This is a genomic window from Mycobacterium sp., assembly GCF_052144515.1.
In the GTDB taxonomy this organism is placed as follows: domain Bacteria; phylum Actinomycetota; class Actinomycetes; order Mycobacteriales; family Mycobacteriaceae; genus Mycobacterium.
This window is the reverse complement of record NZ_JBKQQD010000452.1, coordinates 1-43,409: the sequence shown is the minus strand read 5'-3', so window position 1 is coordinate 43,409 and position 43,409 is coordinate 1. Positions and strand designations below refer to the sequence as shown.

Here is a 43,409-nt window from a genome sequence, read left to right as displayed (position 1 = left end):
ACATCCGCACCACCTCGCCGCCCAACGTGACTACGGCATGCCGCAGTACCGCGTCCTTGCCGAGCGCGGCATGATGCATGCTGACGTGGACGGCGTCGTCGGCCCAGTCGGCGATCCACACCACGGTGAGCCGCGCGGCGTCGCCGACGATGAATTCGACGTTGTCGGCGTAGGTTCCGCTGCCCTGGTGGTCGATGACCACGACCGCCTCGGCGAGCTCGTCCACCCGGATCTGCAGGTGCCCGTAGGCGACCGCGCCTTCGCCGGGCCCGGTGACGGTGATGTTCACCGGCTCAGCGGTCTGCGTGTTTCGCCCGACGGTGACCAGCGTCGCCGAGTTGAACGACGAAAATGCTTGGGCTGCAACACGATCGGCGGGAATACCGCCCTGTCCCAGCCGCGGGTCGCCGCGGCGCGCGGTCTCCACCTGCACGCCCGGCCGGTTGCTGACGGTGATCTGGGCGCTTCCGGTGGCCGGTGCGGAGCCGTCGTGCAGGCCGCGCAACCGCCGCAGCGGGGTGAACCGCCAGATCTCGTCGCGGCCGCCGGGAACCTCGAACGCGTCGACGTCGAACGAGGCGAACCGCTCTGCCTTGTTCAGTGCGGTAAGCCGGGACCCTTCGGCGGTCTCGGTCAGGTCCTGAGCCGTCATCCGACCGCGCCCTCCATCTGCAGCTCGATCAGCCGGTTGAGCTCCAGGGCGTACTCCATGGGCAGCTCTTTGGCGATCGGCTCGATGAAGCCGCGCACCACCATCGCCATCGCTTCGTCCTCGGTCAGCCCGCGGCTCATCAGGTAGAACAGCTGGTTCTCGCTGACCTTGGACACGGTGGCCTCATGGCCCATCGTGACGTCGTCCTCGCGGATGTCGACGTATGGGTAGGTGTCGCTGCGGCTGATCGTATCGACCAGCAGCGCATCGCATTTCACGCTCGACTTGGAGCCGTGCGCTCCCTTGTTCACCTGCACCAGGCCGCGGTAGGAGGTGCGACCGCCGCCGCGGGCCACCGACTTGGACACGATGTTGCTCGACGTGTTCGGCGCCAGGTGCAGCATCTTGGCACCGGTGTCCTGGTGCTGGTCTTCGCCCGCGAACGCCACCGACAGCACCTCACCCTTGGCGTGCTCGCCGGTCATCCAGACCGCGGGGTACTTCATGGTGACCTTCGAGCCGATGTTGCCGTCGACCCACTCCATGGTCGCGCCGGCTTCGGCGCGGGCCCGCTTGGTGACCAGGTTGTAGACGTTGTTCGACCAGTTCTGGATGGTGGTATAGCGCACGCGCGCATGCGGTTTCACGATGATCTCGACCACCGCCGAGTGCAGCGAATCGGACTTGTAAATCGGCGCCGTACAGCCCTCGACGTAGTGCACATAAGAGCCCTCGTCGGCGATGATCAGCGTCCGCTCGAACTGGCCCATGTTCTCGGTGTTGATCCGGAAGTAGGCCTGCAGCGGGATGTCGACGCGCACACCCGGTGGTACATAGATGAACGATCCACCGCTCCACACCGCGGTGTTCAGCGCGGAGAACTTGTTGTCCCCCGCCGGGATCACGGTGCCAAAGTACTGCTTGAAGATGTCGGGGTGCTCACGCAGCGCCGTGTCGGTATCCAGGAAGATGACGCCCTGAGCTTCCAAGTCCTCCCGGATCTGGTGGTAGACAACTTCACTCTCGTACTGAGCCGCGACGCCGGAAACGAGGCGCTGCTTCTCCGCCTCCGGGATGCCCAGCCGGTCGTAGGTGTTGCGGATGTCCTCCGGCAGCTCGTCCCAGCTCGCGGCCTGCTTCTCGGTGGAGCGCACGAAGTATTTGATGTTGTCGAAGTCGATGCCGTCGAGGCTGGCGCCCCAGCTTGGCATGGGCTTGCGGTCGAAGATGCGCAGTGCCTTCAGCCGGGTTTTCAGCATCCACTCGGGCTCGTTCTTCTTCGCTGATATGCCGCGGACAACCACCTCGGAGAGCCCGCGCTGCGCGCTGGCGCCCGCGACATCGGAGTCCGCCCAGCCGTAGCCGTACTTGCCCAGCGAGTCGATCGCTTCTTGCTGGGTCAACGGCTCGACGGCTGGCGACTTTGTAGCTTCTGGCGTGAGTGTCATAGGAACGCTCCTTTGATGCTCGTGGTGTGTGGGCGCGGGCTGGGCGCCGGTGTGAGGGGTACGTGGGTGGTGCAGGCGCAGTCGCCGTTGACGATGGTCGCCAACCGCTGCACGTGGGTCCCGAGCACCTCGCCCATGGCCTGCTGCTCGGCTTCGCATAACTCTGGAAACTCCTCGGCGACATGAGACACCGGGCAGTGATGCTGGCAGATCTGCACGCCGTGGATCGGCCCGCCGACCCGCGTGGTGGTGGCGACGTAACCGGCCTTGGTCAGCGCGCTGGCGACCCGCTCGGCGGCCGCTTCGACGTCGGCGTCCTCGGCGCTGCCGGCCGGCACAACATCGGCCAGGATCGCGTCGATGCGCTGCCGGGCGAACGTCTGAACCGCTTCCTCACCACCGATTTCCCGCAGTTGCCGCATGGCCGCGGCCGCCAAGTCGTCGTAGGCGTGGCCGAGCTTGGCCCGGCCGGCCGCGGTCAGCCGGAACCGCTTCGCGGGGCGCCCGCGCCCGGCCTGCTGCCAGGACGCAGCGGCCAGGGACTCAGCGTCGCCCGCCTCGATCAGCGCATCGAGGTGACGACGCACGCCAGCGGGCGTCAGACTCAGCCGGTCACCGATCTCACCGGCGGTGATCGATCCGGACTCCAGCAGCAGGCACACGATGGCCCGACGGGTGTGACCGTCGGGAACACCGGCGCCGAGAACAGCCGCTGGAGCCGCAGTGATTTCCACAACACCAGTGTGACGCAATTCCGGCGCTCGGTCCACTAAGGGTGCCCTCTGTTCGGGTTGCGCTGGTCACACCAAGAGCGTTTCAGCGGCGATTACTGACATGCCGCTACGCTGCACTGATGGCAGCGCGCCACCATACGCTGAGCTCGTCGATCGCCAGCTTGCACGGCGATGAGCAGGCGGTGGGCTCGCCGCTGAACGCTGCCGAGCTCAGCGCGCTTCAGCGCACCCGACTGTTCGGCGCCACCGGCACCGTCCTGATGGGGATCGGCGCCCTGGGGGCAGGGGCCAGGCCCGTCGTCCAGGACCCCACGTTCGGGGTCCGGCTGCTCAATCTGCCGTCGCGGATCCAGACGGTGTCGTTGACGATGACCACGACCGGGGCGGTCATGATGGCGCTGGCGTGGTTGATGCTGGGCCGATTCGCGCTGGGCAGGCGTCGGATGTCGCGCGGCGACCTGGACCGCACCCTGCTGCTATGGGTCCTGCCGCTGCTGATCGCACCGCCGATGTACAGCAAGGACGTCTACTCCTACCTGGCCCAAAGCCAGATCTCGCTACAGGGGCTCGACCCCTACAAGGTGGGTCCGGCCTCCGGACTGGGGCTGGGCCACGTGTTCACCCTTTCGGTTCCCAGCCTGTGGCGCGAGACCCCGGCGCCCTACGGCCCGTTGTTCTTGTGGATCGGGCGCGGGATCTCGGCGCTGACCGGGCAAAACATCGTCGCCGCCGTACTCTGTCACCGGCTGGTGGTGCTGATCGGGGTCGGCCTGATCGTGTGGGCGACCCCGCGGCTGGCCCGACGCTGCGGTGTCGCCGAGGTGAGCGCGCTGTGGCTGGGTGCGGCCAATCCGCTGCTGATCATGCATCTGGTCGCCGGCATCCATAACGAGGCGCTGATGCTCGGGCTGATGCTGGCCGGCGCCGAGTTCGCGCTGCGCGGTATCGACTCGCCACGGCTGTGGCCGACGTCGTGGCGCCGGATCGGCCCGGACTGGGAACCGTTGGGCATGCTGCTGGCCGGTTCGATCCTCATCATCCTGTCGTCGCAGGTAAAACTGCCGTCACTGCTGGCACTGGGTTTCGTCGCGGCGGCGCTGGCCTACCGCTGCGGGGGCACCCTGCAAGCGCTGCTGCTGGCCGGCACCGGCATGACGGCGTTGTCGCTGGCGGTGATCGCCGTCGTCGGCTGGGCCAGCGGGCTCGGGTTCGGCTGGATCAACACCCTGGGCACCGCGAACGTGGTGCGCAGCTGGATGTCGCCACCGACGCTGCTGGCTCTGGGCACCGGGCAAGTGGGGATCGTGCTCGGCCTGGGCGATCACACCACCGCCGTGTTGTCGCTGACCCGTGGCATCGGCGTGCTGATCATCATGGTGATGGTCGCCTGGCTGCTACTGGCCGTGTTCCGCGGCCGCCTGCACCCGATCGGCGGCCTCGGCGTCGCGCTGGGCGTCACGGTGCTGCTGTTTCCCGTCGTGCAGCCCTGGTATCTGTTGTGGGCCATCATTCCGCTGGCCGCGTGGGCGACCCGCCCCGGCTTCCGGATGGCGGCGATCGTCGTCACCCTCGTCGTCGGCATCTTCGGCCCGACAGCCAACGGCGACCGCTTCGCGCTGTTCCAGATCGTGGATGCCACCGTGGCCAGCACCGTCATCGTGGTGATGCTCATTGCGGTGACCTACAACCACCTGCCGTGGCGGCGGATGCCTACCGAAACCCCCGTCACTGCCGCGGTGCCGGCCCCCGAGACCCCAGTGTCCCCGGTGACCCCACGGGCCACCTCTTATCCCGAGGCGGCGCCCGACGCCTACGCTGATTCCACGTGAGCCGCGCCGTCGACGATGAAGAGCGAAGCGATGAGGAGGAGCGGCGCTCGTGACCTCGGCCCCCAAGGTCCCCCCAGTACGGCTGCGCGGGGTGTGCAAGCAATACGGGTCCATCACGGCCGTCTCGAATTTCGATCTCGAGGTACATGCCGCCGAGGTGTTAGCTCTGCTGGGCCCCAACGGCGCCGGCAAGACCACGACGGTCGAGATGTGCGAGGGGTTTGTGCGCCCGGACGCCGGAACGATCGAGGTGCTGGGGCTCGACCCGATCACCGACAACGCGCGGCTGCGCGCACGCATCGGGGTGATGTTGCAAGGCGGGGGCGGCTACCCGGCGGCGCGCGCCGGCGAAATGCTGAACCTGGTGGCCTCCTATGCTGCCGATCCGCTGGACCCGCAATGGCTGCTGGACACCCTGGGCCTCACCGACGCCGCCCGCACCACCTATCGACGGCTCTCCGGCGGGCAGCAGCAACGCCTTGCGCTGGCCTGCGCGCTGGTCGGGCGTCCCGAATTGGTGTTCCTCGATGAGCCCACCGCGGGCATGGATGCCCATGCCCGGCTGCTGGTGTGGGAATTGATCGACGCGCTGCGCCGCGACGGGGTGACGGTGGTGCTGACCACCCACCAACTCAAGGAGGCCGAGGAGCTCGCCGACCGGCTGGTCATCATCGACCACGGCGTGACGGTGGCCGCGGGCACGCCGTCGGAGCTGATGCGCACCGGCGCCAAAGACCAGTTGCGGTTCACCGCGCCGCCGCGGCTGGACCTGTCTCTGTTGGCCGCCGCGCTGCCGGAGGACTACAAGGCCACCGAGTTGACTCCGGGCGAGTACCTGGTCGAAGGGTCTGTCGACCCGCAGGTGCTGGCGACCGTCACGGCATGGTGCGCGCAAATCGACGTGCTGGCCACCGACCTGCGAGTCGAGCAACGCAGCCTCGAGGACGTGTTCCTGGATCTGACCGGCAGGAAGTTGCGGCAATGACGGAAGAGAAAAGTGACGTCTTTCCGGTAGGCACCTTCACCCCGGACCCCCGCCCCAGTGCCGTGCGCCGGATGCTGGCCGCGCAGTTCGGCCTGGAATTGAAGCTGCTGCTGCGTAATGGCGAGCAACTGCTGCTGACCATGTTCATCCCGATCACGCTGCTGGTCGGGCTCACACTGTTGCCGTTCGGGTCGTTCGGCCACAACCGCGCCGCCACATTCGTTCCGGTCATCATGGCGCTGGCGGTGATCTCCACGGCGTTCACCGGGCAAGCCATCGCGGTCGCGTTCGACCGCCGCTACGGCGCGCTCAAACGGCTCGGAGCCACCCCGTTGCCGGTCTGGGGCATCATCGCCGGCAAGTCACTGGCGGTGGTCGCCGTGGTGTTTTTGCAGGCAATCATCCTGGGCGCCATCGGGTTTGCGCTCGGCTGGCGGCCGGCGTTGGCGGCCCTGGCGCTGGGCGCGGCGATCATCGCGCTGGGCACCGCGGGCTTCGCGGCCCTGGGCCTACTGCTCGGCGGCACCCTGCGGGCCGAGATCGTGCTCGCGATCGCCAACTTGATGTGGTTCGTGTTCGCCGGATTCGGCGCGCTGACCGTTGAGACGAACATGATCCCGAAGGCGGTGAAGTGGGCGGCCCGCGTCACGCCGTCCGGCGCCCTGACAGAGGCGCTGTCGCAGGCGATGAGCCTGTCGGTGGACTGGTTCGGAGTGGCGGTGCTGGCGGCGTGGGGCGCTTTGGCGGCGCTGGCCGCGATGCGCTGGTTTCGCTTCACCTGAGCCCTTAGAGGGGGCCGAGCCGCCGCCCTGCCGCTCCCGACACTGCAACCACGCACACGACACGCCGACACGGGTGTGCGTAGTTGCAGTCTCGGCGCCGCGAGCCGGGGTACTCGGGTTACTACGGGGTGTAGTTTTCGTTGCCTTACGATCGGGCGGTGCCCGTCGGACGATTGCTGCTGCGGTTGGTGGACCTACTCCCCCAGCCCAGCCTGCGTGTCCAGCGGGTCGTCGCCGCAACCGTCATCCTCACCCAGGGCGGGATCGCCGTCACCGGCGCGATCGTCCGCGTCACCGCGTCGGGGCTGGGTTGTCCGACCTGGCCGCAGTGCTTTCCGGGCAGCTTCACCCCGGTAGCGGTTGCCGAGGTACCGCGAGTCCACCAGGCGGTCGAGTTCGGCAACCGGATGATCAGCATCGCGGTCGTGATCGCCGCGGCGCTGGCCGTGCTAACCGTGACCCGGGCACGCCGGCGCGCCGAAGTCCTGGTCTATGCCTGGCTGATGCCGCTATCGACGGTCGTGCAGGCGGTGATCGGCGGCATTACGGTGCGCACCGGGCTGCTGTGGTGGACGGTGGCCATCCACCTGCTGGCATCGATGACGATGGTGTGGCTGTCGGTGCTGCTGTACGTCAAGGTCGGCAAGCCCGACGATGGGACGGTGCGGCCGCTTGTGGCCAAGCCGCTGCGCGCGCTGACGGCGCTGAGCGCGGTGAACCTGGCCGCGGTGCTGGTGACGGGCACGCTGGTCACCGCGGCGGGTCCGCACGCGGGCGACCACAGCCCCAGCCGGACGGTGCCGCGGCTGAAGGTGGAGATCACCACCCTGGTGCACATGCATTCGTCGCTGCTGATCGGCTATGGGTCCCTGCTGATCGGGCTGGGCTGCGGGCTGCTGGCGGTCGGTGCCGTCCGGGCGATCATGGTTCGCCTCGGTGTGCTGCTGGCCCTGGTTTGCGCGCAAGCCGTCGTCGGGACCACGCAATACTTCACCGGGGTGCCCGCCGCGCTGGTAGCCGTCCACGTCGCCGGCGCTGCGGCGTGCACGGCGGCCACCGCCGCCCTATGGGCCTCAATGCGAGTCCGGCTGCGAGAACGGACCCAGCCCGAGCCGCTCCAAAGCTGACTCGACGGCCAGCGCGAATTCACGCTGGGCCAGGTTGCGGGTGTTGGCGTCCAACCGTCGCCAGCCCAGCGACGGGTCCACCAACTGCAGTTCCACCAAGCGGGCACCGCTCAGATGCGCCCGCGCGTAGAGCAACTCACTCGGGTCCGCAGTCGCGGCGGCTAGCGCGGCGACGCCCACATCCCAGAGCTCGAAATCGGGGTCGGCCGGACGCAGCCCGGTCCCCGCGAACGCATGCGACGGCTTGCCGCCGACGAAGATCAGCACCGTCTCGGCGGCCGAATCCGCGGGCTGCACGAACACGCTCTGCTTGGCTCCGGCGATATAGGCGATGTAGGCCGCGGCCGCCGACCGGTCGCTGAACCGCCGGGTGCCGGTGCCGACCGTCGGGCCCACGAACATGTCACCGCGGCGCGGCAGCCGCACTCGCTCGCCCGGCGCGACGACCTCGCCGGGCACCGTCGGTACCCCCCCATCCGCCAGGTCGGCCATGTAGCGTCGGTCGGCGTTCCAGGCGACGACGGCGGGCGGATTCAATAGGTTGGCCACACCGGTGGTCCAGGCCAGGAACTCGTCGAGCCGATCGGCGTAATCGTGGGTGGCCCGCAGTATCACCAGGTGCGCGCCGCCGACGTCGGGGTCGTCCCACGACAACCAACGCGCGTGCAGACCGCGGTGTCGCAGGGCGGCGACCAAACCGGCATCGTCGCCGTCACCACTGACGTGCCGCGGGCACCCCGCCAGCACGATGCGGGGATGGAAGACGTCCGGCCGGGCAAGCTTCATGCCCGGGCATGATAGCCACATGCACGCAATCGAAATCATCGAAACCGGCGGTCCCGAAGTCCTGCGCTACGTCGAGACGGCGCAACCCACGCCCGGCCAGGGCGAGCTGCTGATCGAGACCGAAGCCATCGGCGTCAACTTCATCGACACCTATTTCCGCGAGGGCAAATATCCGCGCCAGCTGCCATTCGTCCTCGGCTCCGAAGCGTGCGGCACGGTCGCCGCTGTCGGTGCAGGAGTCGACGGTTTCAGCGTGGGCGAACGCGTAGTGAGCGCCGCGGCCAACGGCGGCTACGCCGAATTCGTAACTGCGCCAGCATTTTTAACCGCAGCGGTGCCTGACGGCGTCACTTCCGAGGTGGCGGCTTCGGTACTGCTCAAGGGCCTGACCGCCCACTATCTGGTGAAGTCGGTGTATCCCGTGCAAAGTGGCGACGCCGTGCTGGTGCATGCCGGTGCGGGCGGCGTCGGGCTGATCCTGACGCAGTGGGCACACCTGCTCGGCGCGCGGGTCATCACCACCGTGTCGACGGCTGAAAAGGAGCGACTGTCCCGGCAGGCCGGCGCCGACGAGGTGCTCCCCTACCCCGACGACGCCGCGCAGTTCGGTCAGCGGATTCGTGCGCTGACCGGGGGTGCCGGAGTGGCGGCGGTGTACGACGGCGTGGGCGCCACCACCTTCGACGCCAGCCTGGCCAGCCTGGCCATCCGCGGGACCCTGGCGCTGTTCGGCGCGTCCAGCGGACCGGTTCCGCCAGTGGATCCGCAGCGCCTCAACGCCGCCGGCTCGGTGTTCCTCACCCGACCCGCGCTGGCCCACTTCATGCGCACCGCACAGGAGTTCAGCTGGCGTGCCGACGAATTGTTCGAAGCGGTCGCCGGTGGAGCCATCAGCATCGAAGTCGGCGGCCGCTATCCGCTGTCCGAAGCGGCGCGGGCGCATCAGGATCTGCAGGGCCGCAAAACCAGTGGCTCGCTGGTGCTGCTTCCCTAGTCACATCGGCCCCAGGCCTCTGGGGAACGACTTTTTGTCCACCTACGAGCGACAAGACCCGCACGCATGGGAAGTTGTCGCTCACTGGTCCACTATTGGCGTGTCGGTGGTCTTGGCTCGACCGCCGATCAGAACAGCGTCGGCAGCCCGATCGCCGAGTCGACCGCCAGTGCGCAGAACACCAACGCCAGATAATTATTCGACTGCAAGAACAGTCGCAGCGGCTTGACCGGCTCGCCGACCCGCACGCCTGCGTACAGCTGGTGGGCCATCGTCAGGAACCACGCCCCGGCCAGCGCCGCGACCGCCGTGTAGAGCCACCCCGTCGCCAGCGCCAGCACCAGCGTCGCCAGCACCGTCAGCCAGGTGTAGACGAGGATCTGCTTGGTGACCTGACGTTCGGTCGCCACGGCCGGCAGCATCGGCACACCGGCCGCTATGTAGTCCTCCTTGTACCGCATCGCCAGGGCCCAGGTGTGCGGCGGTGTCCAGAAGAAGATGATCGCGAACATCGCCAGCGCCGGCCAGCCGATGGTGTCGGTGACCGCCGACCAACCGATCATCACCGGCATACAGCCGGCCGCACCCCCCCACACCACGTTTTGGGAGGTCCGGCGCTTAAGCAAGAGCGTGTAGACGAACACGTAGAACGCGACGGTGCCGATCGCCAGCAGTCCCGAGAGCAGATTGGTCGTCCACCACAGCCAGAAGAATGAGCCGCCCGTCATCACCAGCCCGAGCACCAACGCGTTGCGAGTGGGCACCGCCGCGCGGGCCAGCGGGCGCCGCGCGGTTCGCTTCATCAGCTTGTCGATATCGGCGTCGGCCACACAGTTGAGGGTGTTGGCGCCGCCGGCGGCCAATATCCCGCCGACCAGCGTGTTGAGGATCAGCAGCGGGTTCACGTGGCCGCGGTCCGCGAGCAGCATCGCAGGGATTGCGGTGACCAAGAGCAGTTCGATGACCCGCGGCTTGGTCAACGCCAGGTACGCCAGCATGGTGCCGCGTACTCGGCTCGGCGCGACACGCCCGCGAACGCTCACGCAATAACTCCCTCGGGTTTCAGCAGCGCGCCAGCATCTACTACGCACGATGGTAGACCGCATCCCCTCGGTCGAGGGCCCCGAGGGTCCATTTTTCAAGCGCCTACGCGTGGGTAACCAGAATCAAGCCCTGCAGAAGCCCGCACTACCGCACTAGGGTGAGATTGATCAGTTGGACGACCTGAGGACTGAGCCCGAAGGACTGATTCGTGACCACACTCGAAGAGATCTCTGCGCTTACCCAACCGCGCCACCCCGACGACTGGACCGAGATCGATTCGGCTGCGGTCGACACGATCCGGGTGCTGGCCGCCGACGCCGTGCAGAAAGTCGGCAATGGGCATCCCGGGACCGCGATGAGCCTGGCCCCCTTGGCCTACACCCTGTTTCAGCGCACGATGCGCCACGATCCCAGCGACACGCACTGGCTGGGCCGCGACCGGTTCGTGCTGTCGGCCGGGCACAGCAGCCTGACCCTCTACCTGCAGCTCTACCTCGGCGGCTTCGGCCTCGAACTGTCCGACATCGAGTCGCTGCGGACCTGGGGATCCAAGACGCCCGGGCACCCGGAGTTCCGGCACACCAAGGGCGTTGAGATCACCACCGGTCCCCTCGGCCAGGGTCTGGCCTCGGCGGTCGGGATGGCGATGGCGTCGCGCTACGAGCGCGGCCTGTTCGACCCGGACGCCGAACCTGGAGTAAGCCCGTTCGACCACCACATCTACGTGATCGCCTCCGACGGCGACATGGAAGAAGGCGTGACCTCGGAGGCGTCGTCGCTGGCGGCCGTCCAGCAGCTGGGCAACCTCATCGTGTTCTACGACCACAACCAGATCTCGATCGAGGACGACACCAACATCGCGCTGTGCGAAGACACCGCCGCGCGGTATCGCGCCTACGGCTGGCACGTGCAGGAGGTGGAGGGTGGCGAGAATGTCGTCGGCATCGAGGAGGCCATCGCCAACGCCAAAGCCGCCACCGACCGGCCGTCGTTCATCTCGCTGCGCACGATCATCGGCTATCCGGCGCCCAACCTGATGAACACGGGGAAGGCGCACGGCGCGGCGCTGGGCGACGAGGAGGTCGCGGCCGTCAAGAAAATCCTGGGATTCGATCCGGACAAGAAGTTCGAAGTCCGCGAGGACGTCCTCACCCACACCAGGGGCCTGGTGGCCCGCGGGAAAGAGGCCCACGACCGCTGGCAACCGCAGTTCGAGGCGTGGGCACAGCGCGAACCGGAACGCAAGGCGCTGCTGGACCGGCTGACCGCGGAGCAGTTGCCAGACGGCTGGGACGCCGACATCCCGCACTGGGAACCCGGCTCCAAGGCGCTGGCCACCCGCGCCGCGTCGGGTGAGGTGCTCACCGCGGTGGGACCGAAGCTTCCCGAGTTGTGGGGCGGTTCGGCCGACCTGGCGGGCAGCAACAACACCACCATGAAGGGTGTGGATTCCTTTGGCCCGCCGTCGATTTCGACCAAGGACTACACCGCGCACTGGTATGGCCGCACCCTGCATTTCGGTGTTCGCGAACACGCGATGGGCTCCATCCTTTCCGGCATCGTCCTGCACGGGCCCACCCGCGCTTACGGCGGCACATTCCTGCAGTTCTCCGATTACATGCGCCCGGCGGTGCGACTGGCGTCGCTGATGGACATCGACACCATCTACGTCTGGACGCACGACTCGATCGGGCTCGGCGAGGACGGCCCGACCCATCAGCCAATCGAGCACCTGTCCGCGTTGCGCGCCATCCCGAACCTGTCCGTGGTGCGCCCGGCCGACGCCAACGAGACCGCCTATGCCTGGCGCACCATCCTGGCCCGCGGCAACGGCAGCGGTCCGGTCGGCCTGATCCTGACCCGCCAGGGCGTGCCGGTGTTGGAGGGCACCAACTTCGAGGGCGTCGGCCGCGGTGGCTACATCCTGGGCGACAGCGACCCGGACGAGGAACCCGACGTCATCTTGATGGGCACCGGCTCCGAGGTGCAGCTCGCGGTTGAAGCGCAGAAGTTGTTGGCAGACAAAGACATTGTCGCGCGGGTGGTGTCGATGCCGTGTGTGGAGTGGTTCGAATCCCAGCCTGAGGAGTACCGCGACAGCGTGCTGCCCCCGACGGTGTCGGCCCGCGTCGCCGTCGAGGCCGGCGTCGCGCAATCCTGGCACAAGCTGGTCGGCGACACCGGCCGGATCGTGTCGATCGAGCACTACGGCGAATCCGCCGACGCCAAGACATTGTTCCGTGAATACGGCTTCACCGCCGAAGCCGTCGCTGACGCCGCGGAACAGGTAGTGGACAACTGAGAAAGGGTTATCCAGATGGGCACTCAGAACCCTAACCTAGCAGCGTTGAGCGCTGCGGGAGTATCCGTGTGGCTGGACGACTTGTCGCGGCAACGATTGGACTCAGGCAACCTGCAAGAGTTGATCGACACCAAGAGCGTCGTCGGCGTGACCACCAACCCGTCGATCTTCCAGAAGGCGCTCGCCGAGGGCGACTCCTACGACGGGCAGATCGCCGAACTGGCCGAACGCGGTGCCGACGTCGACGCCACCATCCGCACGGTCACCACGGACGACGTGCGCAGGGCCTGCGACGTGCTGGCCCCGCAGTGGGATGCTTCCGACGGTATCGATGGCCGCGTGTCGATCGAGGTCGACCCGCGATTGGCCCACGAAACCGACAAGACCACCCAGCAGGCGATTGAGCTGTGGAAGATCGTCGACCGGCCCAACCTGTTGATCAAGATCCCGGCGACCCAGGCCGGTCTGCCGGCCATCACGGCCGTTCTGGCCGAAGGGATTTCGGTCAATGTCACGCTCATCTTCTCCGTCGAGCGGCACCGCGCGGTGATGGACGCCTACCTGGCCGGGCTGGAGAAGGCCCGCGAGGCCGGACACGACCTGTCCAAAATCCATTCGGTGGCATCGTTTTTCGTCTCGCGCGTGGACACCGAGATCGACAAGCGCCTGGAAAAGATCGACTCGGACGAAGCGCTCGCGTTGCGGGGACAGGCCGGCGTCGCCAACGCCCGGCTGGCCTACGCCGCCTACCAGGAGGTCTTCGACGACGGGGAGCGCTACCAAGCGCTCAAGGCCGCCGGTGCCCGGGTGCAGCGACCGCTGTGGGCGTCGACCGGCGTCAAGAACCCCGACTACTCCGACACCCTCTATGTCACCGAGCTCGTCGCTCCACACACCGTGAACACCATGCCCGAGCCGACAATCGACGCCGTCGCCGATCACGGTGTGATCCGCGGCGACGTGGTGAGCGGCACCGCATCGGAGGCCCAGAAGGTGTTCGACGACCTGGCGGCTGTCGGGATAGACCTACGCGACGTGTTCATCGTGCTGGAGAACGAAGGCGTGGACAAATTCGAGGCTTCCTGGAGCGAACTTCTCAAAGAAACCCAGGAGCAGCTCGACTCCGCCCAGAAATGAATCCGGGTCGCGCCCGCCCGTCGGCCGGTGCCGACCAATGGCGAAACCCGTTGCGGGACAAAGAGGATAAGCGGCTACCCAGGATCGCCGGCCCGTGTGCCATGGTGCTTTTCGGCGTCACCGGCGACCTGGCCCACAAAAAGGTGGTGCCCGCCATCTACGACCTCGCTAATCGCGGCTTACTGCCACCGACCTTCTCCCTGGTGGGTTTCGCGCGCCGCGACTGGGATCACGACACCTTCGCCCAGGTGATACTCGATGACGTCAAAGAACACTGCCGCACCCCGTTTCGCCAGGCGATTTGGGAACGGCTCGCCGACGGATTGCGGTTCGTGCGAGGCGAGTTCGACGACGAAGCCGCGTTCGCGCGGCTGGCCGAGACGCTGGAGAAGCTCGACGCCGAGCGCGGCACCGGTAGCAACCACGCGTTCTACCTGGCGATCCCACCCAAGTCATTCCCCGTGGTGTGCGAACAACTGCACAAGTCCGGGCTGGCCCGCCCGCAAGAAGACAGGTGGAGCCGGGTCGTCATCGAGAAACCATTCGGCCACGACCTCAAGAGCGCGTGCGATCTCAACCAGGTGGTCAACTCCGTTTTCCCGGAGGAGTCAGTCTTCCGGATCGACCACTACCTGGGCAAGGAAACGGTTCAGAACATCTTGGCGCTGCGGTTCGCCAATCAATTATGGGATCCGATTTGGAACGCGCACTACGTCGATCACGTGCAGATCACCATGGCCGAAGACATCGGACTCGGCGGGCGCGCCGGCTACTACGACGGCATCGGCGCCGCCCGCGATGTCATCCAGAACCATCTGATGCAACTGCTGGCGCTGACCGCGATGGAAGAACCGGTCAGCTTCAACCCGTCGGCGTTGCAGGCCGAGAAGATCAAGGTGCTGTCGGCGACCCAGCTCGAGGAGCCGCTTGACGAGACCACCGGCCGCGGCCAATACGCGGCCGGCTGGCAGGGCGGGGAGAAGGTGGTCGGCCTGCTCGACGAGGAGGGCTTCTCCAAGGACTCCACCACCGAGACCTTCGCCGCCATCACGCTGGAAGTCGACACCCGCCGCTGGGCCGGTGTGCCGTTTTACCTGCGCACCGGAAAACGGTTGGGCCGCAGGGTGACCGAGATCGCCCTGGTGTTCAAACGCGCGCCTCATCTACCGTTCGACGCCACCATGACCGACGAACTGGGCGCCAACGCACTGGTCATCCGGGTGCAGCCCGACGAAGGGATCACCTTGCGCTTCGGGTCCAAGGTCCCGGGCAGCACGATGGAGGTCCGCGACGTCAACATGGACTTCTCTTACGGCTCCGCGTTCGCCGAAGATTCGCCCGAGGCCTACGAACGACTGATCCTGGATGTGCTGCTGGGTGAACCGTCCCTGTTCCCTGTGAACGAGGAGGTCGAATTGGCCTGGGAAATACTCGATCCCGTCCTCGATTATTGGGCGGCCCACGGAAAGCCCGACCCCTACGAATCAGGCACCTGGGGCCCCGAATCGGCCTTCGAAATGTTGCGGCGCACCGGCCGGGAATGGCGCCGGCCATGATCCCCGACAGCGACGGTGCAACGCGCAGCGGTGAGGTGGGGGCACGTCCCGCTTACTGGGGAGAGCGGCGCAAATGATCGTAGACCTGCTCGACACCACCACCACCGCGGTCAACAAGAAACTCGACGAGCTACGCGAAGAGGCCGGCGTCGTCACCATGGGCCGGGTGGGCACGCTGATCATCAAGTCAGACAACGACAGTTTGCTCGAGGAATCGATCGAGGCCGCCAACGCCGCCAGCCACGAACACCCGAGCCGGGTCCTCGCAGTGACGGCCGGTGACGCGCACGCCGCCGAGCCGCGGCTGGACACCCAGGTCCGGGTCGGTCGTGACGCCGGCGCCGGCGAGGTCGTGGTGCTGCGGCTGTCCGGGCCGCTGGCCGGTCACGCCGAGGCCGTCGTCATACCGTTCCTGCTTCCCGACATCCCGGTCCTGGTGTGGTGGCCCGATATCGCACCGGCGGTGCCCGCCCAAGACCCGTTGGGCAAGTTGGCGATTCGGCGCATCACCGATGCGACCAACGCCGAGGACCCGCTCTCGGCAATCAAGAGCCGACTGCCCGGCTACACCCCCGGCGACACGGACCTGGCCTGGGCCCGCATCACCTACTGGCGCGCGCTGCTGACGTCGGCGCTCGACCAGCGACCACACGAGCCGATCAACTCTGCGCTGGTATCCGGTTTGCCGAACGAGCCGGCGCTCGACGTCATGGCAGGCTGGCTGGCCAGCCGGATCGACGGGCCGGTGCGGCGAGTGGTCGGTGAGCTCAAGGTCGAGCTGGAGCGCGACAGTGAGACCATCAGTCTGAGCCGGCCGCAGGAGGGAACCACGGCCAACCTGAGTCGGACGGCGAAGCCAGACGCCCTGGTCCCGTTGGCGCGCAGGGAAACTCGTGAGTGTCTGGCCGAAGATATGCGGCGATTGGATGCGGATGAGATCTACCACGCCGCGCTGGGAGGCATAAGCAAGGTGCAGTACGCATGAGCGTCGACGTTGAAACATTCGCGAATAGCGAACTGCTGGTCGAGTCAGCCGGCAAACGATTGATCGACACCATCCACACCGCCGTGGCGGCCAGAGGGCGAGCACTGATCGTGCTGACCGGCGGTGGCAACGGCAACGCACTGATGGAGTACCTCGGCACCCATGGACAGCGAATCGACTGGGCATGCGTGCATCTGTTCTGGGGTGACGACCGCTACGTCCCCGAAGACGACGACGAACGCAACTACAAGCAGGCGCGGGCGGCGCTGCTCGATCACATCGACATCCCGTCCAGCAACGTGCACGCGATGCCCGCCAGCGATGGCGAATTCGGTGGTGATCTCGCCGCCGCGGCGTTGGCCTACGAGCAGGTCTTGGCTGCCAACGCCGAACCCGGCCAACCCACGCCGAATTTCGACGTCCACCTGCTGGGAATGGGCCCGGAGGGCCATATCAACTCGCTGTTCCCCGACACCCCTGCCGTGCGTGAGGCGACCCGCATGGTGGTCGCCGTCGAAGACTCCCCGAAACCGCCACCGCTACGAATCACGTTGACACTGCCAGCCGTCCGGCGTTCACGCGAGGTCTGGCTGATGGTGTCCGGGGCGGCGAAGGCCGAGGCGGCCGCGGCGGCCATCGGCGGCGCCGACCCCGTTTCGATCCCCGCCGCCGGGGCTGTCGGGCTGCAGACCACGCTCTGGCTACTCGACAAAGAAGCCGCGGGCCGGCTTCTCGAACAATCCGGCTAGCGGGGTTTGCCCCGGTTCCGTCGGGTCATAATGACTGTCATGGCAGACAAAACCGTCCGCAGCGGGCCCGCGCGAAACCGGATGAAGACCCTCACGCAAGCCGCGCTGAACGCCGATAAGACCGTGGAACAGGTCGAAGACGTCCTGGACGGGCTGGGCAACACCATGGTCGAGCTGAACAGCTCGCTATCGGCCCTGAATGCGACGGTCGAACGCCTGGAGAGCGGACTGGATCACCTGGATGGCACGCTGTCCAGCCTGGACGAGCTGGCGAAGCGGCTCATTGTGCTGGTCGAGCCGGTGGAGGCCATCGTGGAGCGGATCGACTACATCGTGGGCCTGGGCGAGACGGTGATGTCCCCGCTTTCGGTCACCGAGCACGCGGTGCGCGGAGTAGTCGACAGGCTGCGGAACCGAACCGCGCAATAGATCGTGACCGGCACCCACCCGGTTACCCACCCGGTTCCTGCCCCGCCCTGCGCCGAGGGAACCGGGCTGCCGTGGGATGTCCCCGTCGGCGACGCCGTCGCCACGATCGCCGCGGCACGCGCACGGCATGGGGACACGTTCGTCGTGCACAGCGGCGCCGACCACTATCTGTTCACGTTCTCGCGCACGGGCGTCGAGTCGTTCTACGCGCTCACCGAGGAGACCGCCAGCAAGGGGGTCGCCGATTACCTCATGCTGCGGCGCAAGCTTCCCGACGAGATCTTCGCCGGGCGGCGCACCCTGCCCAACACGCTGTTTCGGCGCGACGACGTGGCGACCTATCTGGCTAACCTGGACCGTGCGCTCGAGCAGACCAGCGCCGAGCTGGGGCCGGCCGGTTCGGCGGATGTCTTCGACCTCACCCGGCGGCTCGGCCACCGGATGGGCCTTGCCTCGTGGGCAGGACCCGGGTCGGCCGAGGGTGAGGCGTTCGAGCGTCTGGTGTGCGCCTTCGACACCCTGGACGGCTCCGATGCGTTCGTGCACCCCGACCGGATGGCGGAGGTGGCCGCAACGAATAAGGGTGCCGAGCGAGCCGCGCTGGACGAGGTTGCCGAAATCGTCGCGGCCGCGGTGCGCCGATACGAAGCCGGTGACCGTGACGGCCAGACCCTGTTCGGGAGGATCGTGGACGCTTGGACCTCCGAGTCATCGGAGCCGAGTTTCCGGCTACGCGGGATCGCGCTCGATGTCGCGCTGATCCACGTCGCATCCATGTCGAATTTGGCGGCCGCGCTTGGCTGGGCGCTGGTCGACCTGCTCGAGCACCCGACGGCGCTGGATCGAGTTCGCTTGGGCGACCATGCCTTTGGTCAGCGGTGTGCGCTGGAGTCGACGCGTCTGGCGCAACGCTCGATCATGACCCGCACCGTGCTGTCTGCAGTGCACTTCGACACCGGCGAGGTTACCTACGAGGTGCCGCCCGGATGGAATATCGCCACCCTGCTGCCGCTGCTCAACACATCCGCCGGCCCGGGCCTGGAACAGTGGAATCCCGATCGATGGACACGCCACCGCTTGACTGACGCTCTGCCTTCGCCGATGCTGGTGACGGTCTTCGGACACGGAAGACATTCGTGCCCGGCCCAACCGTTTTCGCTGGCGGCCATGACGGCGGCCACCACGCACCTGCTCGGCGAGTACCGGATGACACCGCGCTGGACGTCGCATCCGCTGCCGGTCCCGGCCCAGATCGGTGGCGTGGCGCGGGCGGCAGGACCATGCCCGGTCGACTACGTTCAGGCCTAGCCGCTATTTCGCAGCGCGCTGGCCAACCCGTTCATCGTCAGCAGGATGCCGCGCTGCACCAATTCGTCGTCATCGCCCGAGCGGTAGCGGCGGAGCAACTCCACCTGAAGGTGGTTCAGCGGCTCCAGGTACGGAAAGCGGTTGAACACCGAGCGCGCCAGCGCCGGGTTGTCGGCCAGCAGGTCGTCGTGGCCGGTAATGAGTTTGTGCATGGCGATGGTGCGCTGGTGTTCGTCGACGATTTTGTCAAACACCCTGCGGCGCAGGGATTCGTCCGGCACCAGCTCGGCATAGCGGGCGGCCAGGCCAAGGTCACTCTTGGCCAGCACCTGCGCCATGTTCGACAGCACGCTGCGGAAGAACGGCCACCGGTGGTAGAGGTCGTGCAGGATTTCCACACGCTCGCTTTCGCTTTCGGGACCCGCCGCAATCCACTGCTCGAACGCCGATCCGGTGCCGTACCAACCGGGAAGCATGATCCGCGACTGGCTCCACGCCAGCACCCACGGGATCGCGCGCAGGTCCGCGATCGACTCGGTGGGCTTGCGTGAGCTCGGCCTGCTGCCGATGTTCAGCGACCCGATCTCGCTGACGGGCGTGGACGCCTTGAAGTACTCGACGAAACCCGGTGTGTCGTGCACTAATTCGGCATAAGCGCGTCGCGCTAGAGTCGCCACCTCGTCGAGCACGGCGTAGGCGGGCTCCGCGGCGTCGCCAAGACCTTCCACATCCAGCAGCGTCGACTCCAAGGTGGCGGCCACCAAGCTCTCCAGATTGCGCCGCGCGAGTTGCGGTTCGGCGTATTTGGCGGCGATCACCTCACCCTGTTCGGTGAGGCGCAAGGAGCCGTTGACCGCTCCCGGTGGTTGGGCCAGGATGGCTTGGTAGCTGGGGCCGCCGCCGCGGCCCACGGTGCCGCCGCGACCATGGAAGAGCCGCAACCGAATTCCGGTTTTGCGGGCGGCTTCCACCAGCGCGAGCTCGGCGCGGTATACCGCCCAATTGGCGGCCAGATATCCGCCGTCCTTGTTGGAGTCGGAGTAGCCCAGCATCACCTCCTGCGAGTCCCCGCGTGCGGCCACCATTGCCCGGTAGAGCGGAAGTTCCAGCATCGCTTGGAGGATCGCCGCGCCGTTGTGCAGGTCGTCGATCGTCTCGAACAGCGGTGAAATCCCGACCGGGCAGTACCGTTCCGGCCCGGATGCGTCGAGCAGGCCGGCCTCTTTGAGTAGGATCGCGGCCTCCAGGACGTCTGAAACCGATTGGCACATCGAAATGATGTAGTTGGGTACCGCTGCCGGACCGTAGATTTCGACGGCGTGGGCCGCCGCCGCGATGACGCCCAGCTCGCCGCGGGCCAACTCGGACAGTTGCGCACGGTCGCCGACCAGCGGCCGACGGGTGCTCAGTTCGCCCACCAGCAGCTCGACCCGCTCGTCTTCGCGCAGCGAGGTGTAGTCCTGGTGCACCCCGGCCCACGCCAGCAACTCGCTGACCACCTCTTCGTGCACGTCGGAATTTTGCCGCATGTCCAGCCCGCACAAATGAAATCCGAAGACCCCGACGCCTTCTCGCAACTGGGCCAGCCGGTGGTCGGCGAGCAGCGCGCCACCGTGCGTGCGCAGCGAGACGTCGATGGCGTCGAGATCGGCCCGCAGTTCGGCCGGCGCGCCATAGGCCGGCAGCCCGAGGTCAAGCTGATGCTGCGGTCGCTCGTCCAAGATCTGGGCCGCGGTGGCGGTGAGCCGGCCGCGGATGGCTCGCAACGCCCGCCGGTACGGCTCATCGAGGTGGACCTCATCAGGGCAGGTCTCGGCCAGCGCGGCCACCTCAGCGGTGACGGTGATCAGCCGCGCCGACACCGACAGCTCCTGCTCGAGCTCGGTGAGTTCGGCGAGGTAACGGGCGAGCGCGGTGAACGCCGCGCTGCCGGTGGCCAGCCGAACCACATCGGCGGTAACGTTCGGATTTCCGTCGCGGTCGCCACCGATCCAGGAGCCGGGCCGCACGATGGGCTCGGCCAGCAGTTCGGCGTCTGGCCAGCGGGCACGTAACGCCTCCCGAACTTCGGCGTTGACCTGCGGAATCACCTCGAACAACGCGGCCCCGTAATAGCGCAGCCCCACCGCGATCTCATCGGAGATCTTCAGCCGGGACAACCGGATCAGCGCGGTCAGCCACAGCGTCAGCACTTGGCGGCGCAACTCTAATTCGATGCTGCGGCCATCGTCGGTTTCGCTGTGGCCCTCCGCGTGTATTCGCATCAGCTGGGTGATCCGGTGCTGGGTGACGAAGACGGTACGCCGCCGGGTCTCGGTGGGATGGGCGGTGATTACGGGAGAAACCAAAGCGCCCTTCAGGGCGTCGGCCACGGTAGCCGAATCCAGTTCTGCCAGATCGAGTTTGGCGTAGGTGGCGGCCAGGCTGCTGTCCTGCGGCGGCTCGCCGGCCTCGACGTGAATACCGCGGCGACGCTCCCGGTGAATGTCCTCGGCAACGTTGGCCAGCAGCGCGAAATGGCTGAACGCCCGGATGATCGGGATCGCCAGGTGGATGTCGATCCCGTCGAACATGGCCGACATCTCAGCCCGGTCAATTTGTGAGTGTCGCACCCGGAAGGATTCCACTCGGGCGCGCTCGACGAGGTCGAACACCTCGTCACCGTTCTGCTCGCGCACGGTGTCGCCGAGGATGGTGCCCAGCAGCCGGATGTCCGCGCGCATCGGCTCGGTCGCCTCGCGACCGACCCGGGTCCGCTGGACGGCGCCGATCGGTTCGAGCGCGGGATCGGATACCTCAACCATGCGTCCCAGTATCGGTGCGGATCGCGTGGCCCGCCCGCCGAGAGGTCAGGCCGTCATCGGTATTTGATGAGCAGGGCGACGCCGATGAGGCATACCAGCCAGATGCCGGTGATGAACAGCGTCAACCGGTCCAGGTTCTTTTCCACCACCGTCGACCCGGACAGGCTCGACTGCACACCGCCGCCGAACAGCGTCGACAGGCCGCCGCCCTTGGCACGGTGCAACAGAACCAGCAGCACCATCAGGATGCTGGTGACGACCAGGGTGATCTGCAGGCCCAATTGCATGACGTGCAGTTTACCGGCAGCGGGGTGGCATCACGGCAGCGGCCCACCGGCGGCGATGGCCGCCAGCGTGGCGAACTGCTCGCCGTCCAGCGACGCTCCCCCGACCAGGCCGCCGTCGACATCGTCCTGGGCAACGATGTCGCCGACGTTTTTCGCGTTCACCGAGCCGCCGTAGAGCACCCGGATGGTTTCGGCGATCTCTGGCGAGGCGAGGGACGCCAACTCTTTCCGGATCGCCGCGCACACCTCCTGAGCATCGGACGCACTGGCCACCCGTCCGGTTCCAATCGCCCAGACCGGCTCGTAAGCGATGACGACGTTGCCGATCTGTTCGGCCGACAGCCCCGCCAGCGAGCCACGCAGCTGCTGCTCGCAGTGGCTGACGTGCTCACCCGCCTCCCGGACCTCCAGGTGCTCGCCGATGCAGACGATGGGCGTCAGCTCGTTCTTGAGCGCGGCGGTGGCCTTCGCGGCGACCAGCGCGTCGTCCTCGTTGTGGTAGGTGCGCCGCTCGGAGTGCCCGGTGACGACAAAGCTGCAGCCCAGCTTGGACAGGAAGGCACCGCTGATGTCGCCCGTGTAAGCGCCCGACTCGTGCTGCGAAAGGTCCTGGGCGCCATAGGTCAACCGCAGCTTGTCGCCGTCGACGAGGGTTTGCACGCTGCGCAAGTTGGTGAACGGCGGCAGGACCGTGACGTCGACCTTGTCGTAGTACTTGTCGGGCAGCGCGAACGCGATCTTTTGCACCAGAGCGATCGCCTCGAAGTGGTTGAGGTTCATCTTCCAGTTGCCGGCGATCAGCGGTTTGCGGCTCACGTGTCTCCTACCCCCTCTTTTTGATCAGGCTGCGGCTCACCAAGCACCTCGATGCCGGGCAGCGTTTTGCCCTCAAGGTATTCCAGCGATGCGCCGCCGCCGGTGGAGATGTGCGAGAAGGCGTCCTCCGGGATTTTCAGCGCCCGGACCGCGGCGGCCGAGTCGCCACCACCGACGACGCTGAACGCGCCTTTGCCGGTCGCCGCGACAATCGCCTCGGCGACACCTCGGGTGCCAGCCGCATACGCCGGGAACTCGAATACGCCCATCGGGCCGTTCCAGAAGACCGTCCTGGCGTTGGACAGCAACGTGGCGAACCGCTTAACCGAACCCGGGCCGATGTCCAGACCCATCAGATCGTCCGGAATCGCGTTGGCGGCCACGAACTGTGGCGGCGAATCGGCGGTGAAATTCTCGGTCACCACGATGTCGCCGGGCAGTCGCAACACGTCGGCGTAGGTGTCCAGCAGGTTGCGGCAGGTGTCGACCATGTGGTCTTCCAGCAGCGATTTACCTACCGAAAAGCCCTGCGCGGCCAGGAATGTAAAGCACATGCCGCCGCCGATCACGATGCTGTCGGCTTTGGTTGCCAGCGACTCGATGACGCCGAGCTTGTCGGAGACCTTCGACCCGCCGAGCACCACCGCGTAGGGGCGGTTGGTCGAGCTGGTCAACTGCTCCAGGACCGCTATCTCGTCGGCGACTAGCGTGCCGGCATAGTGCGGTAGCAGTTCAGCGACGTCGTACACCGAGGCTTGCTTGCGGTGCACCACGCCGAAGCCGTCGGAGACGAAAGCGCCTCCCGGCGAGACCAATTCGGCCAGCTGCCGCGCCAGGGCGAGTCGCTCGCCATCGTCCTTGCTGGTCTCGCGCTTGTCGAAGCGGATGTTTTCCAGCAGCAGGATGTCGCCGTCGGTCAGCCCATCTGCCCGGGCCAGCGCGTCGGTGCCGACGACATCGCCGGCCAGCTGCACGTGCCGGCCCAGTTTCTCACCAAGCGCAGCGGCAACCGGCGCCAGCGAGTACTTCGGCTCGGGACCATCCTTGGGACGCCCGAGGTGGGCCGTCACCACCACCTTCGCCCCGGCGTCTAGGAGCGCCTTCAGCGTGGGCACCGACGCGGTGATGCGGCCGGGGTCGGTGATGTTGCCTTCGTCGTCGAGCGGCACGTTCAGGTCGGAGCGCACCAACACGCCGCGACCCGAAACACCCTGCGCCAGAAGCTCTTTAAGGGTATGGACGGCCACGGCTAGAGCGACTTGCCGACCAGCGCGACCAGGTCAATGAGGCGGTTGGAGTAGCCCCATTCGTTGTCGTACCAGGACACCACCTTGGCCTGGTTGTCGATCACCTTGGTCAGGCCGGAGTCGAAGATCGAGCTGTGCGGGTCGGTGACGATGTCGCTGGAGACGATCGGCGCGTCGTAGTACTTCAGGATGCCCTTAAGCCGACCCTCGGCGGCAACCTTGAACGCGGCGTTGATCTCCTCGGCAGTACCCGGCTTGGACAGCTCGACGGTCAGGTCGGTGACCGAGCCGGTTGGGATCGGCACCCGCAGCGCGTAAACGTCGAGCTTGCCCTTCAACTCGGGCATCACCAGGCCGATCGCCTTGGCCGCGCCGGTCGAGGTCGGCACGATGTTAATTGCGGCGGCCCGGGCCCGGCGCAGGTCCTTGTGCGGGCCGTCCTGTAGGTTCTGGTCCTGGGTGTAGGCGTGGATGGTGGTCATCAGGCCCTTGACGATGCCGAACTCGTCCTGCAGCACCTTGGTCACCGGCGCAAGACAATTCGTCGTGCACGATGCATTGGAGATGACGTTCTGGCTGCCGTCGTACTTGTCCTCGTTGACGCCCAGGACGATGGTGATGTCGGGGTCGGTGGCGGGCGCCGAGATGATCACCTTCTTGGCGCCGGCCGCCAGATGACCCTTGGCCTTGGCGGCGTCGTTGAAGTGGCCGGTGGACTCGACGACGACGTCGACGCCGAGGTCACCCCACGGCAACGCCGCCGGGCCTTCCCTGACCTCGAGCGCCTTGATCTTCTTGGTGCCAACGACGATGGTGTCCTCGCCTTCGAGGCTGACGTCGTGGGGCAACCGCCCCAGGATCGAGTCGAATTTGAGCAGGTGTGCCAGCGTGGCGTTGTCGGTGATGTCGTTGACGGCGATCACCTCGATGTCGACGCTGCCCTGCTCCTGTTGAGCCAATAAGGCCCGGTAGAAGTTGCGTCCGATTCGACCGAAGCCGTTGATGCCTACCCGGACCGTCACTGGTCTCTCCCTTGTTCTTTCTGGGGTCGTTGCGTTGGCTGATGAACTGCTCGTCGTCAGCCTAGACGAGTAACAACCGGCCGTCGCCCGGTCATCTCGTCAGTGAGGGATCGTCCGCGATTTTGCCCCGAAAAGGCCTGCTTCGGCGTGGAGGGGGTGGCACTGACGTGGTTGAAGGGCATCGATGGACGTCTGTGACAACCCGCCGATGCCCTTCTAGTTACAGGATATTTGACTAACCACGCTTGCGTGGCCGAATGACCGTACGGTCTCAAATCGATGAACGCGGTCGGAGTCGCCGCCGAACTAGAAATTTTGAATTCAAGTTCGCGGGTAGGGCGACAGCTTTCATCTGTCGGGGACCCCCTGAGCTGGGATTGGCACCGACGGCCGAGACTCTGCACTGGCAGCCCTTACCCGTGCGGTAACCGGGGCATGTCTGCTTTGTATCGGTTCTATAAGCGCCGAACTGTCGCGCGTGCAATAGCAATGACCAGCCATACATTCGACACGACTGCGGTACGGCTATGCGGTTCTGCTGCACCATCCGATCGCGGAAGACTTGATGCTGAAGGAGTCAACGTTGATGAGGGCCTTTGATCGGTTCAACATCAAAGTAGCTGGCATCGCTGGGTTGTGCGGGGCCGCTATAGCGTTGAGCCCAGATGCGGCAGCCGCCCCACCGATAAAAACCGGTGGCGCCTATGCGTGCGTCCAGGGGATGTCGGGCGAGGTTGGAGCGCCGGCAGCCGGAGGACCTGCAGCCGGCGGAGCGCCGGCAGCTGCAGGCGGAGCGGCGGCCGCCGGCGGACCGGCAATCGCCGGCGCACCGGGAGTCGGAGGCCCACCGGCAGCCGCAGGTGGTCCGCCAACCGCCGGAGGACCCCCAACCGCCGGAGGACCCCCAACAGCCGGCGGACCGCCCACGGCGGCGTGCCGGTGCACCACCAGCTCCATCGCCGGCGGACCGCCAACCGCAGGCGGACCGGCAGGCGGAGGCGGACCAGCAGGCGCGGGCGCAGGCGGACCGGCGCGCGCAGGCGGACCGGCAGGCGCAGGCGGACCAGCAGGCGCAGGCGGACCGGTAACCGCCAGCGAGGTATGCACTGCTAGCGCTCCGCTGACTCCCATGGCCGGTGTTCCAGTGATTGCGCCCGGGCCGGCTCCGGTGGTTCCGGTTGGTGCTCCACTGATTGCGCTTGGGCCACCGGTGCCGGCTGGTGCAGCGGTCCCGGTAGGAGCCCCAGTCCCGGTGGCAGCCCCCGTACCGTTGGGAGCCGCAGTCCCGGTCGTAGGCCCCGTCCCCGTTGGAGCCCCAATCCCCGTCGGAGCCCCAGTCCCCGTCGGAGCCCCAATCCCCGTCGGAGCCCCAATCCCCGTCGGAGCCGCGGTACCAGTCGGAGCCCCAGTGCCAGTAGGTGCCCCAGTGCCAGTAGGTGCCCCAGTGCCGGTAGGTGCTCCGGTGCCGGTGGTGCCGGTTGGTACTCCGCTGATCGCACTCGGGCCGGCGGGAGCGCCGGTGCTGGCTGATGCTCCCGTGAATGCCGTGCCGGCCGGTGCTCCGATCATCGACATGTCCGGGACCGCCAAGGATGCGCCGACTAGTCCGGCGCCGGCCGGCGCGCCTGTGCCCGGACAGCCGGTTCCGGCTGGCCCTTCGGGTGCGCACTGAGGCTGAGCCACCTATCAGCCGCCGCGTCGCCTGTCTAGCCACCGCAACGCCGATGCGGCGGCGTGGTAGCCGCACAACCCGTGGATACCCGCGCCCGGCGGCGTGGACTGCGAACACAGGTAGACGCCCGGCACCCCGGTCGCATAAGGGTTGACGGCCACCCGGGGGCGGAAGGGGAACTGTAGCCCGTCGTTGGCTCCTCCGATGATGTCGCCGCCGATGTAGTTGGGGTTGTATGCCTCTAGCTCGGCGGTGCTCTTGCGCACGGTGGCGATGATGCGGTCGCGGAACCCCGGCGCGAACCGCGCTATCTGGTCGACGACGGCGGCGGTGGCGTCGCCGGTGTAGCCGAATGGCACGTGCGCGTAGGCCCATATCGGGTTGATGCTGCCGCGGGAGCGGGAGCGGTCGGCCAGGTATTGCTGCCCGACAAGCACGAATGGCCGTTGCACCATTATCCCTTGTGCGCGTTGACGTTCGGTGTCCGCGGTTTCGGCGAACGTTCCGCCGAGATGGACCGTGCCCGCCCGCCCACAGTCGGGGTTTGTCCACGGAATGTCGCCCTCGATGGCGAAGTCGACCTTGAACGCCGAGGACCCCTCGCGGTAGCGCCGATAGGACCGCTTGATCCGCCCGGGCATGACATCGCCGTAGATGGACAACGCCGCAGCGGGACTCAGGTCGAGCATGACGATGTCGGCGTCCGGGATGTCGCTGCGGCTGATGACGGTGACGCCGGTGGCAATGCTGCCGCCGTGCGCGTTCAGCGCGGCGGCCAGGGCCGCGATGATCGATCCGGATCCGCCCTCGGCAACCGGCCAGCCATTGTGGTGCCCGCCGGCCAAAAACATCAGGCCAAGCGCGGCGGTGAGCGGCCGGTCCAGCCTGGTGAACATGTGCGCGGCCGCGCCGCCGAACACCGCGCGTGCCTGCTGGGTGCGAAACCACCGGGCCATCACGGTGGCCGGCAGCAGGGCGCGCGGGCCGAACGCCGCGAGGCGGATCGGGTGGCGCGGAACATTGATCACCGGACGAAGCAAATCCTGGGAGAGCTGGTCGAATCCGGCCACAAGGTCACCGACGGCCAGCCGCCACCGCCTTCCGTCGGGTCCCATGTGGGCGGCGGTCTCGTCGATCGACCTGTACAGCACGCCGGCGGTCCCGTCGTCGAGTGGATGAGCGCAGTCGATCTCCGGCCACTTCCACACCAGCCCGTAGCGCTGCAAGTCGATTTCTCTCCAGAACGGCGAACCGACGCCCATCGGGTGGGCCGCGGAGCAGTGGTCGTGGATCACTCCGGGCACCGTCAGCTCACCCGAGCGCGCTCCCCCGCCGATCGTGTCGTGCGCCTCCAGCACCTGCACGTCGACACCGTGCCGGGCGAGGTGGATCGCCGCGGCCAGTCCGTTGGGCCCGGCGCCGACGACGACCGCGTTGGTCATGGATTTCGGGGCGTGGCGCGTTGGCTGGTCACGTGGACGGGGAACTCGTCGCCGGGCTCGGGCCATGGCTGCCGGGTGAGCATGTCCGCGACGTCGACGTAGCCTGCCTCGATCAAGCCGGTCTTGGCGTCGAGAATGCGATACCACTGCCGCTGGATATGGATCGGTTGACCTTCGAGGACGATGACGCGCAGGTCGCCGTCCTCGAAGTGGCAGCGCCGTTGCACCGCTTCCAGTAGCTGCTCGTTGTGCAGGTGGCCTTCGCCGAAGTTCCAGCCGACCAGGGGCCCGGCGACGATCTCGCCCTCGCGCACGCTGTAGTCGGCTTCGTTCTGGATCGCGCGGGGCAACAACCCGTTGAGGGCCCTGCCGTGGGTGTGCATCGCGCGGAACGCCGCCACCTTGTCGGACATCACCTCGGCGGTCGCCGCCCCGTAGAGTTTGGCCAGCTGATTGACAACCAGCGCAGAGCTTTTCACGACATTGGCTTCTATTTTATCTTCAGCGCCCGCCCGGAAGCACCACAGGCTGGTGGCCCAGTTGCCGGCGTAGTAGCGCATGGCGGGCAGAAACGAAATCTTTTCCGGGAATAGGTTTCCCAAGATCACGACGGCGACCGCGACGATCACCAGGGCCAGCAGCAGTGGTGACCGAAGATCGGTAGCGCGGATCGCGCCGTAATGCCCGAACAGATAGAACAGCGAGAAGATGAAAAAGACGTTCCACTCCAACGGAACTCCCATCGGGAGGTTGGAAAGGATATTCAGGTGGAAGATCACCATGAACCCGATGAGGAACCACCGCCAGGGTTGATCGCCGGCGACGAAGACCAGAACCGTGGGAACCAGGAATTCCGCCGTGGTGCCGCCGACGTGGGCCATGAGCTTCGGCAATAAGGAGGGGCGCAGGTCGTTCATGTGGTCGAGGTAGAGCATGTGCTTGACCGGGTTGAACAGCCTGCTGCGCAACAGCGCGTTGTTGCTCGTCATCACCGCCACGACGTAGGGGAAATGGTGGTTGAGCTTGGAGGTCGCTGCCCCCCACCAGAGGCACAGCATGATGATCTTGAAGGCCGCGATCTGGTCGGTGAACGGAAAAAAGAACACGAACAGTTTCAGCCAGTAGTGTTCGCCGCGGGCGGCCAGGAAGATGGTCTTGTCGCGCAGACCCAAAAGCGCCAAGGCGACGATCGTCGGGATTACCAGGACGGGGTCGATCAGGCCGACGTCGCCGACGGCGGTGACCGGCCCGGCGTGACCGGGAGACACCAGCGCCCATACCCCGCTGATCAAGACGACGGCATACAGCGCAACATCGATGACGGTGCGGGAATCGCCGCGGGTGAACGGAACCTTGTCCGGCCACGCAGGAAGCCGAATTGTGTTGGGCCGCAACCAGTAAAGGAACCCGCCGATGGGCGGCATGAACCGTCCCGTGAGCGGGCCCGATCCACAGCCGAAGCCGGCAACCTCGAAGAGCAGCGTGAAGAGGATGAACTTCTGGTACACGATCGGTTGCGTCCACCAGTCGGCGATGTGGCTCAGCCCGCCCAAACCTGGCGTGAGCGAGATGATCGCGGCGGGGGCGGCGACGTAGAGGGCAATCTTGACCAGGTACAGCAGATAGACCGCGTACGGTGTCCCGAACCCGTGCTCCGCCCAGTGCCGGGTCACAACTTGCAGTCGGGTTGCCCGGGGCAAGGTGGGCCAGGTGTCGTGGTCGACGTCCGGAAGCTCGGGTGACATGAATCCCATGGCGGCCTCATTCCAGTTGAGAAACCGGTTGGCAGATTAAATGTATCTCGCCCGGTCGGCGTGTTGATCTCACGGACCGGGTCCCGGGAAGCGCGCCAGCGAAAAATGCTGCGGCAGGGCTGGTTCCCTGCTAGAGGACGGGACGCACCCGCCGAGGGACCTGGGGAACCGCGCCCGGTGCCCGGCCGGGGAATCGCTGCTGCAGGTTGTCGATGAGGTCCGCGACGGTTCGACGGTCCTGTTCTTCGATAAGTGTCATCCGCCGATGGCGCCGGACGTCTTCGGTCTTGCCACGGGCTTCAGCGGTCGCGATTGCCTTTTGGTGGTCATCGATCCGCTGCTCAATCCGCTGGCGGCTCTCGGTGAGCAGACGCACAAAGTACTCGGCCTGACGGTCGTCGGCCGTTGCCGGCGCGGCCACGGTCAGCGACGACGTCAGCGAGGAGATCGACTTCCCTTGCGGGACATGGACTGCCCGGGCGCGGGGCGTGCTCGGATGGGGAAAACGGATCTTCCGATCGAACGCACTGTTCGACCTGCGCTCGGCGGCGGCTTGGGCACCTTGCGGCCGTTGGGCGTCAGTCGGCGCGGCTTCCATTTCGTCTCTTTCAGGGGGGTCCGGTGTTCGGCGCGAAGAACGATAGCGCACCCAATCCAGCCCGCGATAAATGCGTCCACGCTGACGTTCAAAAAGGCGGGTCCATCCGCGCTGCGCGCTACCAACCTCGATCATGTTGCCTTGCAGCCAGCAAACACATGTCCGCTCACGCCGGCCGTGCACCCGGGTCAGCACGAGGCATAGCGTAGCCTCACCAATGCTGAAACGCCGGTCTTACAGGGCCATTGCCGTCCATGCGTATTTGCTCGAAAAACTAGTCCCCGGTAGCCGGGCCCGATTATCATCAGCGACCATGAAACGCAGTGTGAACGTGGCCTTCGCAAGGTTTACCGCAACGTTCACCGCCATGTCCACCGCAGCGGCTCTGGTTGCGGGGGTCGCACACGCGGACCCGGTCGTCCCGGAACCCGGCGTCGCGTGCGGCGGGTCGGCCGGGGTGATGGACGGCGTGCAAACGTTTTCACCGCACCATGAAGTCCTGGAGTGCGTCAAAGGTGTCCCGGTGTTCGTGTGGCAACACCTCGACGACATTCAACGGCCCGCAGTCGCCTGGTTTACCTATGGGCCGGCTGCGACGTTGACCAGGAGTGACGTCGTCGAGGGCACCAGGTGGACGGGCTTCGAACGAGGCGCCAATTGCACCGAGGAACAAACACATATCGCCGGAGGGGCGCCGGCGACACAGGCGGCAACTGGCGGCGGCACATTGGACTTCACCGTGGTCCCCGACATGGCCACCCTGACGCTGCACGGCGTGTGCATCTGGCGCGAGGACGAGTCCTAACCGGCGGTCCTGGCCCGCTCGCTACCATCGAGACACGTCCACGCGGCACTGCAGCCGCCGGGAAGCCGTTAGGGAGCCTCAGGTGAACGAAGTGACCGACAGCGACAGCCCGGACACCCCAGACAGTGACGACAGCGACGATTTAGCCAAATTCGACCCCGGCCTGACCCAGCGCATGATCGCCGTGATGCGTCCGGTCTTGAAGACGTATTTCCGGTCCGAGGTGCGCGGCCTGGATTGCTTCCCGCCCGGCGGCGCCCTGGTGGTCGGCAACCACTCGGGCGGCATGTTCCCCATGGATGTCCCGATCTTCAGCGTCGACTTCTACGACAAGTTCGGCTACGACCGGCCCGTCTACACGCTGAGCCACGACATCCTCTTCATGGGCCCCACGGGGCCGTTCTTCAGGCGTACCGGCTACATCCGGGCCAACCGCGAGAACGCGGCCAAAGCTTTGCGCTCCGGCGGCGTGGTGGTCGTCTTTCCCGGCGGCGACTACGACGCGTATCGGCCAACGTTCTCGGAGAACGTCATCGACTTCAACGGGCGCAAGGGGTACGTCAGCACCGCGATCGAAGCCGGTGTGCCCATCGTGCCCGCGGTGTCCATCGGCGGGCAGGAAACCCAGCTCTACCTGTCCCGTGGCACGTGGCTGGCGCAGCGGCTGGGACTGAAACGCTTGCTGCGCAGCGACATTCTGCCGCTGTCGTTCGGCTTCCCGTTCGGGTTCAGCGCCGCGGTTCCGCCCAATCTGCCGCTGCCCACCAAGATCGTGACGCAGGTCCTGGAACCGATCGACATCACCGCGCAATTCGGCGAGGAGCCCGACATCGACGAGGTCGACGAGCACGTCCGGTCGGTGATGCAGCAGGGTCTCAAAGAGCTTGCCGGCAAGCGCCGTTTCCCGATACTGGGCTGAACCATGACATCTCAGACATCTCAGACATCTCGGGCATCTCGTATCGAGCAGGCACTCGGCATCATCACGACCCTGAGGCGCGCCGGCATGATCGCGCCGATGCGCCCCGCCCGGTACCTGAAGATGGCGGCCGCGATGCGTCGCGAAGGCATGGGCATGACTGTAGGTTTCGCCAGTGCGGCGCAGCGCTGCCCGGACCGGCCCGCCCTGGTCGACGAGCTGGGCACGCTGACCTGGCGCCAGCTCGACGAGCGGGTCAACGCGCTGGCCGCGGCGCTGCAACGGGGTCTTCCCGGCCCACCGGCCGGAATGCCGAAGGTCATCGGGGTGATGTGCCGCAATCACTGCGGTTTCGTCGAGGCGGTGGTGGCGTCCAGCCGGATCGGCTCCGACGTCGTGCTGCTCAACACGTCGTTCGCCGGCCCGGCGATGGCCGACGTGGTCAACCGCGAGGGCGTCGAGGCCGTCATCTACGACGAGGAGTTCACCGCGACGGTGGACCGCGCGCTGGCCGACAAGCCCGACGCCACCCGCATCCTGGCCTGGACCGACGCGGACCACGAGCTGAACGCTAAAAAACTCGAGAAACTCATCGCCAACCACACCGGCCAACGGCCCGAGCGCACCGGCCGCAAAGGCAGGATGATCCTGCTCACCTCCGGCACCACCGGATCGCCCAAGGGCGCCAAGCAATCTGGCGGCGGCGCCGGCATCGGCACGCTCAAGGCGATCCTGGATCGCACGCCGTGGCGGGCCGAGGAGACCATCGTGATCGTCGCGCCGATGTTCCACGCGTGGGGCTTTTCGCAGTTGATCTTCGCTGCGTCGATGGCCTGCACGGTGGTCACGCGGCGCAAATTCGACCCGGAGGCCACGCTGGATCTCATCGACCGCCACCAGGCGACGGGTCTTGCCGTGGTCCCGGTGATGTTCGACCGCATCATGGATTTGCCCGCCGAGGTCCGAAAACGCTACAGCGGGCGCTCGCTGCGCTTCGCGGCCGCGTCCGGTTCGCGGATGCGGCCCGACGTTGTCACCGCGTTCATGGACCAGTTCGGCGACGTGATCTACAACAACTACAACGCCACCGAGGCGGGCATGATCGCCACCGCCACACCGCAGGACCTGCGCGCAGCCCCCGACACCGCGGGCCGGGCCGCCGGCGGAACCGAAATCCGCATCCTGGACCCCGAATTCAACGAGGTGCCCGCCGGCGAGGTCGGAAGCATCTACGTCCGCAACGACACCCAGTTCGACGGTTACACCTCGGGTGCCACGAAGGATTTCCACGCCGGCTTCATGTCCTCCGGCGACGTCGGCTACCTCGACGAGGCCGGGCGGCTGTTCGTGGTCGGCCGCGACGACGAGATGATCGTCTCGGGCGGTGAGAACGTTTACCCGATCGAGGTGGAGAAGACGCTGGCGGCGTACCCCGAGGTGGCCGAAGCCGCGGTGATCGGCGTGGACGACGAGCAGTACGGCCAGCGGCTGGCGGCGTTCGTCGTGCTCGAGCCCGGCGGGTCGGCCACACCCGATGCCCTCAAGCAGCACGTCCGGGACAACCTGGCCAACTACAAGGTGCCCCGCGAACTGTCCGTGCTCGACGAGCTGCCCCGCGGCAGTACCGGCAAGGTACTGCGCAACGAACTCAAGGCCAGGGTCGCCGGCTGATGCGTCTGCAACGATTGCGGCGGCGTGTGTTTACTAAAAGGCCGCTGACGCGCGCCGCCGTGGAGTTCCTCAACGCCACCAACGGATTACACCCGCTCACCCGTAACCCCTACGCGTCGGTGCTGGTGTTCTGGTTTGGTTGGCCGACGTCAGAGGTGCCGGGCCTGTACGCCACCGCCTCCGCGCTGGACGCCCTGCGCCGCGGCCGGCGCGGCGATTTCGCCGGCGCGAAAGGCAAAGCTGCGCTTGCGCTTACTGTGGCATCCTGGGCGATCCTGGGAGCGGTCCGCTACCGCGGTGCCACCACCGCCGGTCCGGTACTGGAAGCGGGGCTGACCGAACAACTCGGCCCGGATTACACCGAGGAACTGAAGGCGCTGCCGACGGAGTCCACCCGCTCAGGGGCAAGGGGGAGACGCAACCTGCCGTTGCGCACCACGGTGTCCCGGCGGCGCTTCGTCGACAAGCAGAACATCATGTCCTACGGTCCGCACGGGCGGGCGAACCTCGCCGATATCTGGCGCCGCCGCGATCTGCCGCGTGACGGCAAGGCGCCGGTGCTGTTGCAGGTTCCCGGCGGCGCATGGATGATCGGCTGGCGCCGCCCCCAGGCGTATCCCTTGATGAGCCACCTGGTTTCGCGCGGTTGGGTGTGCGTGTCGATGAACTACCGCGTTGCCCCACTGCACACCTGGCCCGACCATATCGTCGACGTCAAACGAGCGCTGGCGTGGGTCAAGGAGAACATCGCGGCCTATGGCGGGGATCCGAACTTCGTCGCAATCAGCGGTGGATCCGCCGGCGGCCATCTGTCCGCGCTGGCTGCCCTGACTCCCAACGACCCCAAATTCCAGCCCGGCTTCGAGGAAGCCGACACGTCGGTGGTGGCAGCCGTCCCCTACTACGGTCGCTACGACTGGTACTCCACCGAGCACCCAGGGCGCGCCGAGTTCGTCGAGGTGCTCGAAAGGCTGGTGGTCAAGCGGAAACTCAGCACGCACCGGCATATCTATCTCGACGCCTCACCGCTGCGGTACGTACGGGCAGACGCACCACCGTTTTTTGTTCTGCACGGAACCGACGACTCGCTGATCCCGGTCGTCGAGGCACGGGAATTCGTCGAAGAACTGCGGGGCGTGTCAAAGTCTCCGGTCGCCTACGCCGAGCTGCCTTACGCCCAACACGCGTTCGACATCTTCGGTTCCCCGCGGGCGCATCAAGCCGCCGACGCGGTCGCCCGTTTTTTGTCCTGGGTATACGTCATGAACCCGCCGGCTCCCTGAGTCCCGCGGCGATCTCGAGTTCGGTCAGCGCCGGTTCCATGGCGCGCGCCATCTCATCGATGTCATTGGCGACTTCGGGTGTGGTGACAAAACCGAAGTCCAAGTACTTCTCATAGGAGAAGCATGTGATGTTCAGGGCGATGTCCATGACGGGCGGTCCGAGCGGCACCAGCGACTCCAGTTTGGCGCCGGCCATATACAGCGGCATCGGCGGACCGGGGACATTGGACACGACCAGGTTGACCGGGGCCAGGTTGCGCGACAGGCCCGAGGCCGTGTATGCCCGAGCGGCCAGCTGCAGCAGCCCGGGCGGCGTGGTCTCGGTGAGGCCCATGATCTGATGCGCCGAGAGCGCCTTGGCCATTCCCTTGGCGCTCTGTGTGCTTTCGTGGATGGCCTTGAGCCGCTCGGCGGGGTCTTCGATGTCGGTGGCCAGGGACGCGGTCATGGAGCTGATTTGATTGCCGACGTCGCTCTGGCTTTCGCCGGTGCGGGTCGACACCGGGATCTGCGCAATGAGCGGTTTGGCCGGCAGCTCATCGCGCTTTACCAAGTAGTCACGGGCGGCGCCGGCCACCAGCGCCAGCACCACATCGTTCAGCTTGACGCCGAAGGCATCCTTGACGGCCTTGGCCCGGTCCAGTTCGACGCGGCAGCCGGTGATCCGGCGGTGCGGCGACACCGGCGCGTTGAACCTCGTCTTGGGCGCTTCGAAGTAGCCCGGCGGCTTACTGCTGACGCCCAGAGCCGCGATCTGTTGACGCACCGTCTGTTCCAGCAACCGCGTGATGCGGAACGGGGTCTTGACCGCCACATTGACGAGGGCACCCAGCGCGCGCCGTTCCAGACTCGGCAGCTGGAATCCCACCAGCGATCCCACCGTCTGCTCCTGCGGCGGACGCGGTTCGGGTGTGACGTCCAACATGATTTCGCCCAGCCCGGCACCCGAAACCCCGTCGACGATGGCGTGGTGCATCTTGGTCAGCGTCGCGATCCGGTTGCCCTTGACGCCCTCGATCACCCACAGCTCCCAGAGCGGTCGGCAGCGGTCCAGTTTGTAGGACATCAGCCGGCCCACCAGTTCGTCGACCTCGCGCCGCCCGCCCGGCGCGGGGACACCGATGCGCCGGATGTGGAAGTCGATGTCGAGCTCTTCGTCCTCCACGAACCAGGGCCGATCCATCCCGAGCGGGGCGCCGGTGACGCGCCACCGCAGCTGCGGCAACTCCGGCAACCGCTCGATCAGGATTTGACGAAGTCGCTGGAAGCTGTAGTCGGGGGCGTCGGTGAGATCGCAGATCCCCAGCGCGCCCACATGCATGTGCCAGCCCGCGGTTTCCGCAGACCAGAACGCCGCATCGACGCTTGAAAGCCGCTTCATGCGAGAACCGTAGCCCCTTCCCCCCTTGTGCACGCCGTATTTCGGCGCGTAGAACCTACCCCGCTATTCCCCGCTATGCCCTGCTCAGGCGTCCTCCAGCAGGTCCGGCGTGACCGCCGACTCGGTGTCGGGGATGCCCTCGACCTTCGCCTTACGGTCAGCCATGGACAGCAATCGCCGAATACGGCCTGCCACAGCATCTTTCGTCATCGGAGGGTCGGCCAGCCGGCCCAGCTCCTCCAGCGAGGCCTGCCGGTGCTCGACGCGTAGTTTGCCGGCCGAGGCCAGATGTTCGGGCACGGTATCGCCGAGGATCTCCAGCGCCCGCTCCACCCTGGCGGCCGCCGCGACCGCGGCCCGTGCCGAGCGGCGCAGATTGGCGTCGTCGAAATTGGCGAGCCGGTTGGCCGTCGCCCGCACCTCGCGACGCAACCGGCGCTCCTCCCAGACGAGCCTGGCGTCCTGGGCACCCATCCGGGTCAGCAGTGCGCCGATCGCCTCGCCGTCGCGCACCACCACCCGATCGGCACCGCGTACCTCGCGAGCCTTCGCGCTGACCCCGAGCCGGCGCGCCGCACCCACCAGTGCCAGCGCGGCCTCCGGGCCGGGGCAGCTGACCTCCAACGCCGACGACCGTCCCGGCTCGGTCAGCGACCCGTGCGCCAAAAAGGCTCCCCGCCACGCGGCTTCGGCGTCGCCGATGCTGCCCCCGACGACCTGGGCGGGCAGACCGCGCACCGGACGGCCGCGCATGTCCAGCAGCCCGGTCTGGCGGGCCAGCGCCTCGCCGTCGTTGGCGACCCGCAGAACGTACCGAGTGCTCTTGCGAATCCCGCTGGCCGACAACACATGCACAACGGCGTTGTAGCCGTACAGCTCGAAGATGTCTTTGCGCAGCCGCCGCGCGATGTTACCCAGATCCACCTCGGCTTCGACGACCACGCGTCCGCTCACGATGTGTAATCCGCCGGCGAACCTGAGCAGGGATGTGACTTCCGCACGACGAGCGCTGACCGATTTCACCACTAAGCGACTCAACTCGTCCTTGACTTCTGTCGTCATCGCCACGCGTCGTCACCCCTTGGTTCGTCGATCCGAATCTCTTCGGTGGCCGTCACGGTAGATGCCGAGGAGCCCTCATGGCCCACCCGCACCCCGTCCAGGGCGGCCGCCAGCTTGCCCGGGTCATGTAAAGGTGTACCAGGTCTGGCCACGTCGGCGAAGTGGACCTCGGCCTGTAGCAGCGTTGCGGTGCGCCGCAGTTGCTCGCGCTCTCGGTCACTGGGGACTCGCTCGGCATCGATGATGATGTCGTGGACGGTGAACCCGGGTGCGTGCTGGAGTAAAACGTGCAGATGGCGCTCCACCGAGAAACCGGCCGTCTCCCCCGGCTCGGCGACCAGGTTGAGTACCAGCGCCCGGCGGGCCGTGGTGGCCCGCAGTGCTGCGGCAAGCCCCGGCACCAGCACGTGCGGGATCACGCTGGTGAACCACGAGCCCGGGCCCAGGACCACCAAGTCGGCGGCCATGATGGCGTCGACGGCCTGGCGGGTCGCCGGCGGGTCGGGAGGCAGCAGCCGCACCCGCCGCACCTTGCCAGGTGTGGTCGCGATCGCCACCTGACCGCGGATCAGCCGGAACATCCGCGGGTCGGTTTCCAGCCCGGAGACGTCGGCCTCGATCTGCAGCGCGATCGGGCACATGGGCAACACCCTGCCCTTGACGCCCAGGATTCGTCCGAGCTCGTCGAGGGCGGCGACCGGATCGGCCAGCACCTCGGACAGGCCGGCCAGCATCAGGTTGCCGATCGGGTGCCCGGCCAGGGCGCCACTGCCGCCGAACCGGTGCTGCAAGATGGTGGCCCAGAGTCGTCCATGCGGGCTGTCGGATGCCAACGCCGCCAAGGCCATTCGCAAATCGCCCGGCGGCACCACGTCGAGTTCGTTGCGCAGCCGGCCGGAGGAGCCGCCGTCATCGGCCACGGTGACCACGGCGGTGACGTGGGGAGTGAGCCGGCGGGCCGCCGACAGCGTGGCGTACAAGCCGTGGCCGCCGCCCAGGGCGACGATGCTTTGCGTCATTGGCGGGCTCGTTGGCTCGCTCATTCGCGACCCAGATCCCGATGCAGCACCCGCACCGACAGTCGAGGGTTGGACCCCAGCAGCTGCACCAATGCTTCGGCGATCGCGACGCTGCGGTGCTTGCCGCCGGTGCAGCCGATGGCGACCGTCATGTATCGCTTCCCCTCCCGGCGATAGCCCTCGACAACCAGGGATAGCAATCGATGGTATGTCTCGAGAAACTCCGCCGCGCCGTTCTGGCCCAGCACGTAGTCACGCACCGCCGGATGCTGGCCGGTCAGTTCGCGTAGCTCATCGACCCAGTGCGGGTTGGGCAGGAACCGCACATCCATGACCATGTCCGCGTCCATCGGCAGGCCGTACTTGAAGCCGAACGACTCGACGGTGACGCTGGTGGTCGCGCCGCCGTCGCCGCCGAACGCACGCTCGATGCTTTCCCGCAGGCCGCGCACCGACAGCGTCGACGTGTCGATGATGAGGTCCGCCGTGGCGCGAACCGGAGCCAGCATCCTGCGCTCGGCGGCTATGCCCTCGGCCAGGGTCTGCTCGCCCTGCAGCGGATGGCTACGGCGATTCTGTTCATAGCGGCGCACCAACATGTCGTCGGATGCCTCCATGAACACCACGCGGGGGGTGATGTTGCGGGTGGCCAATTCGTTGCGCACGGAGTCCAGGTCGCCGGTGAATCCGCGCGATCGCACATCCATGACCACCGCCAACTGGGTGATGCGAGATCCGGCGGCCAGCCCGAAATCCACCATCCGGGTGATCAGCTGCGGCGGCAGGTTGTCGGCCACGTACCAGCCGAGGTCCTCGAGCACTTTGGCCGCCGTGCCGCGCCCGGCCCCGGACAACCCGGTCACGAGGACGACATCAATGTCGGCTGCAGCCTCGCTCGTCATGCCTGAGCTCCGTTGGCGTCCGTTCGCAGCGCCTCGAGGACGGCATTGGCCGTCGCCACTCCGATACCCGGGACGGCGGTGATCTGGTCGACGGTGGCCTCCTTGAGGCGGGCTATCGATCCGAAATGGGTGACCAGCGCCTTGCGGCGATGCTCGCCCAGTCCCGGCACCGAGTCCAGCGCCGAGGCCGTCATTCGCTTGGATCGCTTGCTGCGATGGTAGGCGATGGCGAATCGGTGCGCCTCGTCACGCACCCGCTGCAGCAGATAGAGTCCCTCGCTGTTGCGCGGCATGATGATCGGGTCCGGCTCCGAGGGCACCCACACCTCTTCCAGCCGCTTGGCCAGGCCGATCACCGCGACGTCGGCGATGCCGAGTTCGTCAAGCACGGCGCTGGCCGCATTGACTTGGGGCGCACCGCCGTCGACGACATACAGATTCGGCGGGTAGGCGAACCGACGTGATTTTCCTTCCGGGGAAAGCAGATTCGGATCGTTCTGGTCACTCAGGTGCCGCAGGAACCGGCGACGCGTCACCTCGGCAATGGAGGCGACGTCGTCGGACCGGCCCTGCCCGGAGGCTTCCTTGACCCCGAAGTGGCGGTAGTCGGATTTGCGCGGCAGCCCGTCCTCGAACACCACCAGCGAGCCCACCACGTCGGTGCCCTGCACGTGGCTGACGTCAACGCACTCGATCCGCAGGGGCGCGTCGGCGAGACCCAGCGCGTCCTGAATGCTCTGCAGCGCAGCTGATCTGGCGTTGAAATCACCGGCGCGCTTCAGCTTGTGTTGCTGCAGCGCCTCTTTCGCATTGCGCTGCACGGTTTCGGCCAGCGCCCGCTTATCACCGCGGCGCGGCACCCGCAACGTGACCCGGGAGCCGCGCAGACCGGACAACCAACTGGCCAGCTGTTCAGCGTTGGACGGCAGACACGGCACCAACACCTCGCGGGGAACCGGGTTCGTCGATTCGTCGGCGGCTTGGCCAGCTGACAAGTCCAGCTCCGCCTGGTCGCCGTAGAACTGCGTCAGGAACTGCTCGACCAACCGCTCCTCACCGGAATCACCAGGGTCCCCGGTCTTTTCGACGATCCAGCCACGCTGACCGCGCACCCGGCCGCCGCGGACATGGAACACTTGCACGGCCGCCTCGAGTTCGTCGTCGGCGAACGCCACCACGTCGGCGTCGGTACCGTCGCCGAGCACAACAGCCTGTTTCTCCATCGCCCGCTTCAGCGCGGCCAGGTCGTCACGAAGGCGCGCGGCCCGCTCGAAATCCAACTCCTCGGCCGCGGCGTTCATCTGCTGTTCCAGCTCGCGCGCGAACCGGTCGGTTTTGCCAGACAGGAAGTCACAGAAGTCCGTGACGATTTGGCGGTGCTGCTCGGCATTGACCCGGCCGACACACGGCGCCGAGCATTTGTCGATGTAGCCGAGCAGGCAGGGACGGTCGATTTGCTTGTGCCGCTTGAATACTCCGGCCGAACAGGTCCGGGCCGGAAACACCCGGGTGAGCAGATCCAGCGTTTCCCGGATGGCCCACGCGTGCGAGTACGGCCCGAAGTAGCGCACACCTTTGCGCCGCGGGCCGCGGTAGACCATCAGCCGGGGAAACTCCTCGTTGAGGGTGACCGCCAGCACCGGGTAAGACTTGTCGTCGCGGTAACGGATGTTGAAGCGCGGATCGAACTCCTTGATCCAGTTGTATTCCAGCTGCAACGCCTCGACTTCGGTGTTGACCACCGTCCATTCGACCTTGGCCGCGGTGGTGACCATCTGTCGGGTTCGGGGTTGCAGGTTCGCGATATCGGCGAAGTATGACGTCAGCCGGCTGCGCAGGCTCTTGGCCTTGCCGACGTAGATGACGCGCCCGTACGAATCCCGGAATCGGTAGACGCCCGGCTCGACCGGGATGGACCCGGGCGCGGGGCGATACGTCGCGGGATCTGGCACGTATCCAGGCTAGTAGCCGCTAAAACGGTGGCGGCTCGCCGGGATCGGGGTGGCGCCGGGTCGGCGTGCGCGGCTTGCGCGGTGAGCCGGGTTTGACGGTTGTGTCGACGTTCGGCGCTGATGCGGCTGGCGCGGTTTTGGGCGCGGGTGCGGGTGGGCATCATCGCCTCGCGGTTGGCGCAGCGAGTGTCGGTCGCGGGCTCCACTGCCGGCAAGGGGCCGGTGGGCGCGCACAGGCTCGGGAACAGCAATGCACTACGGGGTGTGGTCACGTAGGTATGGCCGTCCAGAAATGTCGGCGTGGCGCTACCATTAAGGTATGACCAGAACAGCGATTTACACCCGCATCTCCCAAGACGCCACCGGACAGCGGGCCGGTGTGACCCGGCAGTTAGAGGACTGCACAGCATTGGCCGATCGGCTCGGCTTCGATATCGTCGACACCTTCGACGACAACGACCTGTCGGCGTACTCGGGCAAGACCCGGCCAGGTTTCGAGGCGATGCTCGACGGGCTGAAGCGCGGCGAGTTCGACGCGATCATCTGTTGGCACCCGGACCGGCTCTACCGCAGTTTGAAGGACTTGGAGCGGTTGATTGATGTCGCCGACGCCACCGGCGCGCAGATTCGCACCGTCAACGGCGGGGACCTGGACTTAGGCAACAGCACCGGCAAGATGTTGGCGCGGATTCTCGGCTCGGTGAGCCGTCAGGAGTCGGAGCACAAGGGGGAGCGTCAGCGCCGCGCCAACCAACAGCACCGCGACGCCGGGCGGTGGTCGACGGCGCGGCAACGCGCGTTCGGGTACAGCAAGACCGGGGGGCCGTTGGAGCCGGAAGCGTCGATGCTGAAGAAAGCCGCGACGGATGTACTGGACGGCATCTCGTTGCGGTCCATCGCGACGGACTGGAACCGGCGCGGTGTCACCACCGCCCGGGGCGGGCAGTGGACGAACCTGTCACTGCGCCGCTGCTTGATGAACCCCGTCTACGCCGCGCTGATGACCTACAAGCGCCAGGTCGTGGGTGAGGGCGATTGGGAGCCGCTGTGGGACGCAGACACCCACAAGGGGCTGGTGGCGTACTTGAGCGACCCGTCACGGCGCACCAGCAATGCGTTCGAGCGCAAGCACATGGGCTCCGGGGTGTATCGGTGCGGCCGGTGCGGCGGCACGCTGGTCGCCGCATTCACCCACGGCCCCGACAAGATGCTCTACATCTGCCGCACAACACATCTGGGCAGGATGGGCAAGCCGATCGACGAGCTTGTCGAAACAGCGGTGTTGGAGATTTTGGGCGAAACCGACATCCGCTCGCGGCTGTCCCCGGGACCCGGTGTCGACCTGGACGCTCTGCACGCCCGCCGCGCGGCGTTGCAATCCCGGCTGGATGAGCTCGCCGGCATGTTCGCCGAGGGCGCTATTGACGCGTCCCAATTGCGAAGGGGCACAAATGATTTGCGGCCGCAGTTGGCCGGGGTGGACAAGGTGCTCGCCGATGCGGCGCGCACATCTCCAGCCCTGCGTCTCCTCAATGACGCGGACGGCGACCCCGACAAGCTGATCGAGTATTGGTCGAAGTCCTCGGCTGACATCAAGGGCAAGATCATCGCGGAGCTGATGAGCGTCACCGTGAACCCGTCATCCGCCCGTGGGCCCAAGGGCTTCGACCGCACGTTGATCGACCTCAATCCGAAGGTGTGACCGCGACACGCCCGACCACTAAACCGATTTCGAGTTAATTTCGGCTAACCGGCTGGGCTGAAAGCACAGCTCAGGGTATCCCGTGACGTCACTTTGACGTCAAATCTGTTGTGGGACAAGGCAAAACCACACTTCGCTGTGGTCTTAACGTTATTCTGTATGGCAAGAAGTACCTTATCGGTGGCGCAGGCGGTCGAGATTCTGCGCGCTCAAACGTGCACCAA

37 protein-coding genes are annotated in these 43,409 nt (G+C 66.7%); 19 read left to right on the top strand and 18 right to left on the bottom strand.

The features are described 5' to 3' along the window. The 3 genes from ACLP9N_RS30795 to ACLP9N_RS30785 all read right to left on the bottom strand — a co-directional run. A partial coding sequence (locus tag ACLP9N_RS30795; protein WP_442410923.1) for a SufD family Fe-S cluster assembly protein occupies window positions 1-652 on the bottom strand: 652 nt, incomplete at its 3' end. After that, a complete protein-coding gene (gene sufB, locus ACLP9N_RS30790; RefSeq protein WP_424069742.1) occupies window positions 649-2,100 on the bottom strand; it encodes a Fe-S cluster assembly protein SufB in 1,452 nt (483 codons plus the stop codon). The genes ACLP9N_RS30795 and sufB, both read right to left, overlap by 4 nt. Continuing rightward, window positions 2,097-2,852: a helix-turn-helix transcriptional regulator gene (locus ACLP9N_RS30785; RefSeq protein WP_442410926.1), complete on the bottom strand. Its 756-nt coding sequence runs from the start codon at window positions 2,850-2,852 to the stop codon at window positions 2,097-2,099. The genes sufB and ACLP9N_RS30785 overlap by 4 nt, the downstream gene beginning before the upstream one ends. A 101-nt stretch (window positions 2,853-2,953) precedes the next feature. Between ACLP9N_RS30785 and mptB the strand changes: the two genes are divergently transcribed. From mptB to ACLP9N_RS30765, 4 genes are all read left to right on the top strand, one after another. Continuing rightward, window positions 2,954-4,663: a polyprenol phosphomannose-dependent alpha 1,6 mannosyltransferase MptB gene (gene mptB, locus ACLP9N_RS30780; RefSeq protein WP_442410922.1), complete on the top strand. Its 1,710-nt coding sequence runs from the start codon at window positions 2,954-2,956 to the stop codon at window positions 4,661-4,663. Window positions 4,664-4,712: 49 nt separating this feature from the next. Beyond that, window positions 4,713-5,648, top strand: coding sequence for an ABC transporter ATP-binding protein (locus ACLP9N_RS30775; protein ID WP_442410921.1), 936 nt, complete (start codon window positions 4,713-4,715; stop codon window positions 5,646-5,648). Next, window positions 5,645-6,430, top strand: a complete 786-nt coding sequence (locus ACLP9N_RS30770) for an ABC transporter permease (protein ID WP_442410920.1) — start codon at window positions 5,645-5,647, stop codon at window positions 6,428-6,430. The genes ACLP9N_RS30775 and ACLP9N_RS30770 overlap by 4 nt, the downstream gene beginning before the upstream one ends. A 140-nt stretch (window positions 6,431-6,570) precedes the next feature. Then, window positions 6,571-7,557, top strand: coding sequence for a COX15/CtaA family protein (locus ACLP9N_RS30765; RefSeq protein WP_442410919.1), 987 nt, complete (start codon window positions 6,571-6,573; stop codon window positions 7,555-7,557). Here the strand turns inward: ACLP9N_RS30765 and ACLP9N_RS30760 are convergent. Then, window positions 7,504-8,343, bottom strand: coding sequence for a hypothetical protein (locus tag ACLP9N_RS30760; protein ID WP_442410918.1), 840 nt, complete (start codon window positions 8,341-8,343; stop codon window positions 7,504-7,506). The two genes, ACLP9N_RS30765 and ACLP9N_RS30760, sit on opposite strands and share 54 nt — an antisense overlap. A 19-nt stretch (window positions 8,344-8,362) precedes the next feature. On the opposite strand from ACLP9N_RS30760, the gene ACLP9N_RS30755 reads away from it, so the two are divergent. Then, window positions 8,363-9,337, top strand: coding sequence for a quinone oxidoreductase family protein (locus ACLP9N_RS30755; protein ID WP_442410917.1), 975 nt, complete (start codon window positions 8,363-8,365; stop codon window positions 9,335-9,337). Window positions 9,338-9,465: 128 nt separating this feature from the next. Here the strand turns inward: ACLP9N_RS30755 and ACLP9N_RS30750 are convergent, their stop codons facing one another. Next, window positions 9,466-10,380, bottom strand: coding sequence for a heme o synthase (locus ACLP9N_RS30750; protein ID WP_442410916.1), 915 nt, complete (start codon window positions 10,378-10,380; stop codon window positions 9,466-9,468). 209 nt (window positions 10,381-10,589) lie between these two features. Between ACLP9N_RS30750 and tkt the strand changes: the two genes are divergently transcribed. From tkt to ACLP9N_RS30715, 7 genes are all read left to right on the top strand, one after another. Beyond that, window positions 10,590-12,683 (top strand): transketolase, encoded by a 2,094-nt coding sequence (gene tkt, locus ACLP9N_RS30745; RefSeq protein WP_442410915.1) that lies wholly within the window; start codon window positions 10,590-10,592, stop codon window positions 12,681-12,683. A 15-nt stretch (window positions 12,684-12,698) separates the two neighbouring features. Then, entirely contained in the window at window positions 12,699-13,820 is a 1,122-nt protein-coding gene (gene tal / locus ACLP9N_RS30740; protein WP_442410914.1) for a transaldolase, read from the top strand. Further along, complete coding sequence (gene zwf / locus ACLP9N_RS30735; protein WP_442410913.1) at window positions 13,817-15,376, top strand: glucose-6-phosphate dehydrogenase; 1,560 nt, start codon at window positions 13,817-13,819, stop codon at window positions 15,374-15,376. Before tal ends, zwf begins: the two co-directional genes overlap by 4 nt. Window positions 15,377-15,449: 73 nt before the next feature. Continuing rightward, window positions 15,450-16,361, top strand: a complete 912-nt coding sequence (gene opcA, locus ACLP9N_RS30730) for a glucose-6-phosphate dehydrogenase assembly protein OpcA (RefSeq protein WP_442410912.1) — start codon at window positions 15,450-15,452, stop codon at window positions 16,359-16,361. Then, window positions 16,358-17,110: a 6-phosphogluconolactonase gene (gene pgl, locus ACLP9N_RS30725; protein ID WP_442410911.1), complete on the top strand. Its 753-nt coding sequence runs from the start codon at window positions 16,358-16,360 to the stop codon at window positions 17,108-17,110. Before opcA ends, pgl begins: the two co-directional genes overlap by 4 nt. Window positions 17,111-17,140: 30 nt before the next feature. Continuing rightward, on the top strand, window positions 17,141-17,539 hold the full coding sequence (locus ACLP9N_RS30720; protein WP_442410910.1) for an ATPase: 399 nt from the start codon (window positions 17,141-17,143) through the stop codon (window positions 17,537-17,539). A gap of 3 nt (window positions 17,540-17,542) precedes the next feature. After that, window positions 17,543-18,847, top strand: coding sequence for a cytochrome P450 (locus ACLP9N_RS30715; RefSeq protein ID WP_442410909.1), 1,305 nt, complete (start codon window positions 17,543-17,545; stop codon window positions 18,845-18,847). On the opposite strand, the gene ppc is transcribed toward ACLP9N_RS30715, so the two are convergent. Genes ppc through gap form a run of 5 tightly spaced genes read right to left on the bottom strand, consistent with a single transcriptional unit; the run spans window position 18,844 to window position 25,023 of the window. After that, window positions 18,844-21,651, bottom strand: a complete 2,808-nt coding sequence (ppc, locus tag ACLP9N_RS30710) for a phosphoenolpyruvate carboxylase (protein ID WP_442410908.1) — start codon at window positions 21,649-21,651, stop codon at window positions 18,844-18,846. The two genes, ACLP9N_RS30715 and ppc, sit on opposite strands and share 4 nt — an antisense overlap. A gap of 53 nt (window positions 21,652-21,704) precedes the next feature. Continuing rightward, complete coding sequence (gene secG, locus ACLP9N_RS30705; protein ID WP_442410907.1) at window positions 21,705-21,938, bottom strand: preprotein translocase subunit SecG; 234 nt, start codon at window positions 21,936-21,938, stop codon at window positions 21,705-21,707. Window positions 21,939-21,968: 30 nt separating this feature from the next. Next, a complete protein-coding gene (gene tpiA / locus ACLP9N_RS30700; protein WP_442410906.1) occupies window positions 21,969-22,754 on the bottom strand; it encodes a triose-phosphate isomerase in 786 nt (261 codons plus the stop codon). Then, complete coding sequence (locus tag ACLP9N_RS30695) at window positions 22,751-24,001, bottom strand: phosphoglycerate kinase (protein ID WP_442410905.1); 1,251 nt, start codon at window positions 23,999-24,001, stop codon at window positions 22,751-22,753. The genes tpiA and ACLP9N_RS30695 overlap by 4 nt, the downstream gene beginning before the upstream one ends. A 2-nt stretch (window positions 24,002-24,003) precedes the next feature. Further along, window positions 24,004-25,023: a type I glyceraldehyde-3-phosphate dehydrogenase gene (gene gap / locus ACLP9N_RS30690; RefSeq protein WP_442410904.1), complete on the bottom strand. Its 1,020-nt coding sequence runs from the start codon at window positions 25,021-25,023 to the stop codon at window positions 24,004-24,006. A gap of 1,129 nt (window positions 25,024-26,152) precedes the next feature. On the opposite strand from gap, the gene ACLP9N_RS30685 reads away from it, so the two are divergent. Further along, window positions 26,153-26,695 (top strand): hypothetical protein, encoded by a 543-nt coding sequence (locus tag ACLP9N_RS30685; protein WP_442410903.1) that lies wholly within the window; start codon window positions 26,153-26,155, stop codon window positions 26,693-26,695. Window positions 26,696-26,709: 14 nt separating this feature from the next. On the opposite strand, the gene ACLP9N_RS30680 is transcribed toward ACLP9N_RS30685, so the two are convergent. From ACLP9N_RS30680 to ACLP9N_RS30670, 3 genes are all read right to left on the bottom strand, one after another. Then, window positions 26,710-28,137 carry a phytoene desaturase family protein gene (locus ACLP9N_RS30680; protein WP_442410902.1) on the bottom strand — a complete coding sequence of 476 codons (1,428 nt, stop codon included), beginning with the start codon at window positions 28,135-28,137 and terminating at the stop codon, window positions 26,710-26,712. Then, on the bottom strand, window positions 28,134-29,891 hold the full coding sequence (locus ACLP9N_RS30675) for a DUF3556 domain-containing protein (RefSeq protein WP_442410901.1): 1,758 nt from the start codon (window positions 29,889-29,891) through the stop codon (window positions 28,134-28,136). The genes ACLP9N_RS30680 and ACLP9N_RS30675 overlap by 4 nt, the downstream gene beginning before the upstream one ends. A 130-nt stretch (window positions 29,892-30,021) precedes the next feature. Then, a complete protein-coding gene (locus tag ACLP9N_RS30670; protein WP_442410900.1) occupies window positions 30,022-30,489 on the bottom strand; it encodes a hypothetical protein in 468 nt (155 codons plus the stop codon). Between the two features lie 313 nt (window positions 30,490-30,802). On the opposite strand from ACLP9N_RS30670, the gene ACLP9N_RS30665 reads away from it, so the two are divergent. The 4 genes from ACLP9N_RS30665 (at window position 30,803) to ACLP9N_RS30650 (ending at window position 35,167) form a co-directional block, all read left to right on the top strand. After that, window positions 30,803-31,294 (top strand): hypothetical protein, encoded by a 492-nt coding sequence (locus ACLP9N_RS30665; protein WP_442410899.1) that lies wholly within the window; start codon window positions 30,803-30,805, stop codon window positions 31,292-31,294. A gap of 91 nt (window positions 31,295-31,385) precedes the next feature. Beyond that, a complete protein-coding gene (locus ACLP9N_RS30660; RefSeq protein ID WP_442410925.1) occupies window positions 31,386-32,213 on the top strand; it encodes a lysophospholipid acyltransferase family protein in 828 nt (275 codons plus the stop codon). Between the two features lie 3 nt (window positions 32,214-32,216). Next, entirely contained in the window at window positions 32,217-33,884 is a 1,668-nt protein-coding gene (gene fadD12, locus ACLP9N_RS30655; protein ID WP_442410898.1) for an acyl-CoA ligase FadD12, read from the top strand. Continuing rightward, the gene (locus ACLP9N_RS30650) at window positions 33,884-35,167 is read left to right on the top strand and encodes an alpha/beta hydrolase (protein WP_442410897.1); all 1,284 of its coding nucleotides are present in this window, start codon (window positions 33,884-33,886) and stop codon (window positions 35,165-35,167) included. The genes fadD12 and ACLP9N_RS30650 overlap by 1 nt, the downstream gene beginning before the upstream one ends. Here ACLP9N_RS30650 and ACLP9N_RS30645 read toward each other — a convergent pair. The 5 genes from ACLP9N_RS30645 to uvrC form a co-directional block, all read right to left on the bottom strand. Continuing rightward, complete coding sequence (locus tag ACLP9N_RS30645) at window positions 35,145-36,548, bottom strand: WS/DGAT/MGAT family O-acyltransferase (RefSeq protein WP_442410896.1); 1,404 nt, start codon at window positions 36,546-36,548, stop codon at window positions 35,145-35,147. The two genes, ACLP9N_RS30650 and ACLP9N_RS30645, sit on opposite strands and share 23 nt — an antisense overlap. Window positions 36,549-36,632: 84 nt before the next feature. Further along, entirely contained in the window at window positions 36,633-37,610 is a 978-nt protein-coding gene (gene whiA, locus ACLP9N_RS30640) for a DNA-binding protein WhiA (protein ID WP_442410924.1), read from the bottom strand. Then, the gene (gene yvcK, locus ACLP9N_RS30635; protein ID WP_442410895.1) at window positions 37,607-38,629 is read right to left on the bottom strand and encodes a uridine diphosphate-N-acetylglucosamine-binding protein YvcK; all 1,023 of its coding nucleotides are present in this window, start codon (window positions 38,627-38,629) and stop codon (window positions 37,607-37,609) included. Before yvcK ends, whiA begins: the two co-directional genes overlap by 4 nt. A 20-nt stretch (window positions 38,630-38,649) precedes the next feature. Continuing rightward, the gene (gene rapZ, locus ACLP9N_RS30630) at window positions 38,650-39,531 is read right to left on the bottom strand and encodes an RNase adapter RapZ (protein WP_442410894.1); all 882 of its coding nucleotides are present in this window, start codon (window positions 39,529-39,531) and stop codon (window positions 38,650-38,652) included. Continuing rightward, entirely contained in the window at window positions 39,528-41,483 is a 1,956-nt protein-coding gene (uvrC, locus tag ACLP9N_RS30625; protein ID WP_442410893.1) for an excinuclease ABC subunit UvrC, read from the bottom strand. Before uvrC ends, rapZ begins: the two co-directional genes overlap by 4 nt. Before the next feature lie 120 nt (window positions 41,484-41,603). Between uvrC and ACLP9N_RS30620 the strand changes: the two genes are divergently transcribed. After that, window positions 41,604-41,759 (top strand): hypothetical protein, encoded by a 156-nt coding sequence (locus ACLP9N_RS30620; protein WP_442410892.1) that lies wholly within the window; start codon window positions 41,604-41,606, stop codon window positions 41,757-41,759. Between the two features lie 43 nt (window positions 41,760-41,802). Further along, window positions 41,803-43,185, top strand: coding sequence for a recombinase family protein (locus ACLP9N_RS30615; RefSeq protein ID WP_442410891.1), 1,383 nt, complete (start codon window positions 41,803-41,805; stop codon window positions 43,183-43,185). The last annotated feature ends 224 nt before the right edge of the window (window positions 43,186-43,409 follow it).

Coding starts and splice junctions, on each gene's coding strand:
- sufB (WP_424069742.1), bottom strand. CDS start 2,100: ATGACACTCACGCCAGAAGCTACAAAGTCGCCAGCCGTCGAGCCGTTG.
- mptB (WP_442410922.1), top strand. CDS start 2,954: ATGGCAGCGCGCCACCATACGCTGAGCTCGTCGATCGCCAGCTTGCAC.
- ACLP9N_RS30770 (WP_442410920.1), top strand. CDS start 5,645: ATGACGGAAGAGAAAAGTGACGTCTTTCCGGTAGGCACCTTCACCCCG.
- ACLP9N_RS30760 (WP_442410918.1), bottom strand. CDS start 8,343: ATGAAGCTTGCCCGGCCGGACGTCTTCCATCCCCGCATCGTGCTGGCG.
- ACLP9N_RS30755 (WP_442410917.1), top strand. CDS start 8,363: ATGCACGCAATCGAAATCATCGAAACCGGCGGTCCCGAAGTCCTGCGC.
- tal (WP_442410914.1), top strand. CDS start 12,699: ATGGGCACTCAGAACCCTAACCTAGCAGCGTTGAGCGCTGCGGGAGTA.
- zwf (WP_442410913.1), top strand. CDS start 13,817: ATGAATCCGGGTCGCGCCCGCCCGTCGGCCGGTGCCGACCAATGGCGA.
- opcA (WP_442410912.1), top strand. CDS start 15,450: ATGATCGTAGACCTGCTCGACACCACCACCACCGCGGTCAACAAGAAA.
- pgl (WP_442410911.1), top strand. CDS start 16,358: ATGAGCGTCGACGTTGAAACATTCGCGAATAGCGAACTGCTGGTCGAG.
- ACLP9N_RS30720 (WP_442410910.1), top strand. CDS start 17,141: ATGACTGTCATGGCAGACAAAACCGTCCGCAGCGGGCCCGCGCGAAAC.
- ppc (WP_442410908.1), bottom strand. CDS start 21,651: ATGGTTGAGGTATCCGATCCCGCGCTCGAACCGATCGGCGCCGTCCAG.
- secG (WP_442410907.1), bottom strand. CDS start 21,938: ATGCAATTGGGCCTGCAGATCACCCTGGTCGTCACCAGCATCCTGATG.
- ACLP9N_RS30685 (WP_442410903.1), top strand. CDS start 26,153: ATGGCCGGTGTTCCAGTGATTGCGCCCGGGCCGGCTCCGGTGGTTCCG.
- ACLP9N_RS30680 (WP_442410902.1), bottom strand. CDS start 28,137: ATGACCAACGCGGTCGTCGTCGGCGCCGGGCCCAACGGACTGGCCGCG.
- ACLP9N_RS30675 (WP_442410901.1), bottom strand. CDS start 29,891: ATGGGATTCATGTCACCCGAGCTTCCGGACGTCGACCACGACACCTGG.
- ACLP9N_RS30670 (WP_442410900.1), bottom strand. CDS start 30,489: ATGGAAGCCGCGCCGACTGACGCCCAACGGCCGCAAGGTGCCCAAGCC.
- ACLP9N_RS30665 (WP_442410899.1), top strand. CDS start 30,803: ATGAAACGCAGTGTGAACGTGGCCTTCGCAAGGTTTACCGCAACGTTC.
- fadD12 (WP_442410898.1), top strand. CDS start 32,217: ATGACATCTCAGACATCTCAGACATCTCGGGCATCTCGTATCGAGCAG.
- ACLP9N_RS30650 (WP_442410897.1), top strand. CDS start 33,884: ATGCGTCTGCAACGATTGCGGCGGCGTGTGTTTACTAAAAGGCCGCTG.
- ACLP9N_RS30645 (WP_442410896.1), bottom strand. CDS start 36,548: ATGAAGCGGCTTTCAAGCGTCGATGCGGCGTTCTGGTCTGCGGAAACC.
- whiA (WP_442410924.1), bottom strand. CDS start 37,610: ATGACGACAGAAGTCAAGGACGAGTTGAGTCGCTTAGTGGTGAAATCG.
- yvcK (WP_442410895.1), bottom strand. CDS start 38,629: ATGACGCAAAGCATCGTCGCCCTGGGCGGCGGCCACGGCTTGTACGCC.
- rapZ (WP_442410894.1), bottom strand. CDS start 39,531: ATGACGAGCGAGGCTGCAGCCGACATTGATGTCGTCCTCGTGACCGGG.
- ACLP9N_RS30620 (WP_442410892.1), top strand. CDS start 41,604: ATGCGGCTGGCGCGGTTTTGGGCGCGGGTGCGGGTGGGCATCATCGCC.
- ACLP9N_RS30615 (WP_442410891.1), top strand. CDS start 41,803: ATGACCAGAACAGCGATTTACACCCGCATCTCCCAAGACGCCACCGGA.